Here is a 54,743-nt window from a genome sequence, read left to right on the forward strand (position 1 = left end):
AGCAAAGCGGCGGCCGAAAAAATCCTCCATCCCCGCATCAGTTCAGGCCTGCCGCGGTCAGCGAATAGAGGTTTGGCGGCGTTACGAAGAGATCGATGGCCAGCCGGATCGCGACCGCCAGCACCAGCAGCGCCAGCAGCGCCCTGAGCTGTTCGCCGCGCAGCTTCTGGCCGGCCTTGGCGCCATATTGCGCACCGGCGACGCCGCCCGCCATCAGCAGGAAGGCAAGCATGACGTCGACCGTCTGGTTGGTGGTGGCGTGCACCAGCGTGGTGTAGGCCGAGGTGAAGATGATCTGGAACAGCGAGGTGCCGATGACGACGTTGGTCGGCACTTTCAGCAGGTAGATCAGCGCTGGCACCATGATGAAGCCGCCGCCGACACCCATGATCGACGACAGGAAGCCAATACCGGCGCCGAGCCCCAGCACCGGGATGACGCTGACAAACAGTTTCGAGGCCCTGAAGCGCATCTTCAGCGGCAGCCGGTGGATCCAGTTGTGCTGGCCGGATTTCTTCAACACCGGTGCAGCGCCGCTGCGCGTGGCGCGCAGTGCATTGACGCTTTCGACCAGCATCAGCCCGCCCACCGTGCCGAGCAGCACGACGTAGAGCAGCGAAATGAACAAATCGAGCTGGCCGAGTCGGCGCAGGAAGGCAAAGACGAAGATACCGCCGGTCGAGCCGACAATGCCGCCGGCCAGCAGCACCCCGCCGAGCTTGAAGTCGAGCGTGCCGCGCTTCATGTGCGACAACGCGCCGGAGAAGGAGGAGGCGATGACCTGGTTGGCGCCGGTAGCGACCGCGATCGCCGGCGGGATGTTGTAGAAGATCAGGAGCGGTGTGATCAGAAAACCGCCGCCGACCCCGAACATGCCCGACAGGAAACCCACCGCCGCGCCCATCGCCAGCAGGACGAAGACGTTGACGGAAATTTCCGCGATCGGGAGATAGATGCCCACCCGTCAGTCTCGATCAGTTTGCCTGTCGGCGATTGCAGCCATTCGCGGGCATTGTCGCACCGAAAAGCCAATTTTTCCTTGCGCCGACGGGGCAGTCGGGTCAAACCCCGCCGCCCTGCCGAAACAAAAAACATCTCAATCAGTTAACAGGCAAATGTGTGGCAAGGGCGTCGCGTTAGCGACGCATCTGCCGTTATTTGTGCGCCAGCAGCGCCTTCACCAGCTTTTCGTCGATTTCGCCGGTCGCCTGCATCTTGTTGTCGGTCTGGAAAGCCATGATCGCGGTCTTGGTCTTGCCGCCCATCACGCCATCGGCGCCGCCGGCATCGTAGCCGTTTTTGTTGAGGATGAGCTGGATGTTCTTGACCGCCTTCTTCATGTCGACGCTGGCGGTCGTCTGCGGCGTGCCTTCCTGCCAGGATTCAGGAATGTCGGCCGAGTTGGACGCCGGGTCGAGCGGCTTCGGCTTCCACAGTTCGGTGGCGGCGCGCGCCCGCTCGAGCTGTTCGGGCCGCAGCGCACTGGCGACCTCGTCGCGCTTGGCCTCCGCATCTTTGTCGCCGGTCTTGGCGACCAGCGCGAACCATTTGTAGGATTCCTCCAGGCTCTGCTTCATGCCGACGCCCTTGGCCGCCAGGATGCCGAGATTGAACTGGCTGTCCTTGACGCCGACATCGGCCGCCGCCTGGAACCAGTGCGCGGCCGATTCATTGTCGGTCACGCCGTCCGCGGCCATGGCAAAGAGCACGGCGAGGTTGTGCATGGCGCTGGCGTTACCTTGCGCGGCGGCGAGCTGGTAGAAGGTCTTTGCCTTCTTGATGTCGCGCGTGACGCCGATGCCCTTTTCGTAGAAATTGCCGATGCGGTACTCGGCTGGCGCGAAGCCGAGTTCGGCCGACTTTTCGTACCATTTGGCGGCTGCCGCCATATCTTCTTTGACGCCGCGCGATTCGGCATAGCGCGAACCGAGCTCGAACAGCGCCTTGGCGTCGCCGCCGGCGGCCGCGTCGCGCAAGGCTTGCGGACCGGCATCGGCCGGAACGTCGATCTTGGCGACGACAGGCGTTGCCGCGGTGTCAGCGGGCGGAACGGCGCCGGTCGTATCCGATGCCGATGGCGCCACGACAGCGGCCGCAGGTTGCGCGTCAGCCGCCGGTTCCGCAGTGGCGGTCGTCGGCAAAGTAGCGTCTGGCGCCGGGGCCGGATCGGCCAAAGCCATTGGTGCTGGCGCGGATTCGGCTGCTGGCACGTCAGGACCAACAGAATTTGTCGAAGCAGCCTCGATCGGCGCGTCATCCTTGGCGGGCGGCTGCGATGGCTCCGCCTGTCTGACCATCCGGGCCGGTGCATCCTGCACGGTTGCCTGCGTGTCTGCCTTGGGTTGGCTGGGAGCGTTGACCGAGGCGGTCTCGACCGGCTGCGATGCGACAATCGGCGCGGTATCGTTGCTTGCGACCTCGACCGGGTCGGCGAAGAAGGCCTTGCCCAGCTGCAGGCCGGCAAGCGCCAGCATGATCGCGATCGCTCCCATCAGGATCGGCTTGCGCCGCGCCTTGAGTAGGTCGCCGATCCGCAGCGCTTTCACCGGACCCTTCATGGTGGACTGGCGTTTCAGGGCGTCGGCCTCGGCGGCCGCGGCCTGCGCCGCGCGCCGAGCCGCTGCGATGAAGTCGGATTTCGAAGCGTCGCCGGTGCTTTGGCGCGCCGGCGGGCCGCGCTCGTCGCGCACGCGCTTCATGATGGCGTTGAGGTCTGGCGCGCCGGAGCCTGGTTCCAGCGGCCGGTTGGCGAACTTGGGGTCGAGCGGTTCATCGAGATCGACGCTCGGCATGTCGGCATTGGGCGCCGAACCGGCAAGCGGCGGCATGTCAGCCTGCTTCTTGCCCCTGAAGGCGCGCGCCAATCCGCCGAACAGCGACTTCTTGGCCGTGCCTTCGCCTTTCTCGGCAATCGTATCGGAACCGAGCGCTGCCTGGGCAGCGGCCGCGGCAGCCTCGGCCGGCGAGCGGCGTACCGGTTCGCTGCCCATGACCGGGTCGCTGCGCATATCGGGTTCGTTGCGCATGATCGCGGCGGCGCGGCCGTCGAGGTCGGCCATGTCTCCGGTCAGCGGCAGCGGCTGGTCGATATCCATCGACGGCGCGTCCTGCACTGCGATCTTGGAGGCGCGGGCAGCGCGGGCCCGCCTCGCCGGCTCGGCCGGCGTATCCAGAAGTTCGCTCATCGCCTCGACCGGTTCGCTGGTTTCCAGCGAGCCCAGGCGATCGACGATCTTGAGCAGCGTGTCGTGAATGGCCTCGAATGTCCGCGAATTGCGCTCGTCCGAACGGCGCGTCAGCGCTTCCAGCGTCTTCAGATCCTGGGCAAGGCCGGTGACGGCCGCGGTGTTGGCGTTGGAATCGGCCAGTGAGCGCACGGCGCTCTCGGCCGCCTCGCGTGCTGCGCCCATGATGGACTCGCGGGTGCCGGCCAGCGACTTCTCGATCTCGTTGAGGCGCGGGCTGATGTCCTCGAATTCCGGCAGCGGCGTGCCGGGCTTCGACAGATGCGCCGACAGGCCGGAGACCTGAGCCTCGAGACTGCGGATCAGTGCCGGATCGATGCCGGCGACCTGCGCGGCCGACGATTCCAGCCGGCTTGAAATGTCTTCGAGCCGGCTTTCCAGGCCGCGGATCGCCGCCTCGTTGGCAGGATCGGGGACACGCGTCTCCATGCGCTTGGCAAGCGCGGTGAAACGGGCGTCGATGGCGTCCATGATTTCGGCGCTGTCGGCTTGCGGCTGACGCTGGTCCAGCCGGTCGGCGACCTCGTCCAGCCGTCGCTCGAGATCGCGAAACAGCATATTGCCCTGTTCGATGGCGTCGCCCTGCCGGCGTTCCATCACGCCCGACAGCACGTCGAAGCGCTGTTCCAGGCCCTGGAAAATATAGTCGACGTCCGGCATGGCCGGGGCGCGGTCGATCTTGTCGGCAATCATCGCGATCTGGTTGGCGAGGCGCTCCATCGCCTGCTCCGGCAGATTGGCGCGGCCGGCGAGGTCGTCGACCCGGTTCGACAGCATGCTGAGACGGTCGAGAACCTCCCCGCTCGGACGGACCTGCACCACTTCCTCGATCTGCTGCGCCAGCGAGGCGATCCGCTTCTCGATGCGCTCGAAGGGCTCGGGGTCGAAGGAATTGGCCTGTGCGGCGACGGTCGAGGCGACGATGGCGCGCGTAATCTCGTCAAGCCGTTCGTCGATCAGGCCGAGCGTGTCGCCGCCGCGGTTGTTCTGCTGGCTGACGAAGTGGTCGACGGCGCCGGCAAGCGTGCGGACCTTTTCCTCCATCGAGCGCAGCGATAGCGATTCCGGCAGATTGTTGACGGCATTGCTGATCTGCTCGAGCCGGTCGGTCAGGGCCGAAAATCCGGGGCCGTCCGCGCGGTTGCGGTGGTCGGCGTCGACGCGGTCCTCGAACGCGCTCCAGCGGCGGTCGAAATCGTCCCAGCGGCGGTCGACCTTCAGCACGCTCTCTTCTCGCGCCAGCGTGTCGAGCGCGGTCTTTACCTGCTCGAGTTCGAGCCGCAGCATGTTGACGCTTCTGTCGTCGCTCTTTTCGGCCAGCGTCTGGATGGCGCCGGACAGCCGCTCGAATTCGAGGCCGAGTTCGGCGCTGCCCTTGCCGGGCAAGCCGCCTGATTGACCGCCTGATTGGTTGCTCGCCTGGAACGCCCGTTCGATGTCCTTGCGCAGCGCGGCGAATTCGCGCTGCAGGCCGGCGGTCATCTGATGGCGCAATTCCTCACGCAGGCCGCGCAATTCGCCTGCGATCTTGCCGACCACGGCGACGCTGTCTTCCTGGCCGCGCACACGGTCGATGTCGCGCGCGATCGCCTGATAGTTCTGGTCGAAGCCGGCTGGCGCCGGGCTTTTCGGCCGCGGCGTGGGCTGCGGATCCTCATACCAGCGCGGCGGGGCGTAGGGCTGGGCGCTGGCGTAGCGCGGATCGACCGGTGGCCGGCGCGGATCGAAGCGCTCTCCCACGTCCTCGCGCTTGCGCTCCAGCCGCTGCTCCAGCGTTTCCAGCGAGCGGTTCAAGTCATCAAGCGTGGTGTTCGGCCTGCGCGGCCTGCCGGCATTGAGTGTCTCGAGATAGGACCGCTTGCTGTTCATCGATGCGTCCGTTTTTCAGAATGGCCGGCTTGCTGCCAGTTTTCCCCAAAGTCCCTGTCGGGAACGAAGGCGGCCGCGCGACTGTGCTACGGCGAAAGACGAGCTTCCCGGGCCAGGCCCGCGCTCCGAAAAACCGTGAAAAAATTCGCTACAGGATAAACACGGGTGACCGACATGCGCACATTTCACCCATCGTGGTAAACAAGGCGTTAACCAAGCTTAAGAAGTTGTGGCATTGCTGAAATACAGGCAGCGTCGGTTCGGACCCGGTACCGAGGGTGCGGCATAAGGTTTCGCAATCCCAGAACGCCCTTGCGTCATGAGGCGGCTATCGATATAGAATTGACGTAAACGTAAGAGGGGCGCTGTTCGTGCCTTTTGCGATGAATTCGTTGAAACCCACCAGTGGAAGCATGCCCCCGCTTCCACTCAGGCGTTGCAAGGTCCGAGACCGCCACGCCACTACAGGGGAAAGCCAGTGACCATGAAACTTGTTTCGCCCGGCGAAGCCGCGGCCAACACCAACAATATATCTGTCGAAGCCGGCGAGGAACTCGTGCGCATCGGCGAGATGGCCAAGAAGTACGGCGTGACCCTGCGCACGCTGCGTTTCTATGAAGACAAGGGCCTGCTCAATCCGAAGCGCGACGGCGCAACGCGCCTCTACACGCGTCGCGACAAGGCGCGGCTGAAGCTGATCCTGCTCGGCCGCAAGGTCGGGTTCTCGCTGCGCGACGTCAAGCAGATGATGGATCTCTACGATCCCACGGGATCCAACACCAAGCAGCTGCGGCTGGCTCTCGACAAGTCGGAGAAGCAGCTTGCCCGCCTTCAGAAGCAGCGCGCGCTGATCGACGACGCGATCAGCGAACTGAGCGGCTCGATGTCGGCCGTGCGCCAGATGTTGTCCGAGCGCACCGCCCCGGCCAGCGCCGCCAGCTGATCTCGCTCCGCCGAGACGTTTTGAAAGAGCCGCGCGGGCCGACCGCGCGGCTCTTTTCGTTTTGCCGCCCTCTTCGCTTGGTCAACCCATGGGCCGCTGGTGTCTGACACCTCGTGCCGATAGGCTGGCACAAGGAAATTTTGTCGCGGCAATAAAATTGACGTTTACGCAAACGTCAATTTTTGCTATCTCGCTTTCAACATTGGTCTGCATGCTGCCCCGACCTCGTTTTCGGGACCTGATCTCGCGGCCAAAGACCCGCATGGTGGAGGAAACACATGCCGATCTACAGGGCTCCCGTCCAGGACACGCTGTTCGTGCTCAATGAGGTGCTGGGCTACCAGCGCTATTCCAATCTTCCCGGATTTGCCGACGCGACGCCCGATGTGGTCGAGGCGATCCTCGCCGAGGGCGCCAAGCTCGCTGAAAACGTCATGCATCCCTTGAACCGCGTCGGCGACATGGAAGGCTGCGTGCGGCATGACGACGGCTCGGTGACGACGCCGAAAGGCTTCAAGGAGGCCTACGACCAGTATCGCGAAGGCGGCTGGATGGGACTGGCGGCGCCCGTAGAATTCGGTGGCCAGGGCCTGCCCTATGCGGTGCACACTGCGGTTGCTGAATACATGGTCTCGGCCAACATGGCGCTGATGATGTATCCCGGCCTGACGCAAGGCGCGATCGCGGCGATCATCACCCACGGCACCGACGAGCAGAAGGCGACCTGGCTGCCGAAGCTGGTCGAGGGTTCCTGGACCGGCACCATGAACCTGACCGAGCCGCATTGCGGCACCGATCTCGGCCTGCTGCGCACCAAGGCGGTGCCGAACGGCAACGGCACCTACAAGATTTCCGGGCAGAAGATCTTCATCTCGGCCGGCGAACACGACATGTCGGACAACATCGTCCATCTGGTGCTGGCCCGCATCGAAGGTGCGCCGGCAGGCGTCAAGGGCATCTCGCTGTTCATCGTGCCGAAGCTCAAGCTCGACGCCTCGGGCAATCCGGGCGAGAAGAACACGCTCTCCTGCGGTTCGATCGAGGAGAAGATGGGCATCCACGGCAATTCGACCTGCGTCATGAACTATGACGAGGCCGAGGGCACGTTGCTCGGCGAGGAGAATGGCGGCCTGAAGGCGATGTTCACGATGATGAACGAAGCCCGCCTCGGCGTCGGCCTGCAAGGGCTGTCGCTGTCGGAAATCGCCTACCAGAACGCGGTCTCCTACGCCAAGGACCGGCTGCAGGGCCGTTCGCTCTCGGGCGCCAAGGCGCCGGATAAGAAGGCCGATCCGATCATCGTCCATCCCGACATCCGCCGCTCGCTGATGACCATGAAGGCCTTCAACGAGGCCGGCCGCGCGCTGGCGCTGTGGACGGCGATCAAGTCCGACATCGCCCACCGCTCCACCGACGACAAGGACCGCCAGGCTGCCGACGACTATACCGGCCTGTTGACGCCGGTGATCAAGGGCGTGCTCACCGACAAGGGTTTCGACCACGCCGTGATGGCGCAGCAGGTGTTCGGTGGCCACGGCTACATTGAAGAGCATGGCATGAGCCAGTTCGTGCGCGATGCCCGCATCGCCATGATCTATGAAGGCGCCAACGGCATCCAGGCGCTCGACCTCGTTGGCCGCAAGCTCGGCCTGAACGGCGGTCGCGCCATCCAGGCGTTCTTCAAAGACGTCGGCGAGTTCTGCGAGGAGAACCGTTCCGACGAGAAGCTGGCGCCCTTCACCAAGGCGCTGAAGAAGGGCCTCAACGATCTGCAGGCGGCGACCATGTGGCTGCTGCAGAACGGCATGGCCAAGCCCGACAATGCCGGTGCCGCCTCGACCGACTACATGCATCTCTTCGGCCTGGTGGCGCTGGGCTACATGTGGGCGCAGATGGCCAAGGCGGCCCAGGCCAAGACCGGCGCCAACGGCTCCCAGTCCTTCTACGACAACAAGGTGGTGACGGCGCGCTTCTTCATGGAGCGGATCATGCCCGAGACGTCGGCACATCTCGCCCGCATTTCCAGTGGTGCGGACACGCTAATGGCGCTGCCGGCGGAAGCGTTCTAGGTTTGTCGGGCCGGCGCTGCCGGCCCACATTGTCGGAACGCGGAGGAAATCGTGGCGACAAATCCAGCCGAAGTGCTCTCTTTGCCGAAGCCCGCCTGGGCGGCGGAAGAGGTCGGCATGCTCTACGACATGGCGCATCGCTTCATGTCGGAGGAGATCGCGCCGCGCTACGACGAGTTCGAGAAGAACGAGATGGTCGACCGCGAGAGCTGGCGCAAGGCGGGTGCCGCCGGCCTGCTCTGCGCTTCGATGCCGGAGGAGTATGGCGGCTCTGGCGGCACCTTCGCGCATGAGAGCGCCCTCATCGAGGCGATCGGCCATGTCGGCGTCGACGGCTTCGGCATCGGCCTGCACAATGCCATCGTCGCCCCGTACATCCTGCATTACGGCTCGGAAGAGCAGAAGAAGAAATGGCTGCCGAAGCTGGCGACCGGCGAACTGATCGGCGCCATCGCCATGACCGAGCCGGGCGCCGGCTCCGACCTGCAAGGTGTCAAGACGCGCGCCGAGAAGGACGGCAACCAGTACAAGATCAACGGCTCGAAAACCTTCATCACCAACGGCCAGCTCGCCAATTTCATCATCGTCGTCACCAAGACCGATCCGGCCAAGGGCGCTAAGGGCACCTCGCTGATCGTCGTCGAGACCGACGAGGTCGAAGGTTTTCAGCGCGGCCGCAACCTCGACAAGATCGGGCTCAAGGCCAACGATACCTCGGAGCTGTTCTTCAACGACATGCGCGTGCCGACCTCGAACCTGCTTGGCCACGAGGAAGGGCAGGGCTTCATCCAGCTGATGCAGCAATTGCCGCAGGAGCGCCTGCAGATCGGCACCGGCGCCATCGCCATGATCGAGCGCGCTTTGGCGCTGACCATCGATTACGTCAAGGAGCGCAAGGCCTTCGGCAAGGCGATCATCGAGTTCCAGAACACCCAGTTCAAGCTCGCCGAACTCAAGACCGAGGCCACCATCGGCCGCGTCTTCTACAACGATTGCGTCACTCGCCACATCAATGGCGGCCTCGACCCGGTGACGGCATCGATGGCCAAATACTGGCTCTCGGACCTGCAGGGAAAAGTCGTCGACGAATGCCTTCAATTGCATGGTGGCTATGGCTACATGAATGAATATCCGATCGCCCGCATGTTCCGCGACGCCCGCGTCCAGCGCATCTACGGCGGCACCAACGAGATCATGAAATTGCTGATCGGCCGCTCTCTCTGAGAGCCACGACCGGCAAACCCAAGGAGCAAGAAAATGGCCGAAGCTTATGTCTATGACGCCGTGCGCACGCCGCGCGGCAAGGGCAAGAAGGATGGCTCGCTGCACGAAGTGCCGGCGGTGCGGCTTGCTGCCAGGACGCTCGAGGCGCTGCGCGACCGCAACGGGCTCGACACCGGCAATGTCGACGACATCATCTTCGGGTGCGTCGATCCGGTCGGCGAGGCCGGCTCGGTCATTCCGCGTGCCGCCGCCTTCGAGGCCGGCTACGACAACAAGGCTCCGGGCATGCAGATCTCGCGCTTCTGCGCATCGGGTCTCGACGCCATTAATTTCGGCGCTGCCAAGATCGCGCAGGGCGCCGACGAGATCGTCATTGCCGGCGGCGTCGAATCGATGTCGCGCGTCGGCATGGGCGCCTCCGGCGGCGCCTGGTTTATGGATCCGTCCGTCGGTCTGCCCGGTTGGTTCGTGCCGCAAGGCATTTCGGCCGACCTGATCGCCACCAAATATGGCTTTTCCCGCGACGACGTCGACGCCTACGCGGTCGAGAGCCAGAAGCGCGCCGGCAAGGCCTGGGCCGATGGCCGCTTCAAGAATTCCGTCATCCCGATCAAGGACCAGAATGGGCTGACCATCCTCGACCATGACGAGCACATGCGCCCGTCGACCGACATGCAGTCGCTGGCCTCGCTCAACCCGTCCTTCGTCATGCCTGGCGAGATGGGCGGCTTCGACGCCGTTGCGGTGCAGAAGCACCCGGAAGTCGAAGAGGTCAATCACGTTCACCATGCCGGCAACTCGTCGGGCATCGTCGACGGTGCTGCCGCCGTGCTGCTCGGCTCCAAGAAGGCCGGCAAGACGATGGGCCTGAAGCCACGCGCCCGCATCCGCGCCTTCGCCAATATCGGCTCCGAGCCGGTCCTGATGCTGACCGGTCCGGTCGACGTCACCGAGAAGCTGTTGAAGCGCGCCAAGATGAAGCTGTCGGACATCGACTTGTTCGAGCTCAACGAGGCCTTCGCGTCGGTGGTACTGCGCTACATGCAGGCCTTCGACATCCCGCACGACAAGATCAACGTCAATGGCGGCGCCATTGCCATGGGCCATCCGCTCGGCGCCACCGGCGCGATGATCCTGGGCACCGTGCTGGACGAGTTGGAGCGGCGCGACCTGAACACCGCTTTGGTGACGCTCTGCATCGGCGCTGGCATGGGCACCGCAACGATCATCGAACGCGTCTGATTTTCGGCCGGAAGGAGAGAGACATGACCTACACGAACTTCACGGTCGACACCGACGCAGACGGCATTGCGCTGGTCACCTGGAACATGCCGGACCGCTCGATGAACGTCTTCACCGAAGAGGTGATGAACGAGCTCGACAAGATCATCGACCAGGTGGTGGCCGACGCTGGCATCAAGGGTGCGGTGATCACCTCGGGCAAGGACAGCTTCTCCGGTGGCGCCGACCTGACCATGCTGCAGAAGATGCTGACGGTCTTTGCCAAGGAGAAAGGCAAGGATCCAGAGAAGGCCGCAAAGCTTTTGTTCGACAATGCCGGGCGTATGGGCGCGCTTTGGCGCAAGCTCGAAACCTCGGGCAAGCCCTGGGTTTCGGCCATCAACGGCACCTGCATGGGCGGCGCCTTCGAACTGTCGCTTGCCTGCCATGGCCGCGTTGCAGCCGATAGTGACAAGGTCAAGATGGCCTTGCCGGAAGTCAAGGTCGGCATCTTCCCCGGCGCCGGCGGCACCCAGCGAGTGCCGCGGCTGACCGACCAGCAGCAGGCGCTGCAGATGCTGACCACAGGCCAGAACCTGTCGCCGCAGAGGGCCAAGGCCATGGGCCTGATCCACGAGGTCGCCGAACCGAGCAAGCTGATCGAGACCGCCAGGGCGATGATCAAGAACGGCTTGAAAGCCGTCCAACCCTGGGACGAGAAGGGCTTCAAGCTGCCGGGCGGCCAGATCTATTCGCCCGCCGGCTTCAATCTGTGGCCGCCGGCCATCGCCATCCTGCGCCGCGAAACCTATGGCAATTATCCGGCCGCCGCGGCCATCCTGAAATGCGTCTATGAGGGCCTGCTGGTGCCGTTCGACACCGGCTTGCGGATCGAACAGCGCTATTTCACCGAAATCATGCAGTCGAAGGAAGCGGCGGCGATGATCCGCTCGCTGTTCGTCTCGCTGCAGGAGCTCAACAAGGGCGCCCGCCGCCCGGCCGGCGTGCCGGAAACCAGGTTCAAGAAGATCGGTATTCTCGGCGCCGGCTTCATGGGCGCCGGCATCGCCTTCGTCACCGCCAAGGCCGGTATCCCGGTCGTGCTGCTCGACCGCGACATGGCGTCGGCCGAGAAGGGCAAGGCACATTCCGACAGCCTGATCTCGGACCAGGTCAAGAAGGGCCGCGCCAAGCCCGAGGAGAAGGAGACGCTGCTGTCGCTGATCACGCCGACGGCGGACTATGCCGATCTCGCCGGCTGTGACCTCGTCGTCGAGGCGGTGTTCGAGGATTCGGTCGTCAAGAAGGCTGCGACCGAACAGGCGGAAGTGGTACTGAAATCGTCGGCGATCTTTGCCTCCAACACCTCGACCATCCCGATCACCGCGCTGGCCAAGAATTCGGCGCGGCCGAAGAATTTCGTCGGCATCCACTTCTTCTCGCCGGTCGACAAGATGATGCTGGTCGAGATCATTCTGGGCAAGAAGACTGGCGAGAAGGCTTTGGCCACCGCCATCGACTTCGTGCGCGCCATCAAGAAGACGCCGATCGTCGTCAACGACACGCGCGGCTTCTACGTCAACCGCTGCGTGCTGCGCTACATGTCGGAAGCCTACAAGATGCTGATCGAGGGCGTTCCGGCGCCGATGATCGAGAATGCCGCCAAGGCCGCCGGCATGCCGGTCGGCCCGCTGGCGCTGACCGACGAGACGGCGATCGACCTGGCGCAGAAGATCATGAAGCAGACCATCAGGGACCTCGGCGACAAGGCCGTCGACCCCAGGCAGATGGCGCTGATCAACACGCTGGTCGACACCCATGGCCGCTTCGGCCGCAAGAACGGCAAGGGTTTTTACGACTATCCCGCAAAGCCCGCCAAGAAGAAGCTGTGGCCGGGGCTGAAGGATCTCTATCCGCAGCTGAAGCCGGAGAAGGTCGACTATGAGGAGCTGCAGCGGCGCCTGCTGGTCACCATCGCGCTGGAAGCGGCAAGGGTGATGGAAGAGGGCATCGTCACCGACCCGCGCGAGGCCGATGTCGGCTCGATCCTCGCCTTTGGCTTTGCGCCGTTCACTGGCGGCGCGCTGTCCTATATCGACGGCATCGGCGCCAAAGAGTTCGTCAAGATCGCCAAGGGCCTGCAGAAGAAATACGGCGCCGAGTTCAAGGCGCCCAAGCTGCTGCTCGACCTGGCCGAGAAGGGCGAGACCTTCTACCAGCGCTTCGATCCCTATGCGAGGGGCGAGGTGAAGAAGGCAGCTTGATCTAGCGCCCCATGTACGTCTGGGGGCGCCTGATGCGCATGGTGGCCACGGCAAGGCGCCGTGGCCCCTACGCGGTCGGCAGCGAAAGCCGCTTGGCTTTCCGCTGTCTGCCGACGGACATCGACTTCAACAACCATCTCAACAACGCCCGCTACATGATGCTGGCCGATCTCGGCCGCATCGACATCTTCCTGCGCGTCGGCCTGATCGCGCTGGCGCGCAAGAAAGGCTGGGCGCCGATGATCGGAGGTCTGGAGTCGGTCTATGTGCGCGAGATCAGGCTGTGGCGTCGCTTTGAGGTGATGTCCTCGATCGAGACCTGGGAAGGTACCCAGGTCATCGGCAGGCACCGGTTTGTCCTCGACAATGGCGAGACGGCCGCTTTGATCATGACGACGGGCGGTGTCTATGACCGACCCGGCCGTCGCTTTGTCGACATCGACGAGGTTGTGACAGCACTTGGCCATTCCGTTCAGCCGCGGCCGCCGACAGAGGCCGAACGGACTTTTATGACCTCCCACCAGGGATTGCGAAACCTGGCCAAGTCGGGCGACTGAACCCTTTTGTGATCGGGACTGCCGGTGGACAAGCGGACGGTCGCGCGCTATGAAGGAAAGGTATTTTTTCCTGTTTTTAGGAGAGCGACTTGCTCTCGCATGACCGCGTTTGGGCCGCCATCGACGCTCTCGCCGAGCGTTATTCGCTGTCGGCCTCAGGCCTTGCCCGGCGTGCCGGCCTGGATTCGACCGCGTTCAACAAGTCCAAGCGGCTGTCCTCGGATGGGCGGCCGCGTTGGCCCTCGACCGAATCGCTGGCCAAGATCATCGAGGCGACGGGCGCCTCGCTCGACGAATTCACCGGCTTGGTCGAAGGCCGCGCCAAGACCGCAGGCGCCACGACAGCGCAGCGTTCAGCGGTGCCGCTGCTTGGCTTTGCCCAGGCCGGCGCCGGCGGCTTCTTCGACGATGCCGGCTATCCCTCCGGCCAGGGCTGGGATCTGGTCGAGCTTCCGGCGCGGGCGACGGAAACCTCCTATGCGCTGAAGGTGCAGGGCGATTCCATGCTGCCGCTCTACCGCAATGGCGATGTGCTGATCGTCGAGCCGGGCGCCGCCACCCGCAAGGGCGACCGCGTGGTCGTCAAGACCAATGCCGGCGAGGTCATGGCCAAGGTGCTCGACCGTCAGACGTCGAAATCGATCGTGCTGATCTCGCTCAATCCCGACCACCCGGACCGTGACATCGCGATGCGCGATGTCGAATGGGTGGCGCGGATCGTCTGGGCAAGCCAGTAGTGCGGCTCTTACAACTGGCCCTGGCCGTGCTGGCGGTCCCGGCGATGGTGGCCCTGGTTGTCGCCGGTGGCCGCGTCCTGCAGCCCGAGCAGAGCAGCGTCGTCGTCGACCAGATCGACCCGGCCGCTGACATCGTGCCCGAAGAGCCGGCGACCTCGGCCATCCCCCAAATCCAGCCCCCCAGTCCTCCGGTGCCTTCGCCTCCGGTGCATTCGAGAGCGATCGATCCAGAGGCCATCGCACCGCCGCCGCTGCCGTCAGAGAAGCTCGAACGGGTCGAACCGCGCGCACCGCTGAGCGATCTGGCGCTGGCCGGACCGCCCAAGCCGCGCCGGCCGAAAGCAGTCGACGACTGGGGCGGGACAAAACTGTTCCAGCCGGTCGCATCCGCCGCCGGCCTGATCGAGGCCAATGGTTATTCCGTTGCGGTTTCCGGCATCGACATCGTCAGGGAGGACGAGACCTGCACCGAGGACGGCAAGTCCTGGGCTTGCGGCGTTCGCGCGCGCACCGCGTTCCGATCTTTCCTGCGCGGCCGGGCCGTGGCGTGCAAGATACCGCCGGAGGCCGACCGCGAGCTGATCGTCGCCGAATGCCGCATCGGCAAGCAGGATGTCGGCCAGTGGCTGGTCGAAAACGGCTGGGCACGCGCGGTGGCAAGCGGCCCCTATGTCGAAGCGGGCGACAAGGCGCGCGACGCCAAAAAGGGCATCTTCGGCGCCGCGCCCGATCTTGGCGGCCTGCCACCGGCGCCAACGCCGGTTGCCGCACCGACCGAGTCGCAGCCGATCCTCGATGCCCCGGCGACAGACACGCCGCCGGCTGGGACGGATGCTACGCCGCCAGCTGACCAGCCAGCGCCCGCTCAATGAGAGCGCGCGTCTCGGCGATGCCGTAAAGCGCCGCGAACGAGCCGAAGCGCGGGCCGCGCTCCTGGCCGATCAGCACCTGGTAAATCATCTGGAAAAAGGCACCGGAAACGCCGGGGCCGCCGTCCGGACTCTGCTTGGAATGATCCTGATAGCGTTCGATCTTGCGCGCGACGTTGAGCGAAGCGTTCTGGATCGCTTCGCCGTCAGCGCCGGCCGGTAGGGCAGCAAGCGCGCTGCCAAGGGCTTCCAGCGCCACGCGTTCGACGTCGTCGGCCGGCCGGAACGTCTTCGTCGGCTTCACGAAATCGTCGAAATAGCGGATGGCGAAGCCGACCAGCTGGTCGAGCTCGGGATGCGTTGCCGGCGTCACGCCGGACGTATGGCGCGAGATGAAGCCCCACAGCACATCCTTGTTCTGCGCGTTGGAGGCGCTGACCAGATTGAGCAGCAGCGAGAACGGCACCGGCAGGTCGATCGCAGGCGGCTTGCCGTCATGCATATGCCAGACCGGATTGCCCAGCCGCTCCTTCCAGTCCTGGCGCGGATAGGCGCCGAGGAAGGTGTAGTACTCGTCCACGGCCCTCGGGATGACGTCGAAATAGAGTTTTTTCGCCTGCCTGGGCCGCTGGTACATGTAAAGGCCGAGGCTTTCGGTCGGCGCATAGCGCAGCCATTCGTCGATGGTCAGCCCGTTGCCCTTCGACTTCGAGATCTTCTGGCCGTTCTCGTCGAGGAACAGCTCGTAGACGAAATGCTCTGGGGCGCGCCCGCCCAGGATGTTGCAGATGCGGTCGTAGACCACCGCATTGGTCTGGTGGTCCTTGCCGAACATTTCGAAATCGACGCCGAGTGCTGCCCAGCGCATGCCGAAATCCGGCTTCCACTGCAGCTTGACCTTGCCGCCGGTCACCGAAAGCGTGGTCTCGGTGCCTTCGTCGTCGAAGGTGATGGTGCCGGCCTTGGCATCGACATGCTTCATCGGCACGTACAGTACGCGGCCGCTCTTCGGCGAGATCGGCAGGAACGGGCTGTAGGTCGCCTGGCGCTCCGGCCCGAGCGTCGGTAGCATCACCGCCATGATCTGGTCATAGCGTTCGGCGGCGCGCAGCAGCATCGCATCGAAGCGGCCGGCCTTGTAGTACTGCGTCGCGCTAGCGAATTCGTAGTCGAAGCCGAACGTGTCGAGGAACCGGCACAGCATCGCATTGTTGTGGTCGGCAAAGCTCGCATAGTCGCCGCCGAACGGATTAGGCACCGACGACAGCGGCATGTGCAGGTACGGCTCGAGTGCGGCGCGATCCGGCACATTGTCGGGGATCTTGCGCATGCCGTCCATGTCGTCGGAGAAGCACAGAAGCTTGGTCTTGACCTTGTTTCCGGTCAGCACATGGAAGGCGTGGCGCACCATCGAGGTGCGGGCGACCTCGCCGAAAGTGCCAATATGCGGCAGGCCCGACGGCCCGTAACCGGTCTCGAACAACACGGTCTCGGGAAAGTCGGCTCCTTTGTAGCGCTCGATGATCTTTTTGGCTTCCTCGAAAGGCCAGGCCTTGCTTTCGGCTGCTGCCGCAAGCATTTCGGGGTTGAGATCGGCGATGTTTGATCCCGTCATGTCGCTGTCTTCCAAATCATGCACCGGCATCGCCGGATCGGAGTTTTTCAACCGGTCTCTAGGCGTGCACGCCTTGGGCGTCAACGCGCGCGGCGGTTTTTCCTTGCGGCACTGATACCGCGTCCCTACCTTCGAAACCCAATATCAAGGAGTTTTGAATGCCGTTGCCGTCCACGCATGAAGCCCTGATCTACCTGATGGTCATCACCTCGGCGTCCGACCGCGACATGACCGATGTCGAACTGGCACGCATCGGCGACGTCGTCCGCAGCTGGCCGGTGTTCGAGGATTTCAAGCAGGACAGGCTGATCGCCGTTGCGCAGGACTGCCAGAAGATGCTGCATGAAAAGGATGGGTTGGAAGGCGTTCTCGAACGTGTCGCCGAGGCTTTGCCCGAGCGGCTGCACGACACCGCCTATGCCGCCGCCTTCGAGGTTGCCGCAGTCGATCTCGAAATGCGCATGGAGGAATTGCGGGTGCTGCAGTTGATCCGCCGCCAACTCGATCTCGACGCGCTGACCGCCGCGGCCATCGCGCGCGGCGCGAAGGCGCGGCTGCGGACGTTGACCTAAAAGTCTCGCCGGTAGCCCCTAGAAAAAGCTGACCAGGACCGGATCAGAAGAAACTGACCGGGAAATAGCGTAGATAGAATTCGGCGAAGGTGCCCTTCACCGAGATTTCCTGCAGCGCGTAGTCCATGGCCGCTGCCAGCGCCGGGTCGCCGGCCCTTGTGGCAATCGTCATGCCGGGTCCCAAATATTCCGGCGCGAGATAAGGGCCACCGGCGAAGCGGCAGCAGCCTGCCGCGTCTGTGCCGCCCAGCCAGAAGGAAAAGCGCATGCCGTCGCCGAAGGCGGCGTCGATCTTGCTGCTTTTCAAATCGGTGTAGAGGTCTTCAGGGCTGTTGAAGGGGACGATCTGCACCGTGCCGAAATAATCGCGCAGCATTTTTTCATGCGCCGAGCCGGCCAGCACGCCGACCCGCTTGCTGCGCAATTTGTCGAGGATCGGCTCGGCGAAGGCCTTGGCTTTCGGCATGATGAAGCGCGCCGGAAACTGCAGATAGGAGCGCGAAAAACTGTATTTCGCCCGCGTTTCCGGCGTCGCGGCGATGCCGGCGATGATCGCCTCGCCTTCGCCCTTCTGCAGCGCGTCGTCGAGCTCGGCCCAGGGCAGCGCCTGGATCTGGCATTTGTCGGCGATGTCGAGTTCGGCGCAAATCGCCCGCGCCAGGTCGATGTGAAAGCCGGACAGCCGGCCGGCGCCGTCGAGAAAGTTGAAGGGCGGGAAATCGGTTGTGGTGAGGAATCGGAGCCTCGGCAGCGCCGAGAGATCCGGTTTCGGCAGCCGTTCCTTGGCGTCCCAAAGCACCGGAACCTGAGGTTCCGCCGCCCGTGCGACGCCGGCAAAAGGCTGCGCTCCGACCAGCAGCGACAGCAAGGCGATGGCTATCCAGCGAGATGTCACGAAAGAACTCCGCGCGTCTTGGCCGTTGGCTTTTGATACGAAAACGGCGCAGGCACAATTGTTTTTGATTTCAAAGGGCAAATTTCGGGTTATGCTTTTAAGAGGTTGCAAATAGGCGCGCAGATTCGGTCCGAGGGCAAGCGGTCGCTGCGCTAGAAAAACCAAGCATGCGGCTTGCAATCCGGGGTTGATGGCGAAGTGCGGATTAGGCGCGTAGCATCGGTCTCAAGAGCGGTAGGCAACATGGGGTAGATGTTGCGATGAGTCAGTTCGATCGCACGCTGGAATACATGGACCAGCTGCAGCATGCCGACACGGCGGCTGCGGTTTGTGAAACGTTGCTTGGCGTCACCTCGCATTTTGGCCTGACGGCGCTGATGGCGGGAACGGTCCCGCAACCCGGCACGCCGCGTGCCCAGCAAAAGGACCACGTGCTTTTGTGCGACTGGCCTGTGGAATGGCTGGAGCGCTATGTGGCGCGCAACTATGTCGACCATGATCCCGTTGTCAGCCACATGAAGGAATTGCAGGCGCCGTTCCAATGGCGCGAGGCGTCGCGCGGCATCCGCGTCGACAGGAGCAGCGGCGAGGTGATGGGCGACGCCAGAGAGTTCAAGCTGCGCGACGGCCTGGCCTTTCCGCTGGTGACGCTCGAAGGCCAGATCGTCATGGTCTCGCTGGGTGGCGAGGCCGTCGAATTGTCGGGCGCCGAGTTCGGACTGGTGTCGCTGGTGTCGACCTATGCGGTCGGCCGCGCCATGCAACTGCACACGATGGCGGCCAACACCATCGATCACATCGAATTGACCCCGCGTGAGCGCGAATGCCTGAAATGGGCAGCCGTCGGCAAGTCCGAATGGGAGATTTCGCAGATACTCGGCATCTCGGAGCACACGTCCGAAAAACATCTCCTTAACGCTAAGAGTAAACTCGGTGCCGTCAACAGGGTGCAAGCCGTCGCCGAAGCGATTAGGCGCGGCTATATTAGCTAGGTCGGCCGTGCCGACCTAGAAAATTCCTGCCTGCGTGATCACGCAATTTTATCTGGAACGTGCGGCCGTATCTTCCTCTTGAGCCCAGGAGACGGCTAATGCTTTTCGCTCTTACAACACAGGAATTGATGGAACGTCCCGACCTTTGGGAGGCTGTCCATCGTCTTCGCTACAAGATCTTCGTCGAAGAGATGGGCTGGACAGATCTGAAGCGCCCCGACGGCCTCGAGATCGATCAGTTCGATCATGACGAGGCGGTGCACCAACTGGTCATCCGCGGCGGCGAACTCGCCGGCTACCAGCGCATGTTGCCGACGACGCGGCCACATCTGCTGACCGAGGTGCTGGCCGATCTCTATGAAGGCACGCCACCCTCCGGACCGAGGGTCTGGGAGCTGACCCGCTACGCGGTGGCGCCCGGCTATCGCGACGGCAAGCGCGGCGTGTCGACGGTCGGCACCGAGCTGATCGCCGGCTTCGTCGAGTGGGGACTGAAGCGCGACGTCAACCAGGTGATCATCGAGTTCGAACCGATGTGGGTGCTGCGGGCGCTGCAGCTGCATTTCCTGGCAACGCCGCTCGGTTATCAGCGCACCTATGGCAACCAGCAGGTCGTCGCAACCTTGCTGACCTTCAACGCGCACACGCTCGATGTCGTGCGCTCGCGCCGCAACCATCACGCCCCCGTGCTGGCCAGGGGCACGCCCGACATGCTCGGCATGCGGCAGGCATCGTGAGATCGGAGACGACAAATGAGCTTTGACCCCCAACCCGAATTGCGTGGCCACACGCTGGTCGTCACCGTGTCGTCGCATGACGGCCGGCCGGTTCTGGACAGGCGCGCCTATGCAAGCCTGGCCAGGACCCTCCATGAAGCCGCCGTCGACGACAATGTCCGTGTCGTGGTGCTGCGTGGCCTGGCCGGCTGCTTTTGCCTCGGCGGCGATTTCTCCGAGTTCCTCGACTCCACCAAGCACCAGCAGCTGATCGCCGCCGTCACCGACATGTTCCGCACGCTGGCGACGTTCCCCAAGCCGGTGCTGGCCTGTGTCGACGGCGATGCCGTCGGCGTCGGCTGCACCATCCTGTTCCACTGCGATATGGTGATCGCCTCGAGCAACAGCACCTTCCGGGTGCCGTTTGTCGATTTCGGCCTGGTGCCGGATGCGGCAACCTCGATCCTGGCGCCGCAGAAACTCGGCTATGCCGGAGCCTTCCGCTTCTTTTGCCTGGGCGATACGCTCGGCGCCGAAGACGCCAAGGCGCTTGGCCTCGTCGCCGAGATCGTGGCCGATGGCAGTGCCGAGGAGGCAGCGATCGGTAGGGCAAGGCAACTGGCCAAGAAGCCGGTTGCAGCCCTTCTGCAGACGCGAGGCCTGCTCAAGGGCGATACGGGTGTGCTCTGCGACCGCATCGATCGCGAGATCACGCTGTTCCAGCAGGCGCTGCAGGACGACACCACGCTGAAGCGGCTGCAGCGGATCGCCCGCCTGGCGGCATGACGGCAGCCGTATAGTCGCGGACGATGAAGAAAACAGAGCCCATCCCGATATCAGGGGTGGGCTCTGTGCCTCGGCGTCTACTTCTCGAGGAATGACGGCCCTTCGCCGATGATCTTCTTGTCTTCCTTGCCGATGGCGTCGAGATCACGCCCATCATAAGGCAACGACAGCAGGATGCGCCGCATGACGGCCAGCCGCGCGCGCCGCTTGTCGTTCGCCCGCACGATGATCCAGGGCGCAAATTCCTTGTGCGTGCGTTCGACCATCTGGTCGCGGGCCTTGGTGTAGTCGTCCCATTTGGTGATGCCGGCAATGTCGATCGGCGAGAACTTCCAGCTCTTCAGCGGAGACCAGCGACGGTCGTGAAACCGTTCGAGCTGGGTTTCGCGGCCGATGTTCAGCCAGAATTTGAAGAAATAGATGCCCTCGTTGGAGATCATCCGCTCGAAATGCGGCGTCTCGTCGAGGAACTTCTCTTGCTGTTCCGGCGTGCAGAAGCCCATCACCGGCTCGACGCCGCCGCGATTGTACCAGGAGCGGTCGAAGGTGACGAACTCGCCCGACGTCGGGAAATGGTCGACATAGCGCTGGAAGTACCACTGCCCGACTTCGGTCGGCGTCGGCTTGGTCAGCGCCACATTGCGCGCGGTCCGAGGATTGAGATACTGGCGCAGCACGAAGATGGTGCCGCCCTTGCCGGCGGCATCGCGCCCTTCGAACAGCGACATCACCCGCTTGCCGGTCGCCTGCAGCCATGCCTGCGCCTTGACCAGCTCGATCTGCAGCCGCTCCAGCGTCTCGTCATACTCCTCGCCCTTCATTTTCTTGTCGTAGGGATAGCCGCCGGCGGTCAGCTTGTTGTCCTCGATCCAGGCCGGAAGCTCGGGATTCTCGATATCGAACTCCCGCTCCTTGCCGTCGATCCTGATCTTCAGCGGACCCTTTGCCGGCTCTGCGGCGGGGCTTTCCTTGGTTTTTTTCATCGAGACGAACCTTTTCAGCTTGCGGACTCATGCTATGGGGGGCCCTGAAGCCGGTCCAGCGGAAGTTTCGTTCGGCCGGCGCAAGGTGCGGGACGCGCGAATGGCTGACACCGGCCCAGAGCGGATAACCACGGCGCAGGCGCTAAGGGCCAGGGTGTGGAACGGCCGCTGGCTGCTTGCGGCCGGTGTCGTTGCGGTGGCGGCCGTCTATGCTTTCGCTGGCATGTCCGTCTATGTCGTTCTGCTCGCCTGTGCGGTGCTGCTTGCTGCCGCGATGCTGCCGACCGGCGGCGCAAGCCAGTCCATCCAAAGCGATGCCGCGATCGAGGCGAGCGGGCTGCAGCGGCTTTCCGGCGAATATCTTGCGGCCGCCGTTGCCGATCCGCTGATCATCTTCGACCGCACCGCCACCATCGTCCATGCCAACGCCGCCGCCTTCGCCGCCTTTGGCGGGATCGCACCTGGCCTGTCGCTGTCGTTGAAATTCCGCGCCCCTGAGATGCAAGCACTTCTGGACAGCGTGCTGTCGGGAACGGTCGCCTCCGATGCCGTCGACTACACCGAGAAACTGCCGGTGGAACGGGCCTACCGGGTCAGTGTGTCCTCGGTCGGCCACGCCACCGATCTCTTTGTGCTGGTGTTCAAGGACCAGAGCGAGACGCGCCGCATCGACCGCATGCGCGCCGATTTCATCGCCAATGCCAGCCATGAGTTGCGCACCCCGCTGGCCTCGATCTCGGGCTTCATCGAGACGTTGCGCGGCCCGGCCCGCAACGACCCGGCGGCGCGCGAGCAGTTCCTGCAGATTATGCAGAACCAGACCGGCCGCATGGCGCGCCTTATCGACGATCTGCTGTCGTTGTCGCGGCTGGAAATGAAGCCCTATCTGAAGCCGGGAACCGAGGTCGATTTGCGCCAGACCATCGACAGCGTCATCGACTCGCTAGGGCCGCTTGCCAGGGAGAACAGCGTCGTCATCGAGCGCGACTATGCCGAAGGGCCGCTCGACGTGCCCGGAGACCGCGATGAGCTGTTCCAGGTTTTCGAGAACCTGGTGGAAAACGCCTGCAAATACGGCCAGCCGGGCGGACGTGTCACGGTGTCGATTGCGCGCGCAGAGGCCGGTCCCGAACCGGGCATCGACGTCACCATCAGGGACTACGGTCCAGGCATTCCCGAAGAGCACATTCCGCGCATCACCGAGCGCTTCTACCGCATCGACGTCGAGAGCAGCCGTACCCAGAAAGGCACCGGCCTCGGCCTGTCCATCGTCAAGCACATACTGACGCGTCACAACGCCAGGCTTTCGATCAAGTCGGAAGTCGGCAAGGGCGCGGCGTTCACGGTCCATTTGCCAGCGCGTTGAGGCAGTACTATTTGCTAACTGCCTGTTTCTTCTTTCTGTCATCCGTCTAGCGTATCAGCACAGGATTCGAGGAAACGACTCAAAAGGCCAAGGATTCTAGGAAGGCATTTCATCCATGCAGTCCGTACACATCGTCAGCGCCTATGACGAAGAGCTGAAATACCTGTCGAAACGCATCGCTGCGATGGGCGGGCACGCCGAGCGCATGGTCGAGCAGGCGATCCAGGCACTGGTCAATGCCGATCCCGGCCTCGCCCAGAAGGTCATCCGCGACGACATTGTCCTTGATGAGGGCCAACGCGAAATCGATGACAAGGCCATAGTGATCATCGCCAAACGCCAGCCGATGGCGACGGATCTACGCGAGATTGTCGGCGCGATCCGTATTTCCGCCGACCTCGAACGAATCGGCGACCTCGGCAAGAATGTCGCCAAGCGAGTGGTGAGCGTCATCGACGGCCGCCAGCCGACCAGCCTGTTTCGCGGCCTCGAGGCGCTGGCCGATCTGGCGCTGACCCAGCTCAAGGAAGTGCTCGACGTCTATGCCTCGCGCTCGGTCGACAGGATAGGCTTCGTGCGCGATCGCGATGACCAGATCGACGCCATGTACACCTCGCTGTTTCGCGAGCTCCTGACCTACATGATGGAAGATCCGCGCAACATCACGCCGTGTACCCATCTGCTGTTCTGCGCCAAGAACATCGAGCGCATCGGCGACCATGCCACCAACATCGCCGAGACGATCTATTACATCGTCACCGGCGACCAGATGCCGGCCGAGCGACCGAAAGGCGACAAGACCGACAAGGTTGCGCTTCCGTCGCTGCCGGTGAAGTGATCGCGCGGCCCTCGAACGCTTAATCATATTGCGCTAAACTATCCCAGCGTTAAGCTTCTCAGGTTCTGCTCCGGAGGCTGCGATGGAATATGTCCGAGAGTTCAAGCCGGCGTCGGCATCGTCCGGCATCATCGCGTCGAGCGTCTACACCGCCGGCAAGCGCATCGCCGACATCCCGATCGAAGAGGCCGGCGAATGGGCGAGGAAGTCGGGCCACGTCGTCTGGATCGGCCTGCTTGAGCCCGACCGCGAGCTGTTGCTGCGCGTCAAGGCGCAGTTCCATCTGCATGAACTGGCGATCGAGGACGCCGAGCATCCGCACCAGCGGCCGAAGATCGAGCAGTATGGCGATGCCCTGTTCATCGTCGCCCGCACCGCCCAGTTGATCGACGGCCGTGTCACCTTCGGCGAAACCCATCTGTTTGTCGGTTCAGGCTATATCGTCAGCGTCAGGCATGGTCCCTCGACCTCCTATGCCGCCGTCCGTCAGCACTGGGAAAGCTGCCCGCATTCGCTGGCCAAGGGCGAGGACTTCGTCCTCTACGCCATTCTCGACTTCATCGTCGACAATTACATGCCGGTGCTCGAGCAGATCGAGGACGAGGTCGAGGCGATCGAGGACAGGGTTCTGCTGAAGCCGATGACCGGCCCCGACATCGAACGGCTCTACATGCTGCGTCGCGACCTGTTGCGCCTGCGCAATGCGGCGCTGCCGCTGGTCGAGGTGTGCCGCCGGTTGACCAGCGCCGACCTGCCGCAGATCCATACCGCCATGCACCCGCTGTTTCGCGATGTGACCGACCACATTCGCACCGTCCAGGAAAAGATCGACAGCCTGCGCGAGGTGCTGGCCTTCGCTTTCGAAGCCAGCCTGCTGGTCGGCCAGAGCCAGGAAACGGCAATCTCCAAGAAGCTGGCCTCATGGGCCGCCATCCTGGCGGTGCCAACGGCCTTCGCCGGCATTTACGGCATGAATTTCGATGACATGCCGGAACTGAAGATGGAATACGGCTATCCCGTCGTATTGGTCGCGATCGCCTGCATCTGCTCGTTCTTGTATTGGCGTTTTCGCAAGAATGGCTGGCTGTGAGGGTAGGGCAGTAGGGCAGTAGGGCAGTAGGGCAGTAGGGCAGTAGGGCAGTAGGGCAGTAGGGCAGTAGGGCAGTAGGGCAGTAGGTTAAGACGACGCCTCACGAGCGCAGTTCAAAAACATACTGCCCTACTGCCGTACTGCCCTATTCCCCTAATACCTTACCTGCTTCGCCGCCGCTCCGAAGCCGGCTGGAACGCAACCCTTGCGTGATACTTGCAATAGGGGCCGGTTTCGGCGGCCTCATTGCCGCAGAAGTTGAAGTCTTCCGACAGCGGGTCGCCATTCGGCCATTTGCAGGTGCGCTCGGTGAGGTCGGTGAGCTGCAAATGACGCGAGATCGGTACGACGACGTTTTCGACCGGGCGGATGTAGTGGCGAGCCACTGGCTCGGCGTCGAACTGCGTCTGCAACGCGGTCGCGCCGATCGAGGTGGTGACGTGGCGCTGCGTGGTTGCGGCGCGCGACACCGACTTCTGGATGGACGATCCCTGCGCCGTCTTCTTCTGGCGCGCCGGCGTTGCGGTCGAGCGTCCACGGCCCGACAGCTTCAGCCTATGCACCTTGCCGATGACGGCGTTGCGGCTGACCCCGCCGAGTTGGGCGGCGATCTGGCTTGCGCTCAAGCCCTCCGACCACAGTTTTCTGAGAAGTTCGACCCGCTCGTCAGTCCAGTTCATGAGACCGCGCTCCTGCTAAGCGTGCGGCAGCCGGAATCCATTCCCGACCCGGCAACCTTTGCCGGGGCAGACACCACATATATTAGGTGATTAGGTCCGCCGCACGAAATCTAGTTATTTCCCGACTACAATTACCTCATGTGTTGACTCGGTGACAAGAGTCCCAGGTGCAACACGAATCGGTTTTTTCGGTTTTCCCCAACTTGCCCGGTCGCTTATGAGCCGGCGTCTCGTCGGGAGCTTGACGCGCGCCTTTGCACGACGTTTTCGTTGACTTCATGGCCGAAAAACACGATAAGCCGCACAAGGCCGCCGCTTTGGCGGCTTTTTTGATTTTCCGGTACCGGAGACGCATATAATGAGCGGTTCGGCGCTTTACGAGACCTTTGCTCGCGCACCCCTGGCCTTCGACCACGGTGAAGGTACCTGGCTGGTCACCGACAAGGGCGAGCGATATCTCGATTTTGCTGGCGGCATCGCGGTCAATTCGTTGGGCCACAGCCATCCGCATCTGGTCGCGGCGCTGACCGAACAGGCGGCCAAGCTCTGGCACGTCTCCAATCTCTATGAGATTCCGGCTCAGACCCGGTTGGGCGAGCGGTTGGTCGAAGCCACCTTCGCCGACAAGGTGTTCTTCACCAATTCCGGCGCCGAGGCGCTGGAATGCGCGATCAAGACGGCTCGGCGCTACCAGTTCGTCAAGGGCCACCCCGAGCGCTTCCGCGTCATCACCTTCGAGGGCGCCTTCCATGGCCGTACGCTGGCGACCATCGCCGCGGGCGGCCAGTACAAATATCTCGAAGGCTTCGGCCCCAAGGTCGAGGGTTTCGACCAGGTCGGCTTCGACGACATCGATGCCGCGGAGAAGGCCATCACGCCCGAAACCGCCGCGATCCTGATCGAACCGGTGCAGGGCGAGGGCGGCATCCGCCCGGTGCCGACGCAATCTCTTAAGCGGCTGCGGCAGCTTTGCGACCAGCACGGCCTGCTGTTGATCTTCGACGAGGTCCAGTGCGGCATCGGCCGCACCGGCAAGCTGTTCGCGCATGAATGGACCGGCGTGACGCCCGACATCATGGCGATCGCCAAGGGCATTGGCGGCGGCTTCCCGATGGGCGCGTGCCTGGCCACCGACGAAGCTGCCGTCGGCATGACGGCAGGCGTGCATGGCACCACCTTTGGCGGCAATCCGCTGGCGATGGCGGTCGGCAACGCCGTGCTCGACGTGGTACTGGAAGACGGGTTCCTGGAAGACGTTCAGCGCAAGGCATTGCTGATGAAACAGGGCCTGGCGGCCGTCGCCGACGAATTTCCCGATGTCATCGAAGGCATCAGGGGCACCGGCCTGATGCTCGGCCTGAAATGCGCCATGCCTAACACCAAGGTCAATATGGCGCTGCGCGACCAGCATCTGCTGGCGGTGCCGGCCGGCGACAACGTCATCCGCCTGCTGCCGCCGCTGACCGTCACCGATGTCGAGATCGGCGAGGCGCTCGACCGCATCCGCGCCGGCGCCAAGGGCCTGGCCGACGCCATCGCCGCGGCCGCCGCGAAGTAACCCCGGAACCATTCCTGATGTCACTTCGCCATTTCACCGATCTTTCCGCCGTTTCCGAAGGCGATCTGCGGTTCATGCTGGACGATGCGGTGGTGCGCAAGGCGCGCCTCAAGGCCGGCGAGCGCACCAGGCCGCTCGAAGGCAAGGTGCTGGCGATGATCTTCGACAAGCCGTCGACCCGCACGCGCGTCTCCTTCGACGTCGGCATGCGCCAGCTCGGCGGCGAGACCATCATGCTGACCGGCACCGAGATGCAGCTCGGCCGCTCCGAGACCATCGCCGACACCGCCAAGGTGCTGTCGCGCTACGTCGACGCCATCATGATCCGCACGACGTCGCATGAACGGCTGCTGGAGCTGACCGAGAACGCCACCATTCCCGTCATCAACGGCCTGACCGATGACACCCATCCCTGCCAGCTGATGGCCGACATCATGACCTTCGAGGAGCATCGCGGTCCGGTAGCCGGCAAGACCATCGCCTGGACCGGCGACGGCAACAATGTGCTGCATTCTCTGCTGGAGGCCTCGGCGCGGTTCCGCTTCAACCTCAATGTCGCCGTGCCGGAAGGCAGCGAGCCGGCGCAGAAGCATATCGACTGGTCGAAGACCAATGGCGGCAAGCTGCATTTCACCCGCTCGCCCGAGGAAGCCGTCGATCAAGCCGATTGCGTCGTCACCGATTGCTGGGTGTCGATGGGCCAGGAACACCGCGCCCGCGGCCACAATGTCTTCTCGCCCTATCAGGTCAATGCGGCGCTGATGGCAAGGGCCAAGCCCGACGCCCTGTTCATGCACTGCCTGCCGGCGCATCGCGGCGAGGAGGTGACCGACGAGGTCATCGACGGGCCGCATTCTGTGGTGTTCGACGAGGCCGAGAACCGGCTCCACGCCCAGAAGGCCGTGCTCGCCTGGTGTCTTGGAGCTTGAAGTGCCTTGGTGCCTGACGTGCTTGGGCGCTTGATCTGGGGCGGCGAGATGCCTATCTGCGCCGCATCACGCAAATCAAGCGCGTTTGGACGCATGCACCCCAGAGGGCGGCATGGCCGCGCCCTGGAGCTTTGTCATGTTGGAAACGCATCAAGTGACTGAACATCACCCCAAACTCGGCGAGTTCGGCTATGCCGGCGACGATCACGTCGTACCGTTCGAGGTCGGCCCGCTCGACGTTCGCGGCCGCACCGTGCAGCTCGGGCCGATGCTCGACGCCATCCTCGGCCGTCACGACTATCCCGAGCCGGTTGCCCGCCTGCTGGCCGAAGCCTGTGTGCTGACGGTGCTGCTCGGCACCTCGTTGAAGTTCGAGGGCAAATTCATCCTGCAGACCCGCACCGACGGGCCGGTCGACATGCTGGTGGCGGATTTTTCCACGCCCTCGGCATTGCGCGCCTATGCCCGCTTCGACGCCGATCGGCTGGAAGCCCTTGTGGCCGCCGGCGAGACCTCGCAGCAGACGCTGCTGGGCAGCGGCGTGCTGGCGCTGACCATCGACCAGGGCGCGCACACCCAGCGTTACCAGGGCATCGTCCAACTCGACGGCGAGACGCTGGAAGACGCCGCGCGCACTTACTTTCGCCAGTCGGAGCAGATTCCGACCGATCTCAGGCTTTCGGTGGCCAAGCTTCTGACGCCGGGCCTCGGCGGTGCGCGCGAACAGTGGCGCGCCGGCGGCATCCTGGCGCAGTTCCTGCCGCAGTCGCCCGAGCGCATGCGCGTGCCCGACATTTCGGGCGGCGACGGCGATCCACGCGATGTGACGCATGAACCGGCCGACAATTCCTGGCAGGAGTTGGTGGCGCTGCTCGGTACCATCGAGCCGACCGAGCTCATCGATCCGACCATCGGCGCCGAGCGGCTGCTTTACCGGCTGTTCCACGAACATGGCGTGCGCGTCTTCGGCGGTGTGCCGGTCACTGATCAGTGCTCATGCTCGCGCGACAAGATCCGCGGCATCCTCGAAGGCTTTTCCGCCGAAGAGATCAAGGAGAGCACCCAGGATGGCGGTATCCACGTCGCCTGCGAGTTCTGCTCGACGCAGTACGACTTCGACCCAGCGGAGTTCGCGGCTCAGTAAGGCCTCTTCCTTCTCCCCGTTTCACGGGGAGAAGGTGCCCGAAGGGCGGATGAGGGGCAGCGCGACCGTTAGTGAATGGCCGCGCATAGCCTCCGCCATATATACGTGGAAGATAATTTCATCAGTCCGGCGCCGCCTCTCATTGCCCTGCCGGGCGTTCGTCACTCGAAAAGCCAAGCAATTGGCTTTTCGCCCGCTTTGCGGACCGTTCCTCAACTCCCCGTAAACGGGGGAGAAAGACGCTAATTCACCGTCCGCCTCGTTCCCGGCAGATCCAGCGAAAACGCCGGGATGGCGATGTCGAACGTCTCGCCCCTTTTGTTGCGCATGGTGTAATGCCCGACCATGAAGCCCGACGGTGTCGAGAGCGGGCAGCCGGACGTATATTGATAGCTGTCGCCGGGATTGAGCTCGGGCTGGTCGCCGACGACGCCGGCGCCTCGCACCTCTTCGACCCGGCCGCTGCCGTCGGTGATGTGCCAGTAGCGCGACATAAGCTGCACGAACTCGTCCGACTGGTTGTCGATCGTCACCTGGTAGCCCCAGACATAGCGATTCTCCGACGGATCGGAACGATCCTCGAGATAGAACGGTCTGACCTGCACTTCGATGTTGCGCGTGACGGCGCGGTACATAGGCTGCTCCAAACGACACCAACGGACCTGTCGGCGCTCTTGCCCTACTCCCGATTAGGGTCTCATGCGCAGGTGCCGAACAACAATGTCATTTAAGTGACACATGACAATGATGGTGTGCATGAACCGTGTCGGGCGACTCAGCGCTCTGTCGAACTGTTGAAAACGGCCATTCCTGGCCGCTTTTTCCCGGAGTGACCAGATCTCGATGGAACTGACAGTCATAGCAGCGCTGCTTTCGACACTCCTGCTTCTTTCCAATCTCGCCAGCATTGTGCTCGCCTCGCTCAGCCTGAAGCGGCCGCGCCAGATTGCTCCGCCGGCCAGAAAGGCGCCGCCGGTGTCGATCGTGGTGCCGTCGCGCGGCGTCGAACCTTTTACCGAGGAGACGCTTGCCCGTGCCTTCTCGCTCGACTGGCCGCGCTACGAGCTGATCTTCTGCGTCGCCCATGCCGACGATCCGGTGGTCAAACTGATAAACCGGGCGATTGCCCGGTTTCCAAAGGTGCCGGCGCAACTGCTGATCGGCGATGACCGGGTCAGCGCCAACCCCAAGCTCAACAATTGCGTCAAGGGTTGGGTGGCGGCGCAGCACAACTGGGTCATCCTGGCCGATTCCAACGTGCTGATGCCTGTCGACTATATCCAGCATCTGATGGCGGCCTGGCGGCCGGACACCGGGCTTGTCTGCTCGACCCCGATCGGCTCGCGGCCGGACGGCTTCTGGGCCGAGGTCGAATGCGCCTTCCTCAACACGCTGCAGGCGCGCTGGCAATATGCCGGCGAGGCCCTTGGCCTCGGCTTTGCCCAGGGCAAGAGCATGCTGTGGAATAAGCCGATGCTCGACGCCAATGGCGGCATCGAGGCGCTTGCCGCCGAGATCGCCGAGGATGCCGCCGCGACCAAGCTGGTCAACGGGCTCGGCCTGCGCGTCAATCTCGTTGCCTCGCCTTTCGAACAGCCGCTCGGGCAGCGTACCTTTGCCGAGATCTGGTCGCGCCAGACGCGCTGGGCGCGGCTGCGCCGCGTCACCTTCCCGCTGTTCTACACGCCCGAGATCCTGACGGGCGTGGCGGTGCCGCTGCTGCTGGCGCTGGTCGCGGCGGCAAGCGCCGGCGTCAGCATGCCCACCACGGCTTTGTGCGTCCTGGCCTTTGCCTATGTGCCGGAATGCCTGCTGGCCTGGGCCAAGGGCTGGTATTTGTCGCCGCGCATTGTCACTGCCATGATCGTGCGCGATGTGATGCTTCCCGCCATCTGGTCGCGCGGTTGGCTCGGCGGCGCGGTCGAATGGCGCGGCAATGCCATGACCATCCGCACCAAGGCGATGACGGAACTGGAAGAGGCCTCATCGGGCGCCTGATCGACGCCCGGGCCTTTGCCTTGCTTCCTGAGCAGGCCGCTACTTCGCCGCCTTCAGCGCCTGCGCAACGTCCTCGAGCAGATCGTCCGTATCCTCCAGACCGACCGAGAGTCGGAGCGTGCCCGCCCCGATGCCGAGCTCGGCGCGCGCCTCGTCGCTGAGGTTCTTGTGCGTCGTCGTTGCCGGATGGGTGATCAGGCTCTTGGCGTCGCCGAGATTGTTGGAGATCAGCACGATGTCGAGCGCGTTCTGCAAGGCGAAGGCCGCCTGCTTGCCGCCCTTGACGTCGAGGCAGATCAGCGTCGAGCCGCCCGCCATCTGCTTCTTGACGATGTCGGCCTGCGGGTGATCGGCGCGGCCGGGATAGATGACGCGGGCGATCTGCGGCTGCCCGGCCAGGAAATCGGCGATCTTGCCGGCACTTTCCGTCTGCTGGCGCACGCGCACCGGCAGCGTCTCCAGGCCCTTCAGCAGCGTCCAGGCGTTGAAGGGCGACAGGCTCGGGCCGGTGTGGCGGAAATAGTCGTGCAAATTCTCGTCGATCCACTTCTTGTCTGACAGGATGATGCCGCCGAGACAGCGTCCCTGGCCGTCAATGTGCTTGGTCGCGGAGTAGACGACGATGTGGGCGCCGAGCTGCAAGGGCTTCTGCTGCAAGGGCGTGGCAAAGACGTTGTCGACGATCAGCCTGGCGCCGATCGAGGTGGCGAGCGATGCGACTGCGGCAATGTCGACCACTTCCAGCGTCGGGTTGGTCGGGCTCTCCAGGAAGAACAGCTTTGTGTTCGGCCTGACCGCCTTTTCCCAGTTGGCGATGTCGGTGCCGTCGACCAGCGTCGCCTCGATGCCGTATTTCGGCGCCAGCGTCTCGACCACCCAGCGGCAGGAACCGAATAGCGCGCGCGCCGCAACGATGTGGTCGCCGGCCCTGGCGCTGCACAGCAGGGCCGCCGTCACCGCAGCCATACCGGACGCGGTGGCGCGCGCGTCTTCCGCGCCTTCCAGCGCGCACATGCGCTTTTCGAACATGTCGACGGTCGGGTTGGCGTAGCGCGAATAGATGAAGCCCGGCTCCTCGCCCTTGAAACGGGCTTCGGCGGCCTGCGCCGTCTCATAGACATAGCCCTGGGTGAGGTACATCGCTTCCGACGTTTCGCCGAACTGGGAACGCAGCGTTCCCCCGTGCACGAGTGCGGTCTGAGGCTTCCAGTTACGCTTCTTGGTGCTCATCGCTTTTGTTCCAGACACAAAAAAACCGGCCGCGAAAGTCGCAACCGGTCCATACGGCCTTGCGGCCCGACGGTCCTTTAGCGACTTGTTTAACGTGGCTGCAAGCCGACCGGCCAAATCACCACGGGATAACGACCCTTTAGACCTCAGCCATGCTTGCGTCAATTGCCGGCTTCATTAAGAGGTTTGTACCAAGGCAGGTTCCGCAAAAGTGTCCAGCGGTTTTGCGGGCAAGAACCTGCCTCAAAGAGCGGCCTTGGAACGGAGCCAGCCTTTGCGGCAGACAGGCATTCTTCCCGATCAGGATATTTCCGCGCTGTTTCAGTCCGGCGCGCTGAAGTCGCCGCGCGCGCTCGATTCCGACCAGGTACAGCCGGCCAGCCTCGATCTTAGGCTCGGCGACAAGGCTTTTCGCGTCCGCGCCTCCTTCCTGCCCGGCCCCAACCATAAGGTGTCGGAGAAGCTCGAGCGGCTGAAGCTGCACGAGATCAGCCTGACCGAAGGCGCGGTGCTGGAGACCGGCTGCGTCTACATCGTACCGCTGCTCGAGAGCCTCGCCCTGCCGGCCAATATTTCCGCCTCCGCCAATCCGAAGAGCTCGACCGGGCGGCTCGACATCTTCACCCGCGTCATGACCGATCGCGGCCACGAGTTCGACAAGATCGCCGCCGGCTATCATGGCCCGCTCTATCTCGAGGTCAGCCCGCGCACCTTCCCGATCGTCGTGCGCGCCGGCTCGCGCCTGTCGCAGATCCGCTTCCGCACCGGCAATGCGCTGTTGTCGGAGGCAGAGCTGAATGAATTGCACCGGGCCGAAATGCTGGTGGCGACCGAGCCGCCCAACATTTCCGGCGGCGGCATCGCGCTGTCGATCGATCTCGACGGCGATCACAACGGCCTGGTCGGCTATCGCGGCAAGCACCACACCGGCCTCGTCGACGTCGACAAGCGCGCCGCGCAGGATGCCGTCGATTTCTGGGAGCCACTCCACAAGAGCGGCGCCGGCGAACTGGTGCTCGACCCGGACGAGTTCTACATCCTGGTCAGCCGCGAGGCGGTGCATGTGCCGCCGCTCTACGCCGCCGAAATGACGCCCTTCGATCCGCTGGTCGGCGAATTCCGCGTCCACTATGCCGGTTTCTTCGATCCGGGCTTCGGCCATTCGGCCGCCGGCGGCACCGGCAGCCGGGCGGTGCTCGAAGTGCGCAGCCACGAAGTGCCGTTCATCCTCGACCATGGCCAGATCGTCGGTCGGCTGGTCTACGAGCATATGCTGAAGCGGCCGCAGGCGCTCTACGGCACCGATCTCGGTTCCAACTACCAGGCGCAAGGCCTGAAACTCTCCAAGCATTTCCGCACCGCCGGCTGAACCGCGATCACGGTCAGGCAAAATACTTGCCTGTATTGGCCCGCCATGCTTGGCTGCCTGTTGGTGGCCGGCAACAGACCGGCGCGTAAGGGGAACCAGAAAATGCAGATTTCAAAATGGATCATATCGGCAGCGAGCGCCGCCATGCTGGTGATGGCGGCCGGCTCGTTGGCGCAGGCGCAGGAGAAATTGAAGATCGGCACCGAAGGCGCCTATCCGCCCTTCAACACCATTACATCTGACGGCAAGGTCGAAGGCTTCGACATCGACATTGCCAATGCGCTGTGCGCGCAAATGAAGGTCGAGTGCGAGATCGTCACCCAGGACTGGGACGGCATCATCCCGGCGCTGCAGGCGAAGAAATTCGACGCCATCATCGCTTCGATGAGCATCACCGAGGAGCGCAAGAAGCAGGTCGCCTTCACCAACAAATACTACACCACGCCGCTGGCGCTGGTAGCGCCGAAGGACAGCGACCTCGCCTCCACCGAACCGGCCGCCCTTGCCGGCAAGACGGTGGGCGCGCAGGCGTCGACCACCCAGGCCGACTACGCCCAGAATGCATACGGCAAGGCCGGTGCGGAGGCAAAACTTTATCCGACCCAGGAAGAGGCGATCACCGACCTGCAGAACGGCCGCCTCGATGCGGTGATTTCGGACAAGTTCGTGCTGATGGACTGGCTGAAGAAGGCAAGCGACGGCTGCTGCAAGCTGGTCGGCGACGTCAAGGGCACCGAGACGCAAGCCGGCATTGCCGTCCGCCTGGAAGACACGGCGCTACGCGACAAGCTCAACGCGGCGATAGACGCGATTGTTGCCGACGGCACCTACAAGAAGATCCAGGCGAAGTATTTCGATTTTGATATTTATTGAGGCTGCTAATCTCCCCCCTTGAGGGGGAGATGGCCGGCAGGCCAGAGGGGGTCGCTGCGCGTAGAACGCCAACGCCGTCTGGTGCCCGCGGAAGACGTCGGCGCTCCACGCGCGACGACCCCCTCTGTCGCCTTCGGCGACATCTCCCCACAAGGGGGAGATCACGCTCACAACGCCTTCACTGCCACCTTCACCGGCTGCTCGATCTCCAGCGGGTTGCGCAGCGGCAGGCCGAAGTCTCCGGCTTCGATCTCGAAGACATCGCCGGCCTGCGTCCTGATGCCGTCGGCGAAGGACAGCGTCGCCGTACCGAACATGTGCACATGCACGTCGCCGGGCTGGCGGAAGGCCGAATATTTGAAGTGGTGGTGCTCGAGATTGGCGATGGTGTGCGACATGTTCGCTTCGCCCGACAGAAACGGCTTTTCCCACAAAAGATTGCCGTCGCGCAGGATGCGCGAAGCGCCTCTGATGTCGGCCGGCAGATCGCCGATCAGGATCTCCGGTCCGAACGAGGCGTTGCGCAGCTTGGAATGCGCCAGGAACAGATAGTTCACCCGCTCGGTGACGTGGTCGGAAAACTCGTTCGACAGCGTGAAGCCGACGCGGAACGGCGCACCGTCATCGCCGATGACATAGATGCCGGCGATTTCCGGCTCCTCGCCGGCGTCCTGCGCGAAAGCCGGCGACATCAGCGCCGCGCCCGGCGCCACCGCCATGGTGCCGTTGCCCTTGTAGAACCATTCCGGCTGCACGCCGGTCTGGCCCTTGGCCGGCTTGCCGCCTTCGAGCCCCATACGGAACATCTTCATGGAATCGGTGAGTTGTTCCTCGCCGCCGTCGCTGAGCTTCTTGTGCATGGAATCGCGCGTCGCCGCCGAGCCGAGATGGGTCAGCCCGGTGCCGGTCAGATGCAGATGCGCGGGATCGGGATGGTTGATCGGCGACACCAGCCGGCCCTTTTTGTAGGCGGCGTCGAGGTCGACGGCCTCACCGTATCCCTTGCGCTCGATCAGTGCGGCCAGCCCGGTGCCGGTGCGCGCGGCTTCCATCGCCAGCGAATAGACGCTGCGGGCGCCGTTGATGACCCTGGTCTTGCCGCCGCCATTGCGGGCAACGACGCGGATCGTCTCGGCGTCGTCGAGGATCTGGGAAATCAGCATGATGAAACCCTCTCTCATGTGCCTTGGCCCGGTTGCGTCTTGGCAAACCTTGACCTGCGCGGCTCGGACCTCGCCGTGCCACGGGTTGAACTCTTCGTCCGGATTGCGCTCGCGGGCCCGTTCCCCTGAGGGAACTTGTTATGCCGGCAGCGCCGCGATCGTATGCCTTCCTCGTTGCCTCGCCGGCCTGTCAGGCCTTGTTCTTGTTGTAGACGTCGAAGATCACAGCGCCGAGCAGCACCAGGCCTTTGACCACCTGTTGCCAGTCGACATTGACGCCCATGATCGACATGCCGTTGTTCATCACGCCCATGATGAACCCGCCGACCACCGCGCCGATGACCTGGCCGACGCCGCCCATCGCCGAAGCGCCGCCGATGAAGACGGCCGCGATGACGTCGAGCTCTGACCCGAGACCTGCCGCCGGCACTGCCTGGCCAAGGCGGGCCGCGATGATCAGGCCGCCCAGCGCCGACAGCACGCCCATATTGATGAACACCATCAGCGTCAGCCGCTCGGTGTTGATGCCCGACAGCTGCGCCGCCTTGGGGTTGCCGCCCATGGCGTAGATGCGCCGGCCGATGGTCATGCGCTTGGTGACGAAGACAAACAGCGTGATCAGCACGCCCATGACCAGCAGCACCACCGGCAGGCCCCTGTAGCTGGCGAACTCATAGACCAGGAACAGCGCCAGCGCGCTGGCGACCAGCGTCTTGACGATGAACAGAGGGAAGGGCTCGGCCTCATAGCCGTGGCGTTCGCGCTTGCGCCGCGTCCTCACCCCGAAATAGGCATAGGCCAGCACGGCGATCAGCCCCAGCACGACCGTCGTCATGTGCAGGGTCACGCCGCTGCCCAGGATGGTCTTGCCGGCCGCGTTCACTACCGGCGGGACGAGCGTCAGCGGGCCGATGATGTCAGGGATGAAGCCGGAGCTCAGCATCTTGAAGTCGTCGGGAAGCGGGCCGACAGAGGAGCCGCCGCCCAGCAACGCCTGGCAGATGCCGCGGAAGATCAGCATGCCGGCAAGCGTCACGATGAAGCTCGGTATCCGGTGGTAGGCGATCCAGTAGCCTTGCGCGGCGCCGATCGCACCACCGATGATCAGGCAGACGATCGAAACCACCAGCGGATTGCTGAGCGGTCCGAGCTGCCAGATGACCATCATGTTTGCCGCCAGCGCGCCGATGAAACCGGCGACCGATCCGACGCTGAGGTCGATATAGCCGGAGACAATCACCAGCAGCATGCCCAGCGCCATCACGATGATGAAGGAGTTCTGTTGCACCAGATTGCTGAGGTTGACCGGCTTGAACAGCGTTCCCGAGGTGGTGAACTGGAAGAACAGCATGATGACGATAAGCGCGATGATCAGGCCGTATTCGCGCAGGTTCGTCGTCAGCGCAGAGACGGCGATGCGTGGACGCTGTTCTTCGGCGACGTTGCCCTGCGGGGCGGGGGCAATTTCGGTGCTCATGCTGCTTTTCCTTCTCCCCGAACGATGGCGCGCATTATTTTTTCCTGGCTTGCTTCCGCCGCCGGCATTTCGCCGACGATGCGCCCTTCGTTCATGACGTAGATGCGGTCGGTAATGCCAAGCAATTCCGGCATTTCCGACGAGATGACCACGATCGCCTTACCCTCCGAGGCAAGACGCGCGATGATCGTGTAGATTTCGTATTTGGCGCCGACATCGATGCCGCGTGTCGGCTCGTCGAGGATCAGCACTTCGGGGTCGGCGAACAGCCATTTCGACAGCACCACCTTCTGCTGGTTGCCGCCGGAAAGATTGCCGGTCATCTGGTACACACTGGAGGCGCGGATGTTGGTCTTCTTGCGATAGTCGTTGGCGACGGCAAGCTCGCGCATATCGTCGATCACGCTGTGACGCGACACGCCGCCGAGATTGGCGAGCGTGATGTTGTGCTTGATATGGTCGATGAGGTTGAGACCATAGGTCTTGCGGTCCTCGGTGACGTAGGCGATGCCGTGCTGGACCGCCTTGCTCACCGATGTGACATCGACCGGCTTGCCCTTGAGCAGCACCTCGCCGGTGATGCGGCGGCCATAGGAGCGGCCAAACAGGCTCATGGCGAATTCCGTGCGGCCGGCGCCCATCAGCCCGGCGATGCCGACCACCTCGCCCTTGCGGACATTGATGTCGATGCCCTTGATCACCTGCCGTTCGGCATGGAGTGGGTGATAGACCGACCAGTTCTTCACCTCGAACACGACCTCGCCGATATTGGGCTCGCGCGGCGGATAGCGGTCGTCCAGCGAGCGGCCGACCATCGAGGTGATGATGCGGTCTTCCGAGATATCCTTCTTGGCCAGCGTCTCGATGGTGCGGCCGTCGCGGATGACGGTGACCTTGTCGGCGACCCGGTTGATCTCGTTCAGCTTGTGCGAGATCAGGATCGAGGTCATGCCCTGCCGCTTGAATTCGAGCAACAGGTCGAGCAGCGCCTGGCTGTCCTTCTCGCTCAGCGACGCGGTCGGCTCGTCGAGAATCAGAAGCTTGACGTCCTTGCTCAGCGCCTTGGCGATCTCGACCAGCTGCTGCTTGCCGACGCCGATATTGGTGATCAGTGTCTTGGGGTCCTCCTTGAGGCCCACCTTCTTCAACAGGGCGGCGGTGCGGGCCTCGTTGGCATCCCAGTCGATGACGCCATAACGGGCGTTTTCGTTGCCGAGGAAGATGTTTTCCGTGATCGACAGCATCGGCACCAGCGCAAGCTCCTGGTGGATGATGACGATGCGCTTGTGTTCGCTGTCATGGATGCCCTTGAACTGGCATTCCTGGCCCTGGAAGATGATCTGGCCGTCATAGGTGCCTGCAGGATAGACGCCCGACAGCACCTTCATCAGCGTTGATTTGCCGGCGCCGTTCTCACCGACCACGGCATGGATCTCGCCTTCCTCGACACTGAGGTTGACGTTCGACAGCGCCTTCACGCCGGGGAACGTCTTGGTGATGTCGCGCATCTCCAAAATCGTCGAGGCCATGGGAACTACCGCTCCTTGAGAGGTCGGCAAACACTGCCGGCGAGGTCGGCAACAATACCGGGCTCGCTGGTGAACGAAAAGGGGCCCTGCGTTGCGCAGGACCCCTGATTTTACAACCGAATTTACTTCAGCTCGTCGGCCTTGATGTAGCCGGAGTCGACGACCAGCGCCTGGTAGTTCGACTTGTCGACGTCATGCGGCGTCAGCAGGATCGAGGGAACGACCTTGACGTCGTTGTTGTAGGTCTTTTCATCGAGACCTTCCGGCTTGCCGCCCGAGAGCACCTTGTCGACGAGTTCGACGGTGGCCTTGGCCAGTTCGCGGGTGTCCTTGAACACGGTCGAGTACTGTTCGCCGGTGATGATCAGCTTGACCGAGGCGGTCTCGGCGTCCTGGCCGGTCACGATCGGCCAGGGCTGGGCGTCGGTGCCGTAGCCGACAGCGCGCAGCGAGGCGGTGATGCCGCGCGACAGGCCGTCATAGGGCGACAGAACGCCATCGACGCGGCTGCCGTCCGAGTAGTTGGCCGACAGAAGGTTGTCCATGCGCGCCTGGGCGGTGGCGGCGAGCCAGCGCAGCGTGCCGACCTTGTCCATGCCGGTCTGGCCGGACTTGATCTTGATCGAACCGTCATCGATCAGCGGCTGCAGGACGGAGATGGCGCCGTTGTAGAAGAAGAAGGCGTTGTTGTCGTCCGGCGAACCGCCGAACAGTTCGACGTTCCACGGCTTGGTGTTCGGGAAGCGCTCCTTGAGGCCTTTCACCAGCGAGTTCGCCTGGATCACGCCGACGCCGAAATTGTCGAAGGTGGTGTAGTAGTCGACATTGGCGGTCTTTTTGATCAGGCGGTCATAGGCGACGACGACGACGCCGGCGTCAGCGGCCTTCTGCAGCGCGTCCGACAGCGTGGTGCCGTCGATCGAGGCGATGATCAGCGCCTTCGGGCCCTTGGTGATTTCGTTTTCCAGCTGGCTGAGCTGGTTGGGGATATCGTCCTGCGCGTACTGCAGGTCGACCGTGTAGCCGAGAGCTTCGAGCTGGGACTTGACGGCGTCGCCGTCATTGATCCAGCGCTGCGAGGTCTTGGTCGGCATCAGCACGCCGACAAGGCCTTTGTCGGCTGCGTGCGCCGAGTAGGCCATGGCAGCGATGCCAAGGGCCGCGACGGCGGCCAGTGTCTTGATGATTTTCACGTAAAACTCTCCCTGGTTGATGGACGCGACACCTCGGGGCTTCGCGGGCCGCGCAGTCGGGCGGATGCGCCAAAGCGCCGCCGCCGTCATATCGATCTCCGGTATCCTCCCAATCGGCCCTCAGTCGCCTGATTTCAATCGATACGATTCTGCTCGTCATCGACCGTCAAGTCTTGAGGACGCGCGAAGGGTGTGTCGCTTTGCCATAACTGTCAAATGCGATCTTCGGTGGTTGCTATACCGAAACCGGTATATGACTAGAGCAGGCCGGGACATTGGCGGGAGCGGGTGCAAGCATGGCGGCATTGCAAAATCCTCAAGAAATTTCAGTTAGTTACGATGAATTGCCGGGCGGTGGCGAAACACTTCTGCGCAGTGGGCTCAGCCTGCGCCACATGCGCATGATCGCGGCCCTCGACGATCACGGTCGGGTGAGTGCGGCGGCGCAGGTGATGAACATCTCGCAGCCGGCGGCCTCGCGCATGATCTCCGAGATGGAAGCGGTGCTTGAGGTAAAGCTCTGCGAAAGGCTGCCGCGCGGCATCACGTTGACACCTTACGGCAAGGCGCTGGCGAGGCGCGCGCGCTCGATCCTGCTCGAGATGCGCGAGGCCGACCGCGAGATTTCAGAGCTCAAGGCGGGCAAGGGCGGCTCGGTGTTCCTCGGCGCGGTGACCGCGCCGGCGATCGAACTGGCGGTGCCGGCGATCCGCGAAATCCGCCGGCTTTATCCGCGCATCGAGATCACCATGCAGGTCGAGACGTCGAACGTGCTGGCGCGCGAACTGATCGCCACGCGCCATGATTTCATCATCGCGCGCATCCCCGACGACCTCAATCCGCGCCTGTTCGAATCGCGCGTCATCGGCGTCGAGAAGGCTTGCCTGATCGTGCGCCGCGGCCATCCGCTGAGCAATGGCAAGGCGGTGCGGCTCGAGGATACGGCCGCCTATGATTGGGTCTTCCAGTCCGGCGGTTCGCCGCTGCGCCAGGCCATGGAAAGCAATTTCCTGAACCGCAACATCGCGCTGCCGGACCGCATCCTCAACACCAGCTCTTTGCTGCTGACGCTGGTCATGGTCGCCCAGTCCGATGCCATCGCCCCGGTGTCGATCCAGGTGGCAAAATTCATCCAGAACCCCGACGGTCTCGCTGGCGCCATCGACGTCGTCCAGACCGAGTTCGACATCGAGGTCCGCCCCTACAGCCTGATCACGGTGAAGAACCGCGCGCTGTCGCCTGCCGCCAAAATGCTGCACGACTTCATCCTGCGCGAAGTGGGATAGCGGCCGGGAACTCCATCCTTGCGCGGAACGGGACTATAGCCGGACCTGGTGCGGCCACACGGATGGCGCGGCATTGGCGTGGCCCGCCAATGTGATCCTTTGCGGCCCCCAAGAAAATTGTACAACGGGGTCAAGCGCCCAGCCCTGCGCCCCAGATTGGAGCGGGTGGAGGGGATCTCGTTCACGACAGCGCCTGCACGCTCTATCTGTCCCTGCCCGTCGAGCAGCTTTGCGTTACCCCGCGTGCATCCTTCGGCTTCCATCTGCCGTACGGCGTCGGCGCTCATGAGAACGCCGTCGCTGCCAACTACCTGCTCTCTCAATACCCCGCTTGGGTGCGGCAGTGGATCGACGAGCATGGCGGCCTGTCGCACACCCTGATGCGGATGGACGCCGATGAGGTGGCAATGCACGTTCCCATCTGCGCCGAGGTGCAGGCATGAATAGGGTCGCAATGCGCAGGCCTGCGGCAGGCGCCGGCGAACTCCGTCTAGATCATTGATTTTTGCTGGAGCGGGTAGCGGGAATCGAACCCGCGCGTTCAGCTTGGGAAGCTGACAAGCTACCATTACATCATACCCGCGTCGGCCCCTCGATATCATGATGGGCCCGCTTCGGGCAATCGCTCTTGGACAGCTCTTCGGAAACGGCTGTTGGAAACCGATTGGCGGCGGCATCAATGCCGCACGGGCAGTTCCATGCGCACGCGTGCGCCGCGCCACGAACCGTCCCGCCTGCCTTGATACGGGCGCAGCAAGTGCGTATTCGTGGACCTGTACCCCGAATCCGGGCACACGAATCTGGAGGCAGGCCCTTGTCCGCAGTGACGCGCTTTCTCGGTGACTCGCCCGTCAGGGTGATCGTCAAGCTGCTGGTCGTATCGTTCCTCGTCGGCCTGGTGATGAACGCGTTCGGCTGGACGCCGATGGACGTCTTTTATGGCGTCCAGAAATTCTTCATCGACCTGTGGAACCTGGGTTTCCACGCCATTGACCGCTTCCTCGGCTATATCTTGCTTGGGGCCGCGATCGTCGTGCCGGTCTTTATCTTCTTGAGGATTGCCAACTACCGGAAGTAACTTTCGTTCCTCAGGCGAAGGTCGCCGCCACCTCGAACAGGATGGCGTGGCGCGCCGCCAGTGCTGCCACGTCGGTTGAATAGCCGCCGCCGATGACGCCGCAGACCGGAATGCCCAGCGCGCGGAAATGGCCGATCACCATCAGGTCGCGGGCGCGCAAGCCATCATCGCTGAGCGAGAGCCGGCCAAGCCGGTCCTCGGCATGGACGTCGACACCGGCATTGTAGAAGACGATGTCCCAGCGCGCCTTGGCCGAGAGCTCCGGCAGGATGGCGCCCAGCCGTTCGAGATAGGCAGCATCGCCGGTGCCGTCCAGCAGCGCGACGTCGAGATCGGAGGCGATCTTGCGCACGGGATAATTGCGCTCGCCATGCATGGAGAAGGTGAAGGCGCGTGGTTCGTCTTTCAGAATGTCCGCGGTGCCGTCACCCTGGTGCACGTCGAGATCGACGATCAGGATGTTTTGGGCGGCACCTTCGGCGAGCAGCGCCAGCGTAGCGACGGCAACATCGTTGAACGTGCAGAAGCCCGCGCCTTGTGCGCGCCGCGCATGGTGGCTGCCGCCGGCGCTGTTGCAGGCAATGCCGTTGACTAGCGCCAGCAGCGCCGCCAGCACCGTACCGCCGGCGGCGAGCTGCGCCCTGAGCGACACGCGCGGACCCACGGGAAAGCCAATCTCGCGCTCGATCTTTTCGGGCACCGAACAAGTGATGACCTGGTCGACATAATCAGCCGCATGGGCAAGCTTCAGCCAGGAGGCCGGCGCCGGCTCGGGCATCGACAGCGCCTCGGCCTGGATCAGACCCCTGATGTGCAGGGCCTGCATCAGCAGCGGATATTTGCTCATCGGAAAGCGATGATTGACGGCAAAGCCGGCGTCATAGTCGGGATGGTGGACGATCTGCAGGGGCATGGGCTGGATCCGGCGAGCTCGCCAGACCGGGATTTCGGTTGGCCGTCGGGGCAAAGGTCATTGCGCGGTGGCCGGAAAATGGGGCACATCGGCTGTTCGATCAAGCCGCAATCAGCAAGGCAGAAATCCCTGGACACGGGTGCAACACCAGCCGACGCGAAGCCCTTCGCCGTCACCAACCGTTCGGTGCTTGCCATCGCCGTGCCGATGACGCTCGCCTATCTGACGACGCCCTTGCTCGGCATCGTCGACACGGCAGTGGTCGGGCAGTTTGGCGACGCCGCCCTGCTCGGCGGCCTGGCGGCCGGCGCGCTGGTCTTCGACGTCGTCTTCAACACCTTCAATTTCCTGCGCTCCGGCACCACCGGCCTCGTCGCCCAGGCTTTCGGAGCCGGCGACGAACTGGAAGAACAGGCGGTGTTCTGGCGCGCCGTGCTGATCGCGGTCGCCGCCGGCATCGCGCTTGTCGCCCTTGCGCCGCTGATAGCCATCGCCGGCCAGAAATTCATCGGCGGCGAACCGCGCGTCAGCGAGGCGATGGGCGTCTATATCCGCATCAGGATGCTCGCCGCCCCCTTTGCGCTGATCAACTACGCCATTCTCGGTTATGTGCTGGGGCGCGGCGAGGGCGGGCTCGGGCTGATGCTGCAGGCGGTGCTCAACGGCATCAACATCGTGCTCTGCATCCTGCTCGGCCTGAAGCTCGGCTGGGGCGTCGCCGGCGTCGCCTGGGCGACGGTCACCGGCGAATTGCTGGCCATGCTGCTGGGCCTCGCTATCATCATCTGGCGGTTCCGGGCCGCACCGCGCCTGCCGCGACATCGCCTGCTCGACATGGGCGCCTTCCTGCGCATGCTGTCGCTCAACCGCGATATCATGATCCGCTCGTTCTCGCTGCTTGCCGCCTTCGCGCTGTTTACACGCCAGGGCGCGCAGTTCGGCACGCTGATGCTGGCAGCCAATGCCGTTCTGATGAACTTCTTCCTTGTCGCCGGCTATTTCCTCGACGGTTTTGCCACTGCGGCCGAACAGTTGGCGGGACGCGCCATTGGCGCGCGCGCCGAAACCTCGTTTCGCCGGGCGGTGCGGCTGACCCTGTTCTGGGGTTTCGGCCTGGCGGGAACCGCGACGCTGATCTTCTGGCTTGGCGGCTCCGGCCTGGTCGCCCTGATCACCACGTCGCAGGACGTTCGCGACGTCGCGGATGTCTATCTGCCATGGGCGGCGCTGACGCCGTTGAGCGGCGTGCTGGCCTTCCAGATGGACGGCGTCTTCATCGGTGCGACCTGGTCGCGCGACATGCGCAACATGATGCTCTTGTCTTTCCTGGCCTTCAGCGCCGCATTGTTCACCTTGGCGCCGTCCCTGGGCAATCACGGCCTGTGGGCGGCGCTGCACGTCTTCCTGCTGGTGCGCGGCCTCAGCCTGCTGACGATTTTGCGGGTGAGGGTACGGGAGGCGTTTTAGAGCGGCTTGACAGCCCACCGGTCGAGGCCGGCATCGCGTAGTTCGCGCAGCGACTTCAGCCGCTCCTTGTCCGCAAACCGCACCATGCCGGCAAGGATACGGCCGGGCAGCGCAGGGCCGGCATAGATCATGCCGGTGTAGAGCTGCACCAGATCGGCGCCGGCGCGGATTTTCTCCAGCGCCGTCTCGGCAGAATCGACGCCGCCGACGCCAATGATGGCGCGCTCCGGACCAAGCAACTTGCGCATCTTCGCCAGCACGATGGTCGAGCGCTCGAACAGCGGTTTTCCCGAGAGACCACCGGTCTCGCCTGCGCCGGTCGTGCTGCGCAATCCCGTCCGCGCCAGCGTCGTGTTGGAAACAATGACGCCGTCGATCTGTTTTTCGCTGACTTCGGCGGCGATGTCTTCCAGCTCGGCCTCGACCAGGTCAGGCGCGATCTTGAGGAAGACCGGCGGCTTTGCCGAAGCTGCCGCACGCGCGGCAACGACGCGCGCCAAAAGCTCGCCGAGCTGTTCGCGCGCCTGCATGGTGCGCAGGCCTGGCGTGTTGGGTGACGAGATATTGACCGTGAGATAGCTGGCATATTTCGCAAAGCGCGAGACGCCCAATTCATAGTCGCCGACACGATCGGCGCTGTCCTTGTTGGCGCCGATGTTGACGCCGACAATGCCGCCGCGTCCCTTGCGCGCGGCAAGGCGCTTTTCCGCCGCGTCGTGGCCCTCATTGTTGAAGCCCAGCCGGTTGATCACCGCGTCATTCTCGGTCAACCGGAAGATGCGTGGCTTCGGATTGCCGGCCTGCGGCAGCGGCGTCACGGTGCCCACCTCGGCAAAGCCGAAGCCGAGGCCAAGCAGCGCGTCGGGCACTTCGGCATTCTTGTCATAGCCGGCGGCCATGCCGAGCGGATTGGGAAAGGCGAGGCCACATAGGCTGACCTTCAGCCTGTCGTCGCGTACTGCCCGCGCGCCGACCGGCAGGCCGCAGCGCAATGCCGCAATCGACATGCCATGCGCCGTTTCCGGATCGAAGCTGAACAGCAGTTTCTGGGCGATGCGGTCGAGCACGCTCATTCGGCCTCCAGCGCCGGGAATTGATGCGCGCCGTCGGGTCCGAGCGGCAATGGCTGCACCCACAGCACGGTGTTCATGTCGAGCGCGCCATAGAGATGCGGGAACAGCGCGCCGCCGCGCGAGACCTCGTATTTCAGCGCTTCGCCCAGCCGGTCTCCGTCGATAGCGACCAGCAGCAGCCCGGTCTGACCGGCGAAATGCTTCGCCGCCGTTTCCCTGGCCTGGTCGGCCGTCGAGAAATGGATGAAGCCGTCGGCGATGTCGATCGGAGCGCCGGTGAAGCGGCCCCTTTTCTCGGCCTCGCGCCAAAGCGCTTCGGGCGCGATCTTGTAGATAATCTGAGACATGGCTGCGCTATAATCCGGATGGCTCATGCGGGGAAGGGCAACTCTTCCGCATTTACGGCGCAAAGCTGTGATAGGTTCACGTGCACTGGCTCGTGGAGGATGGAACATGCGTCTGCAGCACATACTGATCCCCGCCGCACTGGTCTCGCTGGTTGCGGCATCGGCCTGGTCCGAGGAGACCGATCGCTACCGGCTGGAAAAATCGGCCAACGGCTATGTCCGCATGGACACGCAGACCGGCGCCATGTCGATCTGCGAGGAGCGGTCCGGCCAGCTCGTCTGCAAGATGGCGGCCGACGAACGTGCCGCCTTCCAGGACGAGGTCGACCGTTTGCAGGCCTCGATGAAGGCCATGGACGAGCGCGTCACCAAGCTGGAGAACTCGCTGTCCGCCCGCCTCGAATCGAAATTGCCGAGCGAGGAGGATTTCGACAAGACGATGAATTACATGGAGCGCATGCTGCGTGGCTTCATGGGCATCGTCAAGGAGATGGACAAGGATAATGGCGACGGCGCCAAGCTCAATTCGCAAAAGACCTGAGCCGCATCCGGCCATTGCCGCTTGAAAACAGAACGCTTCGCCGCATAATCGTCCGGTCCCGTAGAAGCCGATAATCAACAGCGGGATTTGGGGAGGAATATTTGCCGTCGGGCTACACCTTCGTCATCGCCGACGATCATCCGCTTTTCCGCGGCGCGCTGAAAGAGGCGCTTGCCGGCGTCGGCGATGTTGCCGCCATCCATGAGGCTGGCGATTTCGAAAGCGCCAAGGCGCTGGTCGTGGCCAATGAGGATGTCGACCTGGTGTTGCTCGATCTGTCGATGCCGGGCGCCAGTGGCCTGTCCGGCCTGATCTCGCTGCGTGGCATCCACCCGGCGGTGCCGCTGGTGGTGGTGTCGGCGCATGATGACCCGGTGACCATCCGACGCGCGCTCGATCTCGGCGCCTCCGGCTTCATCTCCAAATCGGCCAGCATGGAGGAGATCCGCAGCGCTGTGCAGACGGTGCTGGCCGGCGATATCGCCGCGCCCGTCGGCATCGATCTCGGCGTCGAGCGCGACCCCGAGATATCGGACCTGATCAAGCGGCTGCAGGCGCTGACGCCGCAGCAGACGCGCGTGCTCGGCATGCTGGCCGAAGGCCTGCTCAACAAGCAGATCGCCTATGAGCTCAGCGTCTCCGAAGCGACGGTCAAGGCGCATGTCTCGGCCATCCTGCAAAAACTCGGCGTAGACAGCCGCACCCAGGCGGTGATCCAGCTGTCCAAGATCGGCAACGACCCGCTGCAGCCGGTGAGTTGAGCGCCGGAGCGCTCAGCTTTGTTCGGTTGCGGGCAACCAGTCCGCCGGCGGCTTCAGCTCAGCCGCACCGACAGTTCGACGTCGTCGCCGAAAGGCGTCGACATGTAGCCCGATGCCGGGGAGCGCACGCGCTCCAGATATTCGGGGCTGAAATCGGCGTTGTCGGCGATCACCAGCGCGCCGGGCCTGAGCCGGCTTTCGACCAGGCTCAATATCTCCGGGTAGATTGCTTTGGCGCCGTCGAGCAGCAAGAGATCGATCGTTTCAGGAAGATCGTCGCCCAGCGTCTGCAGTGCATCGCCCTCGCGGACTTCCACCAGGTCGATGAGGCCGCCCTCGGTCAGATTGGCCTTGGCCCGCATCACCTTGGATGGCTCGAACTCGGTGGTGATCAGGCGGCCGCCGCCATTGTCCCTCAGGGCGGCTGCCAGATAGAGCGTCGAGATGCCGAACGAGGTGCCGAACTCGATGATGACGCGGGCGCCGCTGCTGCGCGCCAGCATGTAGAGCAGCGTGCCGGTCTCCGGCGAAACCGCGAGCCACAGGTCCTTCAGCCGTCCATAGAAATCGACATACTCGGTCTTGCTGCGCAGCAGGCGTTCCCGCTCGTCGCGCGAGAAGCTGGCCGCAGTTGGGCTCGTTGCGGCTTCCGCCTCCGTGAACAGACGGGCGAGCAGGGGTGCAAGCGGGGTGAGGGTGGTCATGAAAGTCTCCAGTCGAAAATCATTACGTTCTTGTGTCGTGCCAAAAATACGAATAATCCTTCAGGTTTCCAATTCGCATTGCGGGCAGTGCCATGACCGAACGTCCAAGCTATTCTATTTCCTCGCGAAAACAGCCCAAGCAGGCGCGTGCGGTCGAGCTTATCTCGGCGATTTTGGAAGCTGCTGTTCAGGTTTTGGCGAGCGAAGGCGCGCAGCGTTTCACCACCACGCGCGTGGCCGAAAGGGCCGGCGTGAGCGTCGGCTCGCTCTACCAATATTTCCCCAACAAGGCCGCACTGCTGTTCCGGCTGCAGAGCGACGAATGGCAGCAGACGGGCGGCCTGCTGCGCACCATACTCGAGGACAACCAGCGGCCGCCGCTCGAACGGCTGCGCAGGCTGGTCCACGCCTTCATCCGCTCGGAGTGCGAGGAGGCTGCCGTGCGCGGGGCGCTCAATGACGCCGCTCCGCTCTACCGTGACGCGCCCGAGGCGCATGAGGCAAGGGACGCCGGCGAGCGCACCATTCAGAACTTCCTGCGTGAAGCCTTGCCCGAGGTCCCGGAAACCGTCCGTGCACTGGCCGGCGGCCTGATCGGCGCGACGCTGAGTTCGGTGGGCAAGGATTTTTCAAGCAGCCCCCGCACCGACGCGGAGATCGAAGCCTATGCCGATGCGATGGCCGACATGTTCTGCGCCTATATTGCGAGCCTTGGACATAGCTGAGACTGGTCGCCGCGATTACTCGGCCGCCGAAGCCAGCGGCCTGACCCTGGCCATCATCGAGCGCAGCACGGCCGGCTTCAGCGGCTTGTTGATCACCGGCACGTCAAGCGCCGCGGCGGCGGCGCGGACCTCGGTGGAGCGGTCGGCGGTAACCAGCACGGCCGCTAGGTCGCGGCCGTGGATGTCACGCAGCCGCGCTATGACGTCGAGACCGCTCCTGCCGTCGAGGTGATAGTCGGCAAGCACGATGTCGGGGCGGTGGATATCTGCCCGGGCGAAATCCTCCGAGCCGGAAAACGTGCCGACGCTGCAGCCCCAGCCTTCGAGCAAAAGCCGCATGCCGTCGAGGATGCGGGCGTCGTTGTCGATGCACATGACGCGCAGCCCCGCCAGCGAGTTCGCGACGCGAGAAGGCGCCTTGGGCTCGACCTCGCGCCGCGGCGCCTCAACCGCCGCAACCGGCAGGATGACGGAAAAGCGCGTGCCTTTGCCCGGGTTGGAAAAGATCCGGATTTCGAGACGGAGCACGCGAGCGATGCGGTCGACGATGGAGAGGCCGAGGCCGAGGCCTTCGGCCTCACGCACGCCTTCGTCGAGCCGGGTGAACTCGTTGAAGACCGTGTTCAGCTTGTCGCCGGCAATGCCGATACCGGTATCGATCACCTGGATTTCGACGAGCTCGCCACGCCGCCGCACACCGACCAGGATGCGGCCATGGCGCGTGTATTTGATGGCGTTGGAGACCAGGTTCTGGATCAGCCGGCGCAGCAGATTGCGGTCCGTCATCACGCTGAGCGACGAGGCCATGATCGTCAGGTCGAGTTTCTTTTCTGCGGCAAGAGGCTGGAAGTCGTTGCCGATCTGGCGCAGCAGCCCGTCCAGCCGGAAGGCGCTGTTATCCGGCTTCATGGCGCCGGCGTCGAGGCGAGAAATGTCGAGCACGGCGCCCAGGATCGTCTCGACCGATTCCAGCGAGGATTCGATGTTGACCGCAGCCTTGCCGGCCGGGCCCTTGCCGGCCTTTTCGATCAGCGACGAGCAGTAGAGCCGGGCGGCGTTCAGCGGCTGCAGAATGTCGTGGCCGGCGGCGGCGAGGAAGCGCGTCTTGCCGAGATTGGCCTCCTCGGCCAGCATCTGCGCCTGCGCCAGCTCCTCATTGACGCGCGTCAGTTCGATGGTGCGCGTCTTGACCCGCTGCTCCAGCGATTCATTGGCCCGCTTCAGCGCCAGATCCTGTTCGACGCGTCCCGAAATGTCGGCATAGGTGGCGACGATGCCGCCATCCGGCATCGGGTTGGAGCGCAATTCGATGATTCGGCCGCTGGTCTTCAACTCCATCTGCCACGGGCTGACGAAGCTGGTCAGCCGGTTGAGCATCGCCACGCGCTGGTCGGCCGGGATGTCGCCGCGCTCGGCAAGGTGGCGCAGGATAAGGTCGAGCGAGACGCCGACCTGGCCCATCTCGTCGGGCAGGTCGAACAGCGCGCGATATTGTCGGTTCCAGCAGATCAGGCGGAAATCCCGGTCGAAGACGGTGATGCCCTGTTCCATCTGGTCGAGCGCGATCTGCAGCAGGTCGCGATTGTGCTGCAGCGCCTCGGTGGCGTCGTCGAGCAGGCGGAAGGCATCCTTGGATTCGCGGTCGTTGCGGCGAAACAAAAGTGACAGGATCAGCCGCGCCGACGACGAGCCGACCGCGCTCGCCAGCAGCTGCTCGGAAAAGCGGATGACATCCATGCTGGCCTGCTCATTGCCGTGCAGCGAGACGCCGGTGCTTTTCTCGAAGGACTGGAAGGAGCGCTCGGTGCGCTCGACGCCGAGATAGCGCGATATGGTGTCCTTGAGGAGGTTGACGGTAATGGCGGTGCGGAAGCGGCGCAGGCTGGGCATCGGGCCGGACTCGCGCGGCACGAAGATTGACGCCTGGATGCGCTCCAGCGGCACCGACGCGCGCGACAGTGAGCCGAGGACAAAAAACAGCGTGTTGACGGACAGGCTCCAGAGCACGCCGTGGTTCAACGGCTCGGCGACGGTGCCGAACAAGGCCTGCGGCCGCAGCGCCTCGAAGCCGAACAGCCCTTGCACGACGATGTCGGCATCGGGCGCCGACAGCGAAGGCAAAAGCAGCGTGTAGCCCCAGACGAGGATGCCGGCGACCATGCCAAGTGCAGCGCCACGGCCGTTGGCGCCGCGCCAGATCAACCCGCCGATCAGCGCCGGCGAAAACTGCGCGATGGCCGCGAACGACATCAGGCCGATCGACGACAGCCGCGCCGCGTTGGTGCTCTCGCGGTAGTAGAGGAAGGCGATGAACAAAAGGATGAAGATCGCGCCGCGCCGCACATTGAGGATCAGCGTCGACCAGTCCTCATTTTCCGAGGTCGTGGTCTTGAGCAGCCGGCGCACGAACAGCGGGATGACGAGATCGTTGGAGATCATGATCGACAGCGCCACGCTTTCTACGATGACCATGGCAGTCGCCGCCGACAGGCCGCCGATGAAGGCCGCCATGGCGAGCACGTCATGGCCGCTGAACAGCGGCAGCGACAGCACATAGAGATCGCTGCTGGTCCTTGTGCCGACCAGCGACAGGCCGGCGAAGGCAATCGGCAGCACGAACAGGTTGATCGCCACGAGATAGAGCGGAAACACCCAGGTCGCGGTGCGCAGTTCGGCCTCGCCGCGGTTCTCGACGATGGTGACGTAGAACTGGCGCGGCAGCATGATGATGGCAAAGCCGCTCAAACAGGTCAGCACCAGCCAGGTGGCGAGCGAAGTGTTGTAGCCCATCGCCTGCCGCACCTGGTTGTTTTCGGCCAGTTTGTCGATCATGTCGCCCGGTCCGCCGAAGATCAGGAAGGTGACCATCAGACCGATCGCCAGGAAGGCGGCGAGCTTGACCACGGTTTCGACCGCCACCGCCAACACCAGCCCGTCCTGATGTTCGGTGGCATCGGCATGACGAGTGCCGAACAGCACCGCAAACAGCGCGAGCAGCATGGCCACCACCAGCGAGATGTCGCTGACGAACGGATCGAAGGAGGGCGGCGATCCCGTATAGTGCTCGACCATCAGGCCGACCGAACCGGAAATCGCCTTCAACTGCAACGCGATATAGGGCACAGCGCCGATAGTGGCGATCAGCGTGGCGATCGCCGAGACGGCAAAACTCTTGCCATAGCGCGCGCCGAGGAAGTCGGCGATCGAGGTGATCTTCTCGCTCTTGGCCAGCCGCACGATGCGGTTGAGCAAGGGAAAGCCGAACACGAACACCAGCACCGGGCCGGTATAGATGCCGAGGAATTCGAGGCCGCGCTCCGACGACAGGCCGACCGAGCCGAAGAAGGTCCATGACGTGCAGTAGATGGCGAGGCTGAGCGCGTAGATGAAGGGCCGGGCACGGCCGGGCCCGGAAGCCGCCGAACGCCGGTCGCCGAGACTGGCGATGACGAACAGCAGCGTCACATAGGCGACGGCAATGATGACGATGAACCAGCCCTGCACGGCCCGAAAGTCCTCCCACAGCCAATATTCCTCCGGCCTGACCAGACGCAATCACAGCTTTGGGGTCGAGTCCATCGCGGCTTTCGGCGCATGGCGGTTGCCTGTCACCCGTCGCGCCATGACCTAAGGTAAGGAGAAAGCGGTGTTTTCCGGCTTTTGCTTCTGTTGCAACCGCAGGTTTTTGTTATGGTATGCGCGGGCCGGCGCCGGAGGACGCGGCCTGCCATGACAAGGAGGGTCGAATGCTGAAAGAATTCCAGGAATTCATTTCCAAAGGCAATGTGATGGACCTGGCCGTTGGTGTCATCATCGGCGCCGCCTTTGGCAAGATTGTCACTTCGCTGGTCGACGACGTCATCATGCCGATCGTCGGCGCGATCTTCGGCGGACTGGATTTCAACAACTACTTCCTGGGACTTTCCTCGGCCGTCAACGCCCCGACTCTGGATGCGGCCAAGGGGCAGGGCGCGGTCCTTGCCTATGGCAGCTTCATCACCGCGACGCTGAACTTCCTCATCCTTGCCTTCATCATCTTCCTGATGGTCAAGGCCGTGAACAACCTGCGCAAGCGGCTTGAGCGCGAGAAGCCCGCCGCCCCGGCTGCTCCACCGCCGGCCGATGTCGCTTTGCTCACCGAAATTCGCGATCTCCTCGCCAGGAAATAGCTCCGAGGCAGGCTCCTGGACCAAAACCCCGGTCGTTCGCGGCCGGGGTTTTCTGTTTTCGCTTCTGCTAAGAGCAATTCCAGGAAAAGTGTGAAACGGTTTTCCGTCCGGAGTTGCGTAAAAACAAAAGACATGGAGCGGTTCGGCGTTTCCTTCAGACGATGAACCGCTCTATGAGCACCCGCTCGATATCAAAACGGACCTGTCCATGACCCTGATCGATAGCTTGCGCGCCGAAGCCGTGGCCGCACCCGAAAGCGGCATTGTCGCCGTCGTCAATTACGGCCGTACGCGCGAGGGCATGATCCCGCTCTGGGCCGGCGAAGGCGATTTGCCGACGCCTGCCTTCATCTCGGAGGCTGCTGCTAAGGGGCTCGCCAATGGCGAGACCTTCTACACCTGGCAGAAGGGCATTCCGGAGCTCAGGCAAGCGCTTTCGCGCTACTATGCCAGGCATTTCGGCAAGAATTTCGCCGAGGAGGAATTCATCGCCACCGGCTCCGGCATGCATGCCATCCAGCTGGCGCTTGCCGCTGTCGCCGGCAGCGGCGACGAGGTCGTCTATCTGTCGCCGGCCTGGCCGAATTTCGCCGCTGCCGCCGGTGTCTCCGGCGCTACCCCGGTTGCGGTCACGCTCGACCAGTCCGGCAATGGCTGGTCCTGCGACGTCGACAAGATAGCGGCCGCTATCACGCCACGCACCAAGGCGCTGTTCGTCAACACGCCATCCAACCCGACCGGCTGGACCGCCGACAGGGAAACGCTGCAGGCGATCCTCGACCTCGCCCGCGAAAAGGGGCTGTGGATCATCGCCGACGAGATCTATTCGCTGTTCCACTACGGCCACGGCCGCGCGCCGTCCTTCCTCGACATTTCGACCGCGGATGACCGCATCCTGTTCGTCAACTCCTTTTCCAAGAATTGGGCGATGACCGGCTGGCGCATCGGCTGGATCAAGACCCATCCCGACCTGCAGCAGGTGTTCGAGAACCTGATCCAGTATTCGACCTCGGGTGTCGCCCAGTTCATGCAGCGCGGCGCCGTCGCGGCCCTCGACCACGGCGATGCCTTCATCGTCGAGCAGGTGGAGCGCGCGCACGCGGCGCGCGATCTCGTCTGCGGCATAATCGGCGCCACCGGCAAGGCGCGCTTCACCGTGCCGCAAGGCGCGTTTTATCTGTTCTTCACGGTCGACGGCCTCACCGACCCGCGCCGGGCCGCCTTCGACATCGTCGACAAGGCCAATGTCGGCCTGGCCCCGGGAACGGCCTTCGGCCCGGGCGGCGAAGCGTTTTTGCGGCTGTGTTTCCACCGCCGCCTCGATCAACTCGAGGAAGCGGCACACCGGCTGGCGGGGTGGATGAAGACCGTTTGAGCAGGCGGCGGCTTCAGCCGCCCGACTTCGGCACCAGCAGCGGAACAATCCGGTCGCTCTTGGCGACAGCGGGCCGTCCGGCGGAGCCGTAGGGAATGCCGAGCGCATCCCAGGTCTCGACCAGCGCGTCCTGCAGTCCTGCAATCAGCGCATCGGAATGGAATGGCGTCGGTGTGATGCGCAGCCGCTCGGTGCCGCGCGGAACGGTCGGATAGTTGATCGGCTGGATGTAGATACCGTGCACGCCAAGCAGGCGGTCGCTGGCCATTTTGCAGAGTTCGGGGTCACCGACCAACACCGGCACGATATG

48 protein-coding genes, 1 tRNA gene and 1 riboswitch (1 of these 50 running past the window's edge) are annotated in these 54,743 nt (G+C 63.7%); of the genes, 29 read left to right on the forward strand and 20 right to left on the reverse strand.

Annotated elements, in window-relative coordinates; all coding sequences use genetic code 11:
- The 3 genes from AC1DXM_RS14760 to AC1DXM_RS14770 all read right to left on the reverse strand — a co-directional run.
- Window positions 1-38, reverse strand: the 5' end (the start) of a protein-coding gene (locus AC1DXM_RS14760) for a TIGR02186 family protein (RefSeq protein ID WP_477233695.1). Its footprint begins 754 nt before the window's first position; 38 of the gene's 792 nt are visible here — the first part of the coding sequence; it begins with the start codon at window positions 36-38; its stop codon lies beyond the left edge, outside the window.
- Window positions 38-961, reverse strand: coding sequence for a sulfite exporter TauE/SafE family protein (locus tag AC1DXM_RS14765; RefSeq protein ID WP_023669608.1), 924 nt, complete (start codon window positions 959-961; stop codon window positions 38-40). The genes AC1DXM_RS14760 and AC1DXM_RS14765 overlap by 1 nt, the downstream gene beginning before the upstream one ends.
- 193 nt (window positions 962-1,154) lie before the next feature.
- A complete protein-coding gene (locus AC1DXM_RS14770; RefSeq protein WP_477233696.1) occupies window positions 1,155-5,114 on the reverse strand; it encodes a peptidoglycan-binding protein in 3,960 nt (1,319 codons plus the stop codon).
- A 484-nt stretch (window positions 5,115-5,598) separates the two neighbouring features.
- Between AC1DXM_RS14770 and AC1DXM_RS14775 the strand changes: the two genes are divergently transcribed.
- The 8 genes from AC1DXM_RS14775 to AC1DXM_RS14810 all read left to right on the forward strand — a co-directional run bounded on the left by AC1DXM_RS14775 (window position 5,599) and on the right by AC1DXM_RS14810 (window position 15,001).
- Window positions 5,599-6,057, forward strand: coding sequence for a MerR family transcriptional regulator (locus tag AC1DXM_RS14775; protein WP_477233744.1), 459 nt, complete (start codon window positions 5,599-5,601; stop codon window positions 6,055-6,057).
- 278 nt (window positions 6,058-6,335) lie between these two features.
- Complete coding sequence (locus AC1DXM_RS14780; protein WP_477233697.1) at window positions 6,336-8,126, forward strand: acyl-CoA dehydrogenase; 1,791 nt, start codon at window positions 6,336-6,338, stop codon at window positions 8,124-8,126.
- Window positions 8,127-8,177: 51 nt separating this feature from the next.
- The gene (locus tag AC1DXM_RS14785) at window positions 8,178-9,350 is read left to right on the forward strand and encodes an acyl-CoA dehydrogenase family protein (protein ID WP_477233698.1); all 1,173 of its coding nucleotides are present in this window, start codon (window positions 8,178-8,180) and stop codon (window positions 9,348-9,350) included.
- Between the two features lie 33 nt (window positions 9,351-9,383).
- Window positions 9,384-10,592 carry an acetyl-CoA C-acetyltransferase gene (locus AC1DXM_RS14790; RefSeq protein WP_477233699.1) on the forward strand — a complete coding sequence of 403 codons (1,209 nt, stop codon included), beginning with the start codon at window positions 9,384-9,386 and terminating at the stop codon, window positions 10,590-10,592.
- 23 nt (window positions 10,593-10,615) lie between these two features.
- A complete protein-coding gene (locus AC1DXM_RS14795) occupies window positions 10,616-12,835 on the forward strand; it encodes a 3-hydroxyacyl-CoA dehydrogenase NAD-binding domain-containing protein (protein WP_477233700.1) in 2,220 nt (739 codons plus the stop codon).
- A gap of 11 nt (window positions 12,836-12,846) precedes the next feature.
- Window positions 12,847-13,392, forward strand: a complete 546-nt coding sequence (locus AC1DXM_RS14800; protein ID WP_477233701.1) for a thioesterase family protein — start codon at window positions 12,847-12,849, stop codon at window positions 13,390-13,392.
- Between the two features lie 89 nt (window positions 13,393-13,481).
- Window positions 13,482-14,129, forward strand: coding sequence for a S24 family peptidase (locus AC1DXM_RS14805; protein WP_477233702.1), 648 nt, complete (start codon window positions 13,482-13,484; stop codon window positions 14,127-14,129).
- Complete coding sequence (locus AC1DXM_RS14810) at window positions 14,129-15,001, forward strand: thermonuclease family protein (protein ID WP_477233703.1); 873 nt, start codon at window positions 14,129-14,131, stop codon at window positions 14,999-15,001. The genes AC1DXM_RS14805 and AC1DXM_RS14810 overlap by 1 nt, the downstream gene beginning before the upstream one ends.
- Here AC1DXM_RS14810 and AC1DXM_RS14815 read toward each other — a convergent pair.
- Window positions 14,964-16,613, reverse strand: a complete 1,650-nt coding sequence (locus tag AC1DXM_RS14815) for a lysine--tRNA ligase (RefSeq protein WP_477233704.1) — start codon at window positions 16,611-16,613, stop codon at window positions 14,964-14,966. The two genes, AC1DXM_RS14810 and AC1DXM_RS14815, sit on opposite strands and share 38 nt — an antisense overlap.
- Before the next feature lie 158 nt (window positions 16,614-16,771).
- Between AC1DXM_RS14815 and AC1DXM_RS14820 the strand changes: the two genes are divergently transcribed.
- Window positions 16,772-17,185 (forward strand): tellurite resistance TerB family protein, encoded by a 414-nt coding sequence (locus AC1DXM_RS14820; RefSeq protein WP_477233705.1) that lies wholly within the window; start codon window positions 16,772-16,774, stop codon window positions 17,183-17,185.
- A 43-nt stretch (window positions 17,186-17,228) separates the two neighbouring features.
- Here AC1DXM_RS14820 and AC1DXM_RS14825 read toward each other — a convergent pair whose 3' ends face one another.
- Window positions 17,229-18,050, reverse strand: coding sequence for a transporter substrate-binding domain-containing protein (locus tag AC1DXM_RS14825; RefSeq protein ID WP_477233745.1), 822 nt, complete (start codon window positions 18,048-18,050; stop codon window positions 17,229-17,231).
- Between the two features lie 290 nt (window positions 18,051-18,340).
- Between AC1DXM_RS14825 and AC1DXM_RS14830 the strand changes: the two genes are divergently transcribed.
- From AC1DXM_RS14830 to AC1DXM_RS14840, 3 genes are all read left to right on the forward strand, one after another.
- A complete protein-coding gene (locus AC1DXM_RS14830) occupies window positions 18,341-19,072 on the forward strand; it encodes a helix-turn-helix transcriptional regulator (protein ID WP_477233706.1) in 732 nt (243 codons plus the stop codon).
- A 98-nt stretch (window positions 19,073-19,170) separates the two neighbouring features.
- Window positions 19,171-19,809, forward strand: a complete 639-nt coding sequence (locus AC1DXM_RS14835; RefSeq protein ID WP_436257998.1) for an acyl-homoserine-lactone synthase — start codon at window positions 19,171-19,173, stop codon at window positions 19,807-19,809.
- 15 nt (window positions 19,810-19,824) lie between these two features.
- Window positions 19,825-20,574, forward strand: coding sequence for an enoyl-CoA hydratase-related protein (locus AC1DXM_RS14840; RefSeq protein WP_477233707.1), 750 nt, complete (start codon window positions 19,825-19,827; stop codon window positions 20,572-20,574).
- Window positions 20,575-20,651: 77 nt separating this feature from the next.
- Here AC1DXM_RS14840 and ppk2 read toward each other — a convergent pair whose 3' ends face one another.
- Window positions 20,652-21,557 (reverse strand): polyphosphate kinase 2, encoded by a 906-nt coding sequence (ppk2, locus tag AC1DXM_RS14845; RefSeq protein WP_477233708.1) that lies wholly within the window; start codon window positions 21,555-21,557, stop codon window positions 20,652-20,654.
- 100 nt (window positions 21,558-21,657) lie between these two features.
- On the opposite strand from ppk2, the gene AC1DXM_RS14850 reads away from it, so the two are divergent.
- The 3 genes from AC1DXM_RS14850 to AC1DXM_RS14860 all read left to right on the forward strand — a co-directional run bounded on the left by AC1DXM_RS14850 (window position 21,658) and on the right by AC1DXM_RS14860 (window position 24,851).
- Entirely contained in the window at window positions 21,658-22,923 is a 1,266-nt protein-coding gene (locus tag AC1DXM_RS14850) for an ATP-binding protein (RefSeq protein ID WP_477233709.1), read from the forward strand.
- A gap of 115 nt (window positions 22,924-23,038) precedes the next feature.
- Window positions 23,039-23,761: a phosphate signaling complex protein PhoU gene (gene phoU, locus AC1DXM_RS14855; protein ID WP_352555202.1), complete on the forward strand. Its 723-nt coding sequence runs from the start codon at window positions 23,039-23,041 to the stop codon at window positions 23,759-23,761.
- An 82-nt stretch (window positions 23,762-23,843) separates the two neighbouring features.
- The gene (locus AC1DXM_RS14860; protein ID WP_477233710.1) at window positions 23,844-24,851 is read left to right on the forward strand and encodes a magnesium and cobalt transport protein CorA; all 1,008 of its coding nucleotides are present in this window, start codon (window positions 23,844-23,846) and stop codon (window positions 24,849-24,851) included.
- 161 nt (window positions 24,852-25,012) lie between these two features.
- Here the strand turns inward: AC1DXM_RS14860 and AC1DXM_RS14865 are convergent, their stop codons facing one another.
- On the reverse strand, window positions 25,013-25,531 hold the full coding sequence (locus tag AC1DXM_RS14865) for a GcrA family cell cycle regulator (protein ID WP_477233711.1): 519 nt from the start codon (window positions 25,529-25,531) through the stop codon (window positions 25,013-25,015).
- Between the two features lie 358 nt (window positions 25,532-25,889).
- On the opposite strand from AC1DXM_RS14865, the gene AC1DXM_RS14870 reads away from it, so the two are divergent.
- From AC1DXM_RS14870 to AC1DXM_RS14880, 3 genes are all read left to right on the forward strand, one after another.
- Window positions 25,890-27,089, forward strand: coding sequence for an acetylornithine transaminase (locus AC1DXM_RS14870; RefSeq protein ID WP_477233712.1), 1,200 nt, complete (start codon window positions 25,890-25,892; stop codon window positions 27,087-27,089).
- 17 nt (window positions 27,090-27,106) lie between these two features.
- On the forward strand, window positions 27,107-28,018 hold the full coding sequence (argF, locus tag AC1DXM_RS14875; protein WP_477233713.1) for an ornithine carbamoyltransferase: 912 nt from the start codon (window positions 27,107-27,109) through the stop codon (window positions 28,016-28,018).
- A 112-nt stretch (window positions 28,019-28,130) separates the two neighbouring features.
- Window positions 28,131-29,162 (forward strand): Hsp33 family molecular chaperone, encoded by a 1,032-nt coding sequence (locus AC1DXM_RS14880; protein ID WP_477233714.1) that lies wholly within the window; start codon window positions 28,131-28,133, stop codon window positions 29,160-29,162.
- Between the two features lie 242 nt (window positions 29,163-29,404).
- Here the strand turns inward: AC1DXM_RS14880 and apaG are convergent, their stop codons facing one another.
- Window positions 29,405-29,797: a Co2+/Mg2+ efflux protein ApaG gene (gene apaG / locus AC1DXM_RS14885; RefSeq protein WP_112565540.1), complete on the reverse strand. Its 393-nt coding sequence runs from the start codon at window positions 29,795-29,797 to the stop codon at window positions 29,405-29,407.
- Between the two features lie 208 nt (window positions 29,798-30,005).
- Between apaG and AC1DXM_RS14890 the strand changes: the two genes are divergently transcribed.
- A complete protein-coding gene (locus tag AC1DXM_RS14890) occupies window positions 30,006-31,160 on the forward strand; it encodes a ceramide glucosyltransferase (RefSeq protein WP_477233715.1) in 1,155 nt (384 codons plus the stop codon).
- 39 nt (window positions 31,161-31,199) lie between these two features.
- Here AC1DXM_RS14890 and AC1DXM_RS14895 read toward each other — a convergent pair whose 3' ends face one another.
- Window positions 31,200-32,390: an O-succinylhomoserine sulfhydrylase gene (locus AC1DXM_RS14895; protein WP_477233716.1), complete on the reverse strand. Its 1,191-nt coding sequence runs from the start codon at window positions 32,388-32,390 to the stop codon at window positions 31,200-31,202.
- A gap of 57 nt (window positions 32,391-32,447) precedes the next feature.
- Window positions 32,448-32,525: riboswitch (SAM riboswitch) on the reverse strand.
- A gap of 139 nt (window positions 32,526-32,664) precedes the next feature.
- On the opposite strand from AC1DXM_RS14895, the gene AC1DXM_RS14900 reads away from it, so the two are divergent.
- The gene (locus AC1DXM_RS14900; protein ID WP_477233717.1) at window positions 32,665-33,759 is read left to right on the forward strand and encodes a 2'-deoxycytidine 5'-triphosphate deaminase; all 1,095 of its coding nucleotides are present in this window, start codon (window positions 32,665-32,667) and stop codon (window positions 33,757-33,759) included.
- Window positions 33,760-33,861: 102 nt separating this feature from the next.
- Complete coding sequence (locus tag AC1DXM_RS14905) at window positions 33,862-34,632, forward strand: ABC transporter substrate-binding protein (RefSeq protein WP_477233718.1); 771 nt, start codon at window positions 33,862-33,864, stop codon at window positions 34,630-34,632.
- Window positions 34,633-34,799: 167 nt separating this feature from the next.
- On the opposite strand, the gene araD1 is transcribed toward AC1DXM_RS14905, so the two are convergent.
- The 4 genes from araD1 to chvE all read right to left on the reverse strand — a co-directional run bounded on the left by araD1 (window position 34,800) and on the right by chvE (window position 39,994).
- The gene (gene araD1, locus AC1DXM_RS14910) at window positions 34,800-35,795 is read right to left on the reverse strand and encodes an AraD1 family protein (RefSeq protein ID WP_477233719.1); all 996 of its coding nucleotides are present in this window, start codon (window positions 35,793-35,795) and stop codon (window positions 34,800-34,802) included.
- A 190-nt stretch (window positions 35,796-35,985) separates the two neighbouring features.
- Window positions 35,986-37,272 carry a multiple monosaccharide ABC transporter permease gene (gene mmsB, locus AC1DXM_RS14915; RefSeq protein WP_477233720.1) on the reverse strand — a complete coding sequence of 429 codons (1,287 nt, stop codon included), beginning with the start codon at window positions 37,270-37,272 and terminating at the stop codon, window positions 35,986-35,988.
- Complete coding sequence (gene mmsA / locus AC1DXM_RS14920; protein WP_477233721.1) at window positions 37,269-38,801, reverse strand: multiple monosaccharide ABC transporter ATP-binding protein; 1,533 nt, start codon at window positions 38,799-38,801, stop codon at window positions 37,269-37,271. The genes mmsB and mmsA overlap by 4 nt, the downstream gene beginning before the upstream one ends.
- Window positions 38,802-38,923: 122 nt before the next feature.
- Window positions 38,924-39,994: a multiple monosaccharide ABC transporter substrate-binding protein gene (chvE, locus tag AC1DXM_RS14925; RefSeq protein ID WP_477233722.1), complete on the reverse strand. Its 1,071-nt coding sequence runs from the start codon at window positions 39,992-39,994 to the stop codon at window positions 38,924-38,926.
- Between the two features lie 296 nt (window positions 39,995-40,290).
- Between chvE and AC1DXM_RS14930 the strand changes: the two genes are divergently transcribed.
- Complete coding sequence (locus AC1DXM_RS14930) at window positions 40,291-41,280, forward strand: LysR family transcriptional regulator (RefSeq protein WP_477233723.1); 990 nt, start codon at window positions 40,291-40,293, stop codon at window positions 41,278-41,280.
- 509 nt (window positions 41,281-41,789) lie between these two features.
- Here the strand turns inward: AC1DXM_RS14930 and AC1DXM_RS14935 are convergent.
- Window positions 41,790-41,863 (reverse strand) — tRNA-Gly (locus AC1DXM_RS14935).
- A gap of 231 nt (window positions 41,864-42,094) precedes the next feature.
- Here AC1DXM_RS14935 and AC1DXM_RS14940 point away from each other — a divergent pair.
- Window positions 42,095-42,358 carry a DUF6460 domain-containing protein gene (locus AC1DXM_RS14940; protein WP_477233724.1) on the forward strand — a complete coding sequence of 88 codons (264 nt, stop codon included), beginning with the start codon at window positions 42,095-42,097 and terminating at the stop codon, window positions 42,356-42,358.
- 10 nt (window positions 42,359-42,368) lie between these two features.
- On the opposite strand, the gene AC1DXM_RS14945 is transcribed toward AC1DXM_RS14940, so the two are convergent.
- The gene (locus tag AC1DXM_RS14945) at window positions 42,369-43,271 is read right to left on the reverse strand and encodes a histone deacetylase family protein (RefSeq protein ID WP_477233725.1); all 903 of its coding nucleotides are present in this window, start codon (window positions 43,269-43,271) and stop codon (window positions 42,369-42,371) included.
- Window positions 43,272-43,400: 129 nt separating this feature from the next.
- On the opposite strand from AC1DXM_RS14945, the gene AC1DXM_RS14950 reads away from it, so the two are divergent.
- Window positions 43,401-44,738, forward strand: a complete 1,338-nt coding sequence (locus tag AC1DXM_RS14950) for an MATE family efflux transporter (RefSeq protein ID WP_477233746.1) — start codon at window positions 43,401-43,403, stop codon at window positions 44,736-44,738.
- Here AC1DXM_RS14950 and AC1DXM_RS14955 read toward each other — a convergent pair.
- Both AC1DXM_RS14955 and AC1DXM_RS14960 read right to left on the reverse strand, forming a co-directional pair.
- Window positions 44,735-45,811, reverse strand: coding sequence for a quinone-dependent dihydroorotate dehydrogenase (locus AC1DXM_RS14955; RefSeq protein WP_477233726.1), 1,077 nt, complete (start codon window positions 45,809-45,811; stop codon window positions 44,735-44,737). The two genes, AC1DXM_RS14950 and AC1DXM_RS14955, sit on opposite strands and share 4 nt — an antisense overlap.
- On the reverse strand, window positions 45,808-46,158 hold the full coding sequence (locus AC1DXM_RS14960; protein ID WP_477233727.1) for a DUF952 domain-containing protein: 351 nt from the start codon (window positions 46,156-46,158) through the stop codon (window positions 45,808-45,810). Before AC1DXM_RS14960 ends, AC1DXM_RS14955 begins: the two co-directional genes overlap by 4 nt.
- 106 nt (window positions 46,159-46,264) lie before the next feature.
- Here AC1DXM_RS14960 and AC1DXM_RS14965 point away from each other — a divergent pair, with 106 nt between their 5' ends.
- Window positions 46,265-46,699, forward strand: a complete 435-nt coding sequence (locus tag AC1DXM_RS14965; RefSeq protein WP_436258014.1) for a hypothetical protein — start codon at window positions 46,265-46,267, stop codon at window positions 46,697-46,699.
- A gap of 101 nt (window positions 46,700-46,800) precedes the next feature.
- Window positions 46,801-47,460 carry a response regulator transcription factor gene (locus AC1DXM_RS14970; protein ID WP_477233728.1) on the forward strand — a complete coding sequence of 220 codons (660 nt, stop codon included), beginning with the start codon at window positions 46,801-46,803 and terminating at the stop codon, window positions 47,458-47,460.
- Window positions 47,461-47,513: 53 nt separating this feature from the next.
- Here AC1DXM_RS14970 and AC1DXM_RS14975 read toward each other — a convergent pair whose 3' ends face one another.
- A complete protein-coding gene (locus tag AC1DXM_RS14975) occupies window positions 47,514-48,164 on the reverse strand; it encodes an O-methyltransferase (protein WP_477233729.1) in 651 nt (216 codons plus the stop codon).
- A 92-nt stretch (window positions 48,165-48,256) separates the two neighbouring features.
- Here AC1DXM_RS14975 and AC1DXM_RS14980 point away from each other — a divergent pair, with 92 nt between their 5' ends.
- Complete coding sequence (locus AC1DXM_RS14980) at window positions 48,257-48,889, forward strand: TetR/AcrR family transcriptional regulator (protein ID WP_477233730.1); 633 nt, start codon at window positions 48,257-48,259, stop codon at window positions 48,887-48,889.
- Between the two features lie 15 nt (window positions 48,890-48,904).
- Here AC1DXM_RS14980 and AC1DXM_RS14985 read toward each other — a convergent pair whose 3' ends face one another.
- Window positions 48,905-52,393 (reverse strand): hybrid sensor histidine kinase/response regulator, encoded by a 3,489-nt coding sequence (locus AC1DXM_RS14985; protein ID WP_477233731.1) that lies wholly within the window; start codon window positions 52,391-52,393, stop codon window positions 48,905-48,907.
- Between the two features lie 242 nt (window positions 52,394-52,635).
- Here AC1DXM_RS14985 and mscL point away from each other — a divergent pair, with 242 nt between their 5' ends.
- Complete coding sequence (gene mscL / locus AC1DXM_RS14990; protein ID WP_023669649.1) at window positions 52,636-53,058, forward strand: large conductance mechanosensitive channel protein MscL; 423 nt, start codon at window positions 52,636-52,638, stop codon at window positions 53,056-53,058.
- A 208-nt stretch (window positions 53,059-53,266) separates the two neighbouring features.
- Window positions 53,267-54,433: a pyridoxal phosphate-dependent aminotransferase gene (locus AC1DXM_RS14995; protein ID WP_477233732.1), complete on the forward strand. Its 1,167-nt coding sequence runs from the start codon at window positions 53,267-53,269 to the stop codon at window positions 54,431-54,433.
- A 13-nt stretch (window positions 54,434-54,446) separates the two neighbouring features.
- Here AC1DXM_RS14995 and AC1DXM_RS15000 read toward each other — a convergent pair.
- On the reverse strand, window positions 54,447-54,743 hold a 297-nt coding region (locus tag AC1DXM_RS15000), incomplete at its 5' end, for an aminotransferase class I/II-fold pyridoxal phosphate-dependent enzyme (RefSeq protein ID WP_477233733.1).

It is taken from the genome of Mesorhizobium sp. P3_A2 (assembly GCF_056403115.1).

Coding starts and splice junctions, on each gene's coding strand:
- AC1DXM_RS14955 (WP_477233726.1), bottom strand. CDS start 45,811: ATGAGCGTGCTCGACCGCATCGCCCAGAAACTGCTGTTCAGCTTCGAT.
- araD1 (WP_477233719.1), bottom strand. CDS start 35,795: ATGCTGATTTCCCAGATCCTCGACGACGCCGAGACGATCCGCGTCGTT.
- mscL (WP_023669649.1), top strand. CDS start 52,636: ATGCTGAAAGAATTCCAGGAATTCATTTCCAAAGGCAATGTGATGGAC.
- AC1DXM_RS14980 (WP_477233730.1), top strand. CDS start 48,257: ATGACCGAACGTCCAAGCTATTCTATTTCCTCGCGAAAACAGCCCAAG.
- AC1DXM_RS14865 (WP_477233711.1), bottom strand. CDS start 25,531: ATGAACTGGACTGACGAGCGGGTCGAACTTCTCAGAAAACTGTGGTCG.
- mmsB (WP_477233720.1), bottom strand. CDS start 37,272: ATGAGCACCGAAATTGCCCCCGCCCCGCAGGGCAACGTCGCCGAAGAA.
- AC1DXM_RS14880 (WP_477233714.1), top strand. CDS start 28,131: ATGGCCGCGCCCTGGAGCTTTGTCATGTTGGAAACGCATCAAGTGACT.
- AC1DXM_RS14815 (WP_477233704.1), bottom strand. CDS start 16,613: ATGACGGGATCAAACATCGCCGATCTCAACCCCGAAATGCTTGCGGCA.
- AC1DXM_RS14895 (WP_477233716.1), bottom strand. CDS start 32,390: ATGAGCACCAAGAAGCGTAACTGGAAGCCTCAGACCGCACTCGTGCAC.
- AC1DXM_RS14965 (WP_436258014.1), top strand. CDS start 46,265: ATGCGTCTGCAGCACATACTGATCCCCGCCGCACTGGTCTCGCTGGTT.
- phoU (WP_352555202.1), top strand. CDS start 23,039: ATGCAGTCCGTACACATCGTCAGCGCCTATGACGAAGAGCTGAAATAC.
- AC1DXM_RS14840 (WP_477233707.1), top strand. CDS start 19,825: ATGAGCTTTGACCCCCAACCCGAATTGCGTGGCCACACGCTGGTCGTC.
- AC1DXM_RS14870 (WP_477233712.1), top strand. CDS start 25,890: ATGAGCGGTTCGGCGCTTTACGAGACCTTTGCTCGCGCACCCCTGGCC.
- AC1DXM_RS14890 (WP_477233715.1), top strand. CDS start 30,006: ATGGAACTGACAGTCATAGCAGCGCTGCTTTCGACACTCCTGCTTCTT.
- AC1DXM_RS14850 (WP_477233709.1), top strand. CDS start 21,658: ATGGCTGACACCGGCCCAGAGCGGATAACCACGGCGCAGGCGCTAAGG.
- AC1DXM_RS14835 (WP_436257998.1), top strand. CDS start 19,171: ATGCTTTTCGCTCTTACAACACAGGAATTGATGGAACGTCCCGACCTT.
- AC1DXM_RS14975 (WP_477233729.1), bottom strand. CDS start 48,164: ATGACCACCCTCACCCCGCTTGCACCCCTGCTCGCCCGTCTGTTCACG.
- AC1DXM_RS14780 (WP_477233697.1), top strand. CDS start 6,336: ATGCCGATCTACAGGGCTCCCGTCCAGGACACGCTGTTCGTGCTCAAT.
- AC1DXM_RS14830 (WP_477233706.1), top strand. CDS start 18,341: ATGAGTCAGTTCGATCGCACGCTGGAATACATGGACCAGCTGCAGCAT.
- AC1DXM_RS14945 (WP_477233725.1), bottom strand. CDS start 43,271: ATGCCCCTGCAGATCGTCCACCATCCCGACTATGACGCCGGCTTTGCC.
- argF (WP_477233713.1), top strand. CDS start 27,107: ATGTCACTTCGCCATTTCACCGATCTTTCCGCCGTTTCCGAAGGCGAT.
- mmsA (WP_477233721.1), bottom strand. CDS start 38,801: ATGGCCTCGACGATTTTGGAGATGCGCGACATCACCAAGACGTTCCCC.
- AC1DXM_RS14930 (WP_477233723.1), top strand. CDS start 40,291: ATGGCGGCATTGCAAAATCCTCAAGAAATTTCAGTTAGTTACGATGAA.
- AC1DXM_RS14960 (WP_477233727.1), bottom strand. CDS start 46,158: ATGTCTCAGATTATCTACAAGATCGCGCCCGAAGCGCTTTGGCGCGAG.
- AC1DXM_RS14905 (WP_477233718.1), top strand. CDS start 33,862: ATGCAGATTTCAAAATGGATCATATCGGCAGCGAGCGCCGCCATGCTG.
- AC1DXM_RS14995 (WP_477233732.1), top strand. CDS start 53,267: ATGACCCTGATCGATAGCTTGCGCGCCGAAGCCGTGGCCGCACCCGAA.
- AC1DXM_RS14790 (WP_477233699.1), top strand. CDS start 9,384: ATGGCCGAAGCTTATGTCTATGACGCCGTGCGCACGCCGCGCGGCAAG.
- AC1DXM_RS14820 (WP_477233705.1), top strand. CDS start 16,772: ATGCCGTTGCCGTCCACGCATGAAGCCCTGATCTACCTGATGGTCATC.
- AC1DXM_RS14770 (WP_477233696.1), bottom strand. CDS start 5,114: ATGAACAGCAAGCGGTCCTATCTCGAGACACTCAATGCCGGCAGGCCG.
- AC1DXM_RS14800 (WP_477233701.1), top strand. CDS start 12,847: ATGTACGTCTGGGGGCGCCTGATGCGCATGGTGGCCACGGCAAGGCGC.
- AC1DXM_RS14795 (WP_477233700.1), top strand. CDS start 10,616: ATGACCTACACGAACTTCACGGTCGACACCGACGCAGACGGCATTGCG.
- ppk2 (WP_477233708.1), bottom strand. CDS start 21,557: ATGAAAAAAACCAAGGAAAGCCCCGCCGCAGAGCCGGCAAAGGGTCCG.
- AC1DXM_RS14775 (WP_477233744.1), top strand. CDS start 5,599: ATGAAACTTGTTTCGCCCGGCGAAGCCGCGGCCAACACCAACAATATA.
- apaG (WP_112565540.1), bottom strand. CDS start 29,797: ATGTACCGCGCCGTCACGCGCAACATCGAAGTGCAGGTCAGACCGTTC.
- AC1DXM_RS14860 (WP_477233710.1), top strand. CDS start 23,844: ATGGAATATGTCCGAGAGTTCAAGCCGGCGTCGGCATCGTCCGGCATC.